We start from the raw sequence: 45,111 nt of genomic DNA, 5'->3' as shown, positions 1-45,111 counted from the left end.
TCTGTCGACTGAGTTCAATACCGTATTGCTTAAACATCGCTTCCTGGCGATACAGCGGTAACCCGTATTGGTATTTACTGGTGATAAGCTGACTGAGCAAACTGCTGGTTGCAATGCCTTTGTTGATGGGCATGGCAGGCATTGAGGCTTGTTTAATCTGTGTCTGAGTTGAGGATTTATCACAGTGACGGCAGGCGTATTTAGGCCTAATATGCTCAATCACTTTGATTTTAGCGGGTATGAACTCAAGCTTTTCTGACTTATCTTCACCCATTTTATGTAGCTCACCGCCACAGCAATCACAGGTTTTGTCGATGATGTCGTGAATAACCTGCTCACGAGGTAAGTCTTTTGGCAGTGCCTTACGCACCGGCTTTTTACGGGTATAGCTAATGGATTGTTGCTCTGCCTCAACTTCCTCAACAATTTCTTCCACTTCATTGAATAACTCGCCTTGCCCGGCAAAGCCTTCAGCACTTTTGCCGAATTGTTTTTGTTGGGCCAAGCTCCAGCGCTCTTCCAATGCCGCAATCTGGGCATCCTTCTGCGCTAACAGTTTTTCAAGTTCAGCAATGCGCTGTTTAAGGGCGAGTTCATTTTTCATGACGCCTATTTTAAGGCATCATCAAAGGCTTTGCAGTGCTAACTGAACTCACTTTGATGATCATCAATCGATCGCAAATATTAAAGCATTTTCTTACCTGCGACATCAATTTTACTGTGTCCAATCACATCATAACCCGATAATAACCAGTGTAATTGCTGCTCGCTTAAGGTCATGGTGGGTGACATGAGTTTGGGCCATTTGAACTTATGCTTATCTAATCGCTTATACCACAGTGCAAAACCGGTGTTATCCCAGTAAAGCAGTTTGAGTTTGTCACGGCCTTTATTACAAAACACAAATAGCGCACCACTGAGCACGGGTAGTTCAAGCTCTGCTTCCACCAACGCCGCCAGACCATTAATTGATTTTCGAAAATCAACGGCATCGGCACATAAATAGACGGTGGGTACATCAACGAACATCCTCATACCGTTAGCCCTTTAATAATGGCAACGATATCGGCCGTCGCTAAATCGATAGGAAACGTGAGTTGGCCGGTTAGCGTATCAAACTGCAGCGTATTTTGACGAGTTTGCGCGCAGACTTCAGTAGTTTGTTTTACCTGGACAAAACGTGATGATGTAAGGCACTGCGTGTGCACTGGCAAGGTGGAATTAGGCTGGTCTTTTGCCAGTAAAGCACGTTGTTTATAATAAGTCGTAATAGCGACATTATGGTGTTGGCAGAATTCAATATTAGTACCACTAAACGTACTGCGTTGCAGCAAAAGCTGCTGCCACTGTGCGCTTGTTCTGTAAGTTTTCATCACCTGCTCCGAATTTATCATTGAGCAGGTATTTTTAGATAATCAGAACATCGATGCTAGGTGTGGTTCGCTAGACGCTTACAGAACTTCCAACATTTAAAGAGTTGAAAGGACAGTTGTTACTTGCTGATAGAGGGTATTATTCAGGTAGTTATATTCATGAATTAGATAAAGCAGGAGGATTTTACGTATTAAGAGCTAAGGGGTGAAAAGCAGTCAGAGTACATAATGCTTTTAAGCAAAATGGACAGGAATTAACAGGAAGTCATTCCCCAAAGTTATGTGAATTGCTCCCCGAATTACCTAAAAATGATCTTATTGATATGAATGTTAGCATAAAAAACAAGCTAACAAGAGTCGTTGGGTATTGGTCAAAAAAAGAAAAACAATATACATTTTTAGTCACTAATTTATCTATTGATGAATTTACAGCGACTGAAATAGGCAAATTATATAGGTTACGCTGGCAGGTTGAATTACTTTTTAAGGAGTGTAAGTCTTATAATAATTTACGCGGCTTTCAAACATCAAACGCAACCTTACAAGAGGCGCTAATTTATGTAAGTTTAATAGTAACCACGCTTAAAAGGTTTTTAACTGGCTGTATTGAAAAGATATTCAAAACTGAAATGTCTACAATGACAGTAGCAAAAACAACGGGTGTTTGGTGGATTGGCATATTAACAGCGATTATTAGGAAGCATAGGAAAGGATTGTTAAATGCAGTTAATGCAGCATTTGACTTTCTGAGGAAAAATGCAGCTAGGGCACACCCCAAACGCGATCGAAAAACAGGAGTATTTCAGTATGGGGTAGAGCCAAATTTTTAAGGCTGTACTTAATATTTTTCTTAAGTACCTACCTATGACATCCATGTAAGTAGTAAATAAATCCTTGTCATATAATTACTAAAAACGCAATTACCAACTAATTTTAATTTTAGCACGCAAGATAAATAAATCAAGAATTTATAAACTATTTACTACACGTTATTTAGTAATGTTTATAGTCATTTCCAATATATAAACAGTATTAAACAACTCAGGGCTTAAATGGCGATTAACGCTTAAATTTAGTTTCTAAAATTACAGAAGATGTTGTGCGCTCTACTCCATCCAGATTTCCTATATCGTCTAGTAAATGGCTAAGCTGCTCTAAATTTTGAGCCTGTACTACAGCAATTAAATCAAACTCACCACTTATCGCGTAAAGCTGCGAAATTGCATCAATTTGCTTAAGCTCGATATTTGTTTTAGTTGTTAATTTTTGCCTTACTTTTATAGACACATGAGCTGATACCATTTTACTGAGGTAGTCGTCACCATAATCAACGCTATAGCCTTTAATTACACCCGTTTCTTCTAGTTTGAGCATACGGCTTTGTACCGTTGAACGAGATAAGTCAAGCATGCGAGCAAGATCAGAAATACTCGCTCTAGCGTTTGTTTTTAGTACAGAAAGTAGCTTTTCATCTTGTGGAGTTATCATAATGGTTATTTTCTTCGTTATTTTGTCTTTTATTTTAATCATTTTTCACAAAATAGCACTGCAATTTTAATAGCTAACCTTCGATAATGACCTTTACAAGAAATAATAACGTGTTTGCTGAAGAATAAAGGCTATATTCTTCTTTGAGTTAGCAACTAATCTTTTATCTAAGCCCATTAAATTTAGGTGTAAAAATGCAAGTAACAAGAGACTTATTTAACGACGTAATGGTACCAAACTATAATCCATCAGCAATCATTCCAGTTCGTGGTGAAGGTTCACGCGTTTGGGATCAAAATAACAATGAGTTCATTGATTTTGCCGGTGGTATTGCCGTTAACTGTTTGGGTCACTGTCATCCTGCATTAGTTAAAGCATTAAAAGAGCAAGGCGAAAAAATTTGGCATTTATCGAATGTTATGACTAATGAGCCAGCACTTCGTTTAGCTCAAAAAATGGTTGAAGCAACATTCGCTGATAAAGTTTACTTTGCAAACTCAGGCGCAGAAGCAAACGAAGCAGCCCTTAAGCTAGCGCGTCGCTATGCACTGGACGTATATGGCGCTGAAAAAACGCAAATTATTGCATTTAATAAAGGTTTCCATGGTCGAACATTTTTCACAGTCACTGTGGGCGGGCAAGCTGCTTATTCAGATGGCTTTGGTCCAAAACCTGCTGACATAGTACATTGTGATTTTAACGATATAGCGGCATTTGAAGCGCTGATCAGCGATAAAACATGTGCTGTTATGATGGAACCATTACAAGGTGAAGGCGGTATTATTTCACCAACAGATGACTTTGCTAAAAAAGTACGTGAACTTTGTACTAAACATAACGCGTTACTTATTTTTGATGAAGTACAAACGGGTGTTGGTCGCACAGGCGATTTATACGCTTATGAAGGTTTAGGAGTTGTTCCTGACATTTTAACAACGGCAAAAGCATTGGGTGGTGGTTTTCCAATTGGCGCTATGATCACTCGTACACCTATTGCTGAGCATTTAAAAATTGGTACTCACGGTTCTACTTATGGCGGAAACGCACTTGCTTGTGCTGTAGCCGAAGCGGCATTTGATACAGTAAATACACCAGACGTACTAAACGGTGTTAAAGAGCGCGAGCAATTATTCCGTGACGGATTAAACGCAATTAATGAAAAATACAACGTATTTAGCGAAGTACGTGGTAAAGGCTTATTAATTGGCGCAGTACTAAATGACAAATTTGAAGGCCGCGCACGCGACTTTTTAGTAGCCAGTGCTAATAATGGTTTAATGAACCTTGTAGCTGGCATGAATGTAATTCGCTTTACACCGTCTTTAGTTATTCCGTTTGAAGATATTAAAGAAGGCTTAGCGCGCTTTGAAAAAGCGGTTAGCGATGTAGTAAACGGTTAATATAGTTTAAATTAGCACGCCTACTGGCGTGCTATTGGAGCAAGCAATAAATGCAAGTATTACGTCCTATTACTGCCAATGATTTTGAAGCGCTTAAACAAATAGCAATTGAGTCAGGCCATGGGTTTACCTCTTTGCCTGTGGACGATGCACAGCTTAAAGAAAAAATTGAACGTGCTGAAAAAAGCTTTGCCAAAAACATTAACCAGCCACTTGATGAAAGCTATTTATTTGTTTTAGAAGACAGTGAAACAGGTGACGTTATTGGTACAACCGCTATAGAAGCTGCGGTAGGTTTATCGGTGCCTTTATATCATTATCATTTAGGTAAAACAGTACACCACTCACCTACTTTAAATGTATATAACACCGTTGATATTTTAAGCATGTGTAACGACTACACAGGCTGCTCTGAAATATGCACATTATTTTTGCGCGAAAATAGTCGTAAAGGCCTAACGGGTCGATTTTTATCGCGTTCACGCTTTTTGTTTATGGCTCAGCATAGCGAGCGTTTTGCCGATACTGTTATCGCAGAAATGCGCGGTGTTAGCGACGAAGACGGCCACTCTCCTTTTTGGCAATGGCTGCAAGAGCACTTTTTTAGTATCGAATTTCCAGAAGCGGATCACTTAGTGGGCTTAGGCGATAAAGTATTTATTAGCGAGTTAATGCCTAAGTACCCTATTTATGTGAACTTGCTTAGCAAAAAAGCCCAAGCTGTTATTGGGCATGTGCATGAAAAAACAAAACCTGCGCTAAAATTATTAGAAAAAGAAGGTTTTGAGCACAGAGGCTACGTTGACTTATTTGACGCAGGCCCAACGGTTGAAGCAAAGCTTGGTAATATTCGCAGCATTCGTGACTCTCAAGTTTGCCCTATTACTATTGGTGAGCTTGATCACATATCACAAAATAGCTCAGATACGCTGGCTGTATGTAATCAAGGCGTAAGTGGCTTTAGAGCAACATTTACCAAAGACGCACATTACAATCATGCAAAACATACTCTCGTCATTAGCCAAGATGTGGCTAAGGCGCTTAATTTAAGCCAAGGAGACGCAGCGCGATTTTTCCGCCTGTAAATAATTTATGAATACACACCTAATTAATAACCAGTGGCATACAGGCCTTGGCCCAGTATTTGAGTCAATCAATCCAAGTAATGGCGATGTGGTATGGCAAGGTAATGGCGCAAACGCTGATCAAGTAGATTCGGCTATAAAAGCAGCCAGAGCTGCGCAATTACAATGGGCAGACAAACCACTTGTAGAGCGTATAGTCATTCTTGAAAGCTTCGCAGCACAATTAAAAGAACACAGCGAAGAATTTGCGACCATAATTGCACGCGAAACAGGAAAGCCATTATGGGAAACCCGCACCGAAGTAGGCGCAATGACAGGTAAAGTAGCTATATCTGTAAAAGCCTACCATGAGCGTACCGGTACAACCGAAAACCCAATGCCCGGTGCTAAAGCGTTTATTAGACACAAACCGCATGGCGTTGTGGCTATTTTTGGCCCGTATAACTTCCCTGGGCATTTACCAAACGGACATATTGTTCCTGCAATTCTAGCTGGCAACACAGTGGTATTTAAGCCATCAGAGCTTACTCCGCACGTGGCAGAATTTACCCTCTCACTTTGGCTAAAAGCGGGCTTACCAGCGGGTGTTATTAACCTTGTGCAAGGTGAAATTGAAACAGGTAAAGCACTTGCCTCTCATAAAAATATAGATGGCTTGTTTTTTACCGGTAGCTCAAACACAGGTCACTTACTACATAAACAGTTTGCTGGACACCCCGGTAAGATTTTAGCGCTTGAAATGGGCGGTAATAATCCACTGATTGTAAAAGATGTGAGTGATGTAAGCGCTGCTGTGCACGATATTATTCAATCAGGCTTTACTACCTCAGGTCAGCGCTGTACGTGTGCACGCCGCTTATTTATTGAAAAATCAGCCAACGGCGATGCTATTTTAGAAAAGCTAATAAGCGCAACTAAAAATATAGTTGTAGACGACAGCTTTGCTACAGAGCAGCCTTTTATGGGTGCGATGATAAGCGAAAAAGCAGCACTGGGTATGGTTGCCGCGCAAAGTGAATTAGTCTCAAAAGGCGCGCAAATCCTTGTTGAACTTAAGCAATTAAAATCAGGCACAGGCTTTGTAAGTCCAGGCATTATTGATGTAACAAACATTACCGACATGCCAGATGAAGAACATTTTGGACCGCTAATTAAAGTGTATCGCTTTGATGACTTTGACAGCGCAATCATTGAAGCCAATAACACAAGCTTTGGTTTATCTGCAGGTTTATTGGCTGATAACGAAGATGACTACACTCACTTTTTAAAGCGCATCCGTGCCGGTATTGTTAACTGGAACCGCCCTATTACGGGTGCCTCAAGTGCAGCTCCATTTGGCGGTATTGGCGCCAGTGGTAATCACAGAGCCAGTGCCTATTATGCCGCCGATTATTGCGCATACCCTGTAGCATCTGTTGAGTCAGACAAAGTGAGCTTACCGCAAACCCTAGCGCCGGGCTTAATAATTGAATAAGTAATAAAACCAAATTTTAAATTTAAGGACTTAACATGCATACTGATGTAAATACATTATTTAATAACCTTTGGAAAAATTACTTAAACGTAACTCCATCGGCAGACAAAATTCATGACCTTTTAGGGTCAACGCAAAAAGATGACATCATTAACGATCATATTGCGCTGCGTACATTTAATATTGAAAAAGTGGGTCTTGAAAAACTCGCAGCTCACTTTCTTGCGATTGGTTACAAAGAGTGTGGTGAGTACCACTTTGAAGCTAAAAAACTTTACGCAAAGCACTACGAGCATAGCGACCCTAATCAGCCAAAAGTGTTTATCTCTGAGCTGTTAGTCGAAAAATGCTCGCCAGAGTTACAAGCCATCGTAACTGACATGGTAAGCCAAATTGACGAAAGCGCAGTAACTGCTGATAACTTTTTGTATTCAGGCACGCATTGGCAAGTAAGCACCGATACTTACAAACAACTGCTAGCTGAAAGCGAATATGCGGCGTGGATGTCGGCGTGGGGTTACCGTGCCAATCACTTTACCGTAAACATTAATACGCTTGCTAAGTTTGATAACATTCATGATGTTAACCAAGCCCTGAAAGACGCTGGCTTTTCGCTTAACACGTCAGGCGGCGAGGTCAAAGGCTCACCAGAGGTGTTACTAGAGCAATCGTCAACACTTGCTGATGAATACTCTGTTACCTTTAGTGACGGTGATATGAGCATTCCTAGCTGTTTTTATGAGTTTGCTATTCGTTACCCTAAAGCAGACGGCGAGCTTTATACAGGTTTTGTTGCAGCCTCAGCTGACAAAATATTTGAAAGCACCAACGCTCGATAATAAAACCTAAAGTACTTTATTTTAAAAGCCCGTTATGGGCTTTTTTTATGTCGGTAGTTATGTTGATTAATTATAAAAATAACGGTTTATAATCGTTTTCTAACTTTTCAAACGATAAGTCGCCAATAAAGCGGCCAAAGCTCAACCACGTTGCCAAACCACGTAAGTCTTTAAAGTGTGGTGGCACAAATTGTGGGCTCTCTATTACACCTAAATCATGAAGCTGCGATATTAACCTAAAATCATCTATCGATATTTTACCTACGAGTAATAAAGGAAGCCTATCTATTCGACCTAGCTGTATTGCTACGCGAATTAAGTTATATACCAGTACAAAGCCTTTAATGTAGGCAATGTCTTTTGTAAAAGGCAGACCTGTTGGCGTACTGCCTCTAAATACACGCTGCGCGAGTGTGTAACTGTCATCTTTTGATAAACCTTGCGCGACATAGTCACGGTAAATGTCTACAAACTCAGCGCCATCTATTACCTTTGTAACCGCTTGAATACGATTCACTAATTTAGATAAACGTCTCGGAGTCGATTTTAATGTAATAATTTCGGTTAATACCGCTAAGCCTTCTTGGGTAATAGTGGAGCTAGGCGTGCCTTTACTTAAACATGTTAAATACGGCTGTGCTAAACCATTTTGAGTGGTACCTACGTGTATCCACCCTTCATGAACTTCCAATATATCAAGTTCACGCTGAGAAAATTTAACATCTTGATTAAGCTTAATATTATTAGCACCGGCGGCTGCATCACTGACAATACCATCGCTAAGCATTANCCTGCCATACTAGCGTTTACTTGCTCAGACAAAATACGTACAGCATCAACAGCATCAATATTTTTAGGGTCGTCAGGCAGTATGTCGGCTATTAGTAAATTTTGCAGCGGTTTATCTAGCATATTAGCTAGCTCAGAGAGTGAGGGCTCACCGGCATGGAATAAGTCTTTAGGGTGACCAAATAACTCCACCGATAAGTCATGAAATTCTGGCGTACCTCGATATTCAAGCATACTTAATACCGTTTTATACTCAGTGCACATTTTTCCCATATATTGAGCAATCGGATTTAACTGCCCCAGTTGGTTAATAATGTTACGGTGCAAAGTAGAAAACGCTTGGCGTAACTCGCTAGGTACAAAACCAAGGTCGCGCTGTTGATAGTATGCACGATCGATAAGTGGGTTTTTTTGACATTTCTGTCTAAAAAACTCTTCTTTAGTTTGTTTATCCCAATTAATAGCATCAAGTATCCTAATAGGCGTTTGCAATGCAATTAATTGATCCGATAACTCACGAGTTTTTAGTAGTAACGCCTTGTCTATCATGGTGTAAGCTCAACAATAAATGAGTTTTGAGCATAATTTAAAAAAGCTAAATTACAAAGCAATATCACACTTTTTTAGCTATTGTTTTTAAGATGATCGACCCTCATATCTGTATCGTATGAGTTATCAAATAAAAGGTATAAGACATGAAAAACGAACTCGACAATAAACAGATTTTAGCCGTGTATGAACGTATAATTCAAAAAGGTGAAATGACTGATGAAGGTAAGCATTATCAAGGCGTTACTGCTTATTCAGACGTAGATGGTTACACAGTATACCTACAAGGTAGCGGCGTGGAGCTGCGCTTTGGTTTTCATAATACTTACCACCTTGACTATGAACATGAAAAGCATAAAGACGACTTTTTGAAAAAATTATATAACATTGCAAACGAGAGCTAATGCACCCACGAAAACTCAGACACCGCCCTACCAGTAAGCTCAATACTACTTTTATAAACCAAGTAGTAGAAGAGCTTAGATCTGATCCAAGCAAAGTCTCTATTATTCAAGACAATTTAGAACAGTACCGTGCTCAAACTCATTTAAAGCGTGGTTTTTTACTGGCTATAGAGCGCTTTGATTGGGTTTTTGAAGCAAGCAAAGATATTGATTTCATTTGCCAGCAAATTTTAGCTGATGACTATATTGGCAATAGACTAAGACGTTACCCTCTCCTTTTTAAAGGTGTTATTAATAATACCTGACCTTTCAAAACCAAGCGCTTTAAAACGATAAAACCATAAAGTTTACTCTCTATATAAATTTATTAGAGCACTAAGCAATTACAGGTTTAGTGCGCTTTTGCATTAAAATAATACTATTAGTGCTCTAACTATTACTGCACTAACGATTTTTACACATTTTATTCATTTATTGCTGTAAACAAATCATTACTATTATTTAATCTCAAAAAAAACCTTGCAACACCATGTTTTATAAGAAATTAAATAAAATAAAATTTTATCTTCTTTATCGCATTAGTTGCACTTTTATTAATGATTAATCTACATTTTGGCATCTAGATATTTACCTCAACCTTGAATTGTTAGAGCTATTACCTTAAGCTTATCTTTATTGAACGTTCAATTAATAAAAATTATGCCTAAAGTTGGAATGGAACCTGTCAGGCGTCAGCAGTTAATTGACGCAACTATAGAATCTGTTGCGACGAATGGATTACAAGGAACGACTATAAACAGCATTAGTAAAAATGCAGGTTTATCGTCGGGTATTATTAGTCATTATTTTGGTGGTAAGCAGGGGCTGATTGAAGCCACTGTTCGATACTTACTAACAAGCTTAAAACAAGACTTGATAGGCAAGGTAAATCATCAAACAAATGCGACTGAACGTTTAATGTTTATTATCGAAGCCAACTTTGCGCTTGTACAACAGCGTAATGATACCACCCGAACGTGGTTAAGTTTTTGGGCGCAATCGATGCATGATGAAGAATTACACCGACTACAAAATGTAAACAGTAAACGCTTGCAAAGTAATTTAGCATTTTCTTTTAAACAGTTAATGCCTATTGAGCAAGCAAATCAAGCTGCAGAACTTAGCGCCGCAATGATCGATGGCCTATGGTTAAGAGCAGTACTGAGTAAATCAGACAATAATCAGTTTAAACACTGTGAAAAGTTAGCAAAAAGCTATGTACTTTCACTTATCAAGCAATATGGAGCCTAGCGTGACTACACCTGTCTATCAAAATTTTATTAACGGCCATTTTCTTGCAAACCAGAACGGCAAAACATTTGATGTAACAAACCCAGCAACGGGCGAGGTTATTTACGCAGTAGAAATTGCCGACGAATTTATTCAAAACGCAGCCATTGAGAGTGCAAAGCAAGGTTTTGCTCAGTGGTCAGCAATGACACCCATTGAACGTAGCCGCATTTTATTAAAAGCAGTGGCTATTTTACGCGAGCGCAACGATGAACTAGCACTTGTAGAAGTACTCGACACCGGTAAACCAATGCAAGAAGCAAATTGTGTTGATATTGAAACTGGCGCTGATGTAATTGAATACTTTGCAGGTCTTGCGCCAGCACAAGTAGGCCAACAACAAATGGTTGGTGATGACTTTTACTACACACGCAAAGAACCATTAGGTATTTGTGCGGGTATTGGTGCATGGAACTACCCACTACAAATTGCATGTTGGAAGTCGGGCCCTGCCCTTGCTGCTGGTAATGCATTTATATTCAAACCATCAGAAGAAACACCACTGGGCGCTCTTAAACTTGCAGAAGTATTTGTTGAAGCTGGCGTACCTGCAGGTGTGTTTAATGTGGTTCAAGGCGCGGGCGATGTAGGCCAGTGGCTAACGCAGCATAGCGAGATTGACAAAGTATCGTTCACGGGTGAAGTAGGCACAGGTAAAAAAGTAGTAGCAAGTGCTGCCGGTACTTTAAAAGATGTCACGATGGAACTTGGTGGGAAATCTCCACTATTAGTATTCGATGACGCCAACATTGAGCAAGCAGTTAGCGCGGCCATGTTAGGTAATTTTTATACGCAAGGCGAAATTTGTACTAACTGTACACGTATTTACGTTCATAAAAATGTATATCAGCAATTTATTGATGAGCTTAAAGCGCGCACTGAGAAAAACATTATTGCTGGCGACCCACAAGATTTAAATACAAACTTTGGCGCACTTATTTCTAAAAAGCATCAAGAACTAGTAATGAGCTACGTTAATAAAGGCATAGAAGAAGGTGCAACGCTTTTAACTGGTGGTACAACGCTTTCACCAGAATCTGCACCTAATGGCTATTTTGTAGCACCGACTGTGTTTATTGATTGTAATGACGACATGACTATCGTTAAAGAAGAAATATTTGGCCCAGTAATGAGCGTGCTTGTTTTTGACGACGAAGACGATGTGATTGCACGCGCTAACGGTACACACCTAGGCTTAGCTGCTGGCGTATTTACGAGTGATATTAAACGTGCTCACCGCGTAATTCATAAGTTACAAGCCGGTATTTGTTGGATTAATGCATACGGTAACTCACCGGCTGAAATGCCAGTTGGCGGTTATAAGCAATCGGGTATTGGCCGTGAAAATGGTATACAAACGCTTGATCAATACACGCAAACTAAGTCTATTTATGTTGGTATGGCCGACATAGAAAGCCCATTTTAAGGCGCCCTACTATGAGTAATCATTACGACTATATTATTGTTGGCGCGGGTTCGGCGGGTTGTGTTTTAGCCAATCGTTTATCTGAAGATTCAAGTAACCGCGTGTTACTACTTGAAACTGGCGGTAGCGATAAAAGTATCTTTATAAAAATGCCAACCGCGTTATCTATTCCTATGAATAGTGACAAATACGCATGGCAGTTTCATACGCAGCCTGAGCCTCATTTAGATAACCGTGAAATGCATTGCCCACGAGGCAAAGTATTAGGCGGCTCGTCATCTATTAATGGCATGGTGTATGTGCGTGGCCACGCTAAAGATTTTGACGAATGGCAGCAACACGGTGCAAACGGCTGGGATTACCAATCGTGTTTACCGTATTTTCAAAAGGCAGAAAGCTTTTACCTTGGTGAAAATACTTACCGTGGTGGCAAAGGCCCGCTTGGCGTTAATAACGGCAACGAAATGAAAAACCCGCTTTACCGCACCTTTATCAAAGCAGGTGTACAAGCCGGTTACGCTTCTACAGATGATTATAATGCGTCGCAGCAAGAGGGTTTTGGCCCAATGCACATGACCGTAAAAGACGGCGTGCGCAGCTCTGCTTCTCGTGAGTATTTAGACCCTGTTAAATCGCGTAGTAATTTAACGATTATTACAGGTGCACTAGCACAACGCGTGATTTTAGATGGCAAGAAAGCTACTGGCATCGAATACAAAGTAAATGGCGACGTTAAAACTGCACATGCTGAAAAAGACGTTGTATTAAGTGCAGGCCCAATCGGCTCTCCACATATTTTACAACTCTCTGGTATTGGTGACACACAAGCGCTTGAAAAAGCAGGCGTTGAAGTACAACATCATCTACCTGGTGTTGGTCAAAACTTACAAGATCATCTTGAGTTTTACTTTCAATACAAGTGTAAGCAACCTATCACGCTTAACGGCAAGCTAGGCATTGTTTCAAAAGGTTTGATTGGCGCGCGCTGGTTATTAACGCGTTCGGGTTTAGGTGCAACGAATCATTTTGAATCGTGCGCGTTTATTCGCTCAAAACCAGGTGTTGAATGGCCAGATATTCAGTATCACTTTTTACCAGCGGCTATGCGTTACGATGGTAGAAGTGCATTTGCAGGTCATGGTTTTCAGGTACATGTTGGTCATAACAAACCAAAAAGCCGTGGTAGTGTGACTATTGCTTCTGCAAATCCTGAGCAACCACCAACAATTTTATTTAATTACCTTGAGCATCAAGACGATATTGAAGGCTTTAGAGCGTGCGTTCGCTTAACACGCGACATAATCGAACAAAGTGCCTTTGATGAATATCGCGATGAAGAAATTCAACCTGGTAAACATATTCAAACAGATGAAGAAATAGATGCCTTTGTACGCCAAGCCGTAGAAAGTGCCTACCACCCTTCTTGCTCATGCAAAATGGGTGAAGATGATATGGCCGTTGTTAATTCAAATACGCAAGTACATGGTATTGAAGGACTACGTGTTGTTGACTCATCTATATTCCCAACAGTTCCTAATGGAAACTTAAATGCACCTACTATTATGGTTGCCGAAAAAGCAGCTGACATAATTTTAGGTAAAGACCCATTACAGAAATCGGATGTGAATGTTGCCATAACAACAAACTGGCAAGAAACACAACGTAGTACGGAGATCTAACTTTAGCCACATGCTTAGGTTTAGTCTCGTCGGGCTAAGCCAATGCGTGCCTTGCAGTGGCACACGATGTAAATAGGTTACGTTGTGTTAATGCGAGAATAAAACAATAAAATACGGAGTGCTTATGAATTATTTTTATTCATTACTGGAGGGTAACAATGACTATTTGGCTTAATGCAGGGATCATTTTTACCTTACTTGCCATTATCACTATTTTAATTAAATGGGGTAATGTTCGCGTAGTAGGTGTAACACCAGTTCGAACCTTTACGTTTATAGCAATACTATTTACTTCTGGCCTAGATGTTGGCCTTATCATGTTTCCTTTAACTGAGTTTGCAGGTTATGCAGACATAAAAGCAAGCCCAGAATACGCGTTTGCAAATCCACTGGCTATTGAGTTTGGCTACTGGGGATTTTTGATCTGGGGATTTTACTTTCTTACGTGCTTTTATTTCTGTGTAATAGAACCTAAAGTGAAATTTTTCGAAATTCCTTGGGTTAAATTTATCAATAACGTTGTAATTATTGGTACATGTGCATTTACCGCTTATTTGCTGCTTACAAACCTACCGTGGTATTTACCCGGACTAGGTGATGGAACAAGTATAGTTTCTGAATTTTACTTAATTGTGTTTGCGGCTATCTGTTTTGCTGTGTACTCAAGTACTGATATTAAATATGTACGTATTTTAAGTATTTCTACTACGTGGTTATTTTTAGCTTTAATCGCCTTTATGTGGGCTGGCGCATTTGTGATTGGTGATAGTCAAATGTCAGCATTTACAGATAACTTAGGCTCTATTGGTACTTACTTTGCAAACATTAATGAATTTGTTTTACCGCTTAATGATTACCATGAGTTCTACTTATTCTGGTGGTTTGCGTGGAGCATAATGATTGGTCAATTTACATCACGCTTTGTTGGTGGACTTAAAACATACCAAGTATTAGGTGCAATGTTAATATTTCCATCAATTCCGATTGCGATTTGGTTTAGCGTACTTTATCACTACCATGAAGCGGGCATTCCAACACAAGGCATTAAAAACTTTGCAATGGTATTTGTAGGTATTGTATTTGTAATTAACTCACTCGATTCGTTAGTGCGTTTATATACAGATAACCTAAACTTTACTGTAAAGCGTTTTGGTAAAATGAAATACATAGTCGGAAACATTGTTGCTCTATCACTACTTACACTATTGTTTAAATTAGAATTTTTACAAATTCAGTGGGTAGGCGCATTAGTTATTGGATTGTTCTTTATCTGTGCTGGTTTTATCGGATACAGCAAGTTTAAAACAGTTACAAACATAGACAGCTCACCAAAAGCAAACGAAATTGATTACACAAAAATAGACACAGTACACTAGGGATTAATAATGAATAACAAACTAAAACAACTTGTAGTAGCACTACCATTAGCACTTTTATCAACCACTGCAGCAGCTGATTGGTCAACAACAATCACTGCAGCGTCTGACTACACTTTTAATGGTGTAAGCCAAACAGATAGCAACCCTGCAATTCAAGGTAGCTTAGACTATGCCTTTGAAAGCGGTGTATATGCAGGTGCATGGGCTTCAAATGTAGATTTTGGTGACGATACCGATTTTGAACTTGATGCTTACATTGGTAAGTATGTACAACTTGATGAGCAATTTAGTGTTGATTACGGTATTGCTTATTACACTTATCAAGGTAATAACAGCGATGGTAACTACGCTGAGGCTTACACTAAGTTTGGTTATGCAAGTGAGTACGGCCAAACTGAACTTAACTTTTGGTACAGCTGGGACTACTTTGGTTACGATACAGGGCATGTTATTTCGATGATTGCTCACACGTATGAGCTGGCTCCAAACCATGCACTACGTGCCAGCTTTGATATTTCAAACTCACTTGATGGTGATAAGTTTGAGTGGGATGAGAACAAGGGTGATAAATCATACCACCACTACCGCTTAGCATACCAAACAAGCTACGAAGGTTTTGGTATTGAAGTGGCCGCTGAAAACACAAGCTTAGATAATGATGCGTCTGATGAGCGTATTGTACTTGCTATTTCACGCACATTTGATTTTTAATACAATAATTACTGATTGCACAAAGAATGCCACTCTATTTCGAGTGGCATTTTTATGTGTAACTAACTAACAATATCCCAAGCACTTGTACCCGATGCTGAAAGGTTACTGGTGTTATTGCGTAATACTTTATTACCTACATTAACCGATGACTCAGGGCGGCTAACTAAATATCCCTGAACAGAGCTCACACCCATTTTTTTAACGAGTTCAAACTGCCCTATTTCTTCAACGCCTTCTGCAACAATTTTAAGACCTAGCTTTTTCCCAAGATCACTAATTGTATTTAATATATCGTTATATTTTTGGCTTTTATTGGCTTGTGCTATAAACGAGCGATCAATTTTAATAACATCTATTGGTAAATCCGCTAATGTACTTAAAGAACTAAAACCTGTACCAAAGTCATCAATAGCAATAGTGATACCCTCTTCTCTTAGCCTACTTAGCTCTTTAATAATTCTTGGACTGGCTTTAATGAAAGTTGATTCGGTAATTTCCAGCATTAAGGACGTAGCGGGTAAGCCGGTTTTTTTAAGTTTTTTCATTACCCAATCATAAACATCACGATGCTTTAGTTGAATGCCCGAAACGTTAACAGATATTTTTACTTTGCGCATACCTGCATTGTGCCAAGCAGCCATTTGCCGACACGATTCAAGCATAATCCAATCGCCAAGCTCTAATATTAAATTAGACTCCTCTGCTATTGGTATAAACTCTGAAGGGGGGATCATACCCTCAACTGGGTGGTCCCAGCGTGTAAGCGCTTCGAAGTAATCAATCATACAATCTTCAACATGCACAATTGGCTGAAAAGATAAGTACAAATCTTTACAAGCGACTGCTATGCGTAGCTCTTCGAGTAAATAATGGTAACGGCGCATTTTGTTACCCATTTCTGGTGAGTAAACTTTAAATATCCCCTTACCATCGCTTTTAGCCCTATACATAGCCACGTCAGCTAATTGCAAAAGAGCCTGCGGCGTTGATGCACTTTCTGGATAAGCCGCAATACCAATGCTGGCACTAATTTTTACTATTTTGTTACCTAGCACAAAGTCTTTTTCAAGCTCACTAAGCACGTGTTTAGCAATTTCAACAACTCTGTCGCTATCATCAAGTAACTCTATAAAAATGGAAAATTCATCTCCTCCCAACCTCGATAAGTTTTGTTCTAATTGGTTAGCACTATTTATATTACTTAATTTATGGTGGCGTAGAACATTGGCAAGGCGAGTAGCAACTTGAACTAATATTTCATCACCAAAACTATGACCAAATGAGTCGTTTACTTGTTTAAAGCCATCAAGGTCGATAAACAGGAGTGCGCATTTGAGATCTTCTTGGTTAGCATGATTAATTTGTCTGTCGATATGTTCAATATAAGCATGGCGGTCAATTAACAGCGTCAGTTTGTCTTGGCCACGGCTAGCGCATTTTAATCCCAGACTCTAGCAGGGTTGAGCGGTAATCATCGTCTAGCCCTGCCATTTTCTTTTTCCTCGCCATACTTGCTGACTTAGATGCATCTTGTTTAAAAAGCGCCATGGCTATCTTTCGCATTACATTAAACATTAATGGCCCTTGAAGTTTGCGTATTCTCGATTCATCTTCTCTGAAGTTCATATCAAGCATCCAATGCATGCTTTCAACCTGCCAGTGACTGCGTACTGCATTGAGTGCTTGCGCTGCATTTAAGTCTAATGAACTTATATACCAGCGTGTTTCAGTGGTATCCGACCCTGCCGACTTATCATGAACTTCAGCCCTGACCTTAATAATACTCGTTAAGCCAGGCCAACGATAATCCTTGCCTAGCCAGCTTTTATCTATAAGTAACTGCTGGCATGTACGTGTTTCAACACGCCCATGTCCTGAGCTTATTTCGGTATGTTCATCACAATTATGCTTAGTTAACCTTTCACGCTCGCACTTGTGCCACCACGCTTCTAGTTCCTTTTGCATGCCTGAATGATTACCTTTAAGTGCAAGAATATAATCTGCTTTTTGTTGGATGATTTGTTTTGCTATTTCTTGTTGGCATCCCATCGCATCTAACGTAATGATACTGTTTTCAATATCGAGCAGGGTGAGTAATTCTGGTATTGCGGTGATTTCATTTGTTTTATTATCAACAGCCGTCTGCCCAAGCACTAACTGGTGTTGGCAACTCCATGCACTGACCGTGTGTAAGGCACTTTTTCTGTCTTTTGTGGTAAATGAACGCCGTGCGGTTTTGCCATCGATAGCGATGATATCTGCACCTGTAGTTTCAATCAGTGATGATATCCAAGATTGAAATGCCCTTTCTATTTCATTTGCTTTTAACCGACACATGACGCGAGCAATCGTGTCATGTTTTGGAATTCCTGCGTTGAACGTACCGTATTTTTTTAACCAATCAAGTTTTAGGTGCCCAAAGTCTTCAATATCTTCCCATCCTTCTGCACCAGAGAGCACAGCGCTAATAGCAAGGAGAAGAATATCGATAAGTTCATGCTTTTTACAACGTTCAATGCGAGGATCTGTAATTGAATTAAAATGTTTCAGAAAAGTAGTGCTCATATTTATGCGACCAAGTAATTATTATGCCTTGATCTGATCACTACTTGCTCTATAAGTTCAATTTATAATGATCTTGCCGTGCTGTAAGAGTTTTATCTTGCTAAGTAACACTGTGCAGTGCAGACTATTACAACTAAATTCAACGTAGTTAGCGCTGAAAATAGCTGCTTAAATAGATCTATTATTCAAGTTCAGGTTACTTGAGCTTTTTAATACCAATTAACACACAGATGGTACCGCCAATAATACCCGCCCATGCTTCTATTGGTGTGCCGCCACTAAATGCACGGCTAAGCTGCGAAGCCGCCGCATCATACACGTCGTATCCCCACATAATTAAAGCGATACCTATAACGATTAAAACAATTCCTACAATCTTATTATTCATAAATATCCTTAAGGTTTAACTTACATAAACTAAATAAAAAATAAATCAGAGTTAATCTAACTCTAATTGGGCACGTTCTACGCTCTCACTAGGTAGCTCTTTTTGTACCGACACACCTAGCTCTTTAAACTCTGATGCTTGTTTAATTAAATTACCTTTACCACGGTATAGCTGCGAAAATGCTTTATCATAACTTTCTTTCGCTTTATCAAGCTGCTTACCTACGCCTTCCATACTCAATAAAAAACCATTGAGCTTGTTATAAAAACGCTCCGCTCGACTTGCCAGCTCTTTTGAATATTTGGTTTGCTCTTCAAAACGCCAAAGCTGTTTAACAATATTAAGGCTAGTAAGCAGGGTAGTGGGTGTAGCTACCAGTATATTTTTTTCGATTGCTTGTTGGTAAATATCGCTTTGATATTTGAGTGCTTCTACAAAAGCTGATTCTATTGGTACAAACATAACCACTACTTCTGGCGAGTTAATACCTGGTAAGCGGTCGTACGATTTACTCGCAAGTTCATTAATACGCGCTGTAACGGCGTTTACATGCTCTTTAATTGCTTGATTAGCATCTAGATCATTTTCAGCGTTCACGTAGCGTGTATAGGCATTTAATGAAGTTTTAGCATCAATAACTAAGTGGCGACCCTGTGGTAAGTACACAACTACATCAGGGCGCAAGCGGCCATCTTCAGTGTTAAACGACACTTCGCGCTTATAATCAACGCCTGCACGTAAGCCAGCACTATCTAATACGTTTTCGAGCATAAGCTCGCCCCAATTACCTTGGGTTTTCTTTTGCCCTTGTAGGGCGTTACTGAGCTTGTCGGCTTGATCTGTTATAGCTTGGCTTTTAGCTTGCAAATGCAGTAGCTCGGTTTTAAGTGCAGTCCGTTGTTTTATGTCTTCAATGTGCATTGATTCCATTTTTTCTCTAAAGCCTTTTAGCTCGCCTTGAACTGGTTTTAATAATTGCTCAATGCTTTCTTGATTTAAGGTTTTAAAGCTTTGTGATTTTTCTTCTAGAATTTTATTGGCTAGGTTTTCAAACTCTTTTTTGAGCGTATTTTTACTTTGCTCAATTTGCGCGAGTTGCTCGCTAAAGTTTTGCTGTTTTTGCTCAAGGGTAGTGCGCATATTATTATATTCAACATCGCGCTGATTATATTGTTCACGAAGCGCTGCAAGCTCGCCTTCGGCTTTACGCCAAAAGTGATTGTATTGAATGCTTTGTTTTTCTTGTTCGCTAAAACGCGTTTTAAAATGCTGGGCTTCATCGCGCTGCTCTTGGTGAGTATGTTCTAGCAGTTCATGATCTTCTAGCAAGGCGCTGTATTGCAGCTCTTTATTATCAAATTGGTTTTGTAACAGGGAAAGCTGTTGCTGCTGTTCGCTTATTTGTAGATGTAGCTTTTTGCGAAGCCGTGTTGCTACAGCGCCGTAAAATAGGGCGCCTAAAGCAACACCAGCACCAGCGCTTAGCCAATCAATATTAGTGAGTACTTGAGTGAGCATAAAATAAACTTATAAAATTTAGAGACATGCCATCATAACCAATAACCAACAACAGAAGTAGGGGAGTTAAGAAATTACAGACATAAAAAAACCGGCTTAAAATAAGCTGGTCAAATATTACTAAGTTAAGTAATCAAAGGGATAATCAACATGTGCCCGAGCAAGCTGCAACTTAAATACATAATCACCAAAATAACTAATATTATTAGGTGAGGCTATATAACAACAGGCATTAGAGTAGACCGGATAACAAAATAATTAATTCAAATTAATTTGCGGAAGATCATTTATTTTTATTTGGGTTGATTTAAACAAATCAAATTATGGGCATAAAAAAGCCAGTTCAAAATGAGCTGGCTCAATCATTACTAAAATGAGTAACTAAATAGGGGGAATCAACATGAAAACTTGTATTAACTGCAATTAATCAACAAGCATAATAGTAGACGTGTCTTTTTTAATTAAGTTCAAAAAAAATAAAAACTTTTAAAATAAGTGCTGAACGCTAAATTTTAGACATAAAAAAAGCCAACTCAAAATGGGCTGGCTCAATCATTACTAAAATTAGTAACTAAATAGGGAATCAACATGAAAACTTGTATTAACTGCAATTAATCAACAAGCATAATAGTAGACGCGTCTTTTTGAATTAAGTTCATAAAAAAATAAAAAACTTTTAAAATAAGTGCTGCGCGCTAAATTTTAGACATAAAAAAAGCCAACTCAAAATGGGCAGGCTCAATCATTACTAAAATTAGTAACTAAATGGGAAATCAACATGATGCTTGTGTTAACTGCAATTAATCAACAAGCATAATGATAGACGTCCGCTTTTTAATTAAGTTCATAAAAAGATCAAAACTTTTTAGATCTTTTTTAGTTTTTAATTAAAGACAACATTTGCTGCTCATCAAACTTTGTAAAGCTCATTGATTTATCAGTAAATAATGCATCAACAAGAGCTTGCTTGTCTTGCTGCATTTTAAATACTTTTTGCTCTATTGAGTTACTCATTATGAGCTTATAAACAAATACAGGATTAGTTTGACCAATACGGTAGGCTCTATCAGTCGCTTGCTTTTCTACTGCGGGATTCCACCATGGATCAAAATGAATAACAGTATCTGCTTGTGTTAAGTTAAGGCCTGTTCCACCGGCTTTTAAGCTAATTAAAAACACGGATGTTTTACCACTGGTAAACTCGTCGATTACTTTATCTCGTTGACGCGTTTGCCCTGTAAGCATACTAAAGTTAATGTTTATTTCTTCAAGGCGTTGAGCTATTAAATCGAGTGCCGATGTAAACTGACTAAATATAATAATCTTACGACCCAGGCTTAGCATAAGCGGTAAGTGTGTTGTTAACCATTCAAGCTTAGTAGAGCCTGCTTGAGTATGTGGATCTATTAATTTAGGGTGGCAACAAATTTGCCTTAACTTTAAAAGCGCCTCTAAAAATGCAAGCTTACTTTTTTGTGCGCCTTGTTCGGCAAATAAGTCTATTAGCTTCTCTTCTAATGAACGTGTAATGCCTTGGTACATTTCTTTTTGCTTAGGCTCAAACTCAAACTCTTTTGTAAGCTCTGTTTTTTCAGGTAACTCTTGCGCTACTTGTGCTTTAGCGCGGCGCATTATAAAGGGCATAATTAACGCTTTTAACTGCTCAGCCCTCTGCATATCAGCTTCACGCTCAATAGGTGTTTGAAAGTGCTGCTTAAAGTGGGCTTGAGAGCCAAGTAACGATGGCATAGCAAAATCGAGTAACGATTTAAGCTCAAGTAAATTATTCTCGATTGGAGTACCACTTAAACAAAGTTTAAAGTCGGCATTTAAGCGTTTAACTAATCGTGAGACCTGTGCGGTATCGTTTTTAATGTATTGTGCTTCATCGAGGATTATATTTTCAAAATATAATGGTGAATAATATGCAATATCACGCTTTAAAAGCGGGTATGTAGTAAGAATGCATTGCGCTTGTGCTAAGTGTTGTAAAGGATCGTTACGGTTTGATCCAAAAATAGTGGTTACTTTTAAACTTTTAGCAAATTTAGTGATTTCGTTTTTCCAATTACTCACCAAGCTAGTTGGGCACACTATAAGTGTAGGGCCTGCTTGAGGGCGGTTAAATGTACTCGCTAAAAATGCAATAACTTGGAGTGTTTTACCCAACCCCATGTCGTCAGCTAAAATACCACCTAATTGATGACGTTTTAAAAAGCTAAGCCAATCAACGCCTTGCTGTTGGTACTCACGAAGTGTTACAGAGTCATTTAAGCCATGTAATGAAACCTTAGGCATTGCCTTATCGGTATTATTTAACTCTTGTAAATATAGCTCAAGTGAATCGTCGTGAAGCTCTACGTTAATAGCTGTGTGCTTTACTAGTTCAGGTAAATACGAAAGCGGAATATTAAATTCGTCACGTGTTTTTACAAATTCAAAGCGTTCTTTAAATTCGTTTAATAAGTTAATGGCAGACTTATTAATAACCCCAAATTGACGACCAAGCGGGTAGTAATAAAACAGTTCACTTTGGCGATTCAATGACTGATAAAGCGAATCAGCATTAGTAAACAACAGCGCTGCTTTTGCGTCACACAACAATACTTTGCAGTGCATTTGATGCCCTGCTGCACGGTGTACATGTAAACTCACTTCACATTGTGGATTAGGGCTTGTTACTTTACTTACACTGACTTGCCAACCACGCTGCTTAAAGCCAGGAAATACTTCGTATATTAGCCAATGCAAATGGATAGGAGATTGCTTTGTAAATACAAGCCCACTTTGTAAACCCCCTTTACAAAATTCAAACCCTAGATTGATTAGCTCGTTAGTTACGGTGTTTTCAAATGCGCTATTTATAGTACTTGCTGGGGCAGAACCAGCTAAATAGTTTTTATTTTTATACTTAAATAACAGCGAAAGTGATAAACCTTGCTCGCCCATTGTTACTTTTAAAACAGCATTACTAGATAGCTTAGGTAACGTTGGCTGCAAGTTAGTAGGGTGCGGTATAACACCTGCACCAAAGTTATCTGCAAGTTGTTTGTATATTCTGTCAAAATTAGCGTCATGCAAAGCAGGCATAGTTTGTAAATGCGCTATTTCGTCTGCACTCAATGGTGTACGAAGACGACCCGCTTTTAAATGATCTAAATCGAGGTAAGTAGGCGGTGTTGTTTTTAATAAAGCCCAGTTTTGAGTTTGCTCGAGCTTAATAACTAATTGTGATAGATCTTTATCTTGCTCCCAACTAAAACTCAATGCTTGGCCAGATTGCGCTTTAACTGGCACGCGAGAGCGCTGAAAAAACAAGCGCTCAGTAGCGATCAATTGTTGTAGGGCACTAAAGCCCCATTGGCCTTTTAGCTCAATACTTCCTACTGCATTTTGTGAACGTATCCAGCTAAATAATCTAAAATCACTTTCGAGTAAATCATTTGGCGTTACGAAACTATTTAACTGTTGCTCTGTGAGGTTTCGGCCTAACGTGTAATCCTTTTTAGTCTCAAAATTAGCTATTTTAGGTGTTAAAAATACTTTGTTATTTTCAATATCTAATACAAATAATAATACTTGCGACGGTGTATGTTGATCACCACTTTTAAGAGCGCTTAATTCACTAAACCAATCATTAATGAAGTAATCTTCACCGTATTCACCAGAGTGCTCTATTTTAAGCTTAAACAAAATAGCAGCTAAATGTCGGCATTTGGTTTTTGCATTACACGTACAGTGTGTATCAACAGAATAACCAGTTGGTACTTTACTGATCTCAATACGTTGGTTAAATGATGATCCGTTATCCACTTGCACGGTAGAGTCTACAACAGAAAAATTAGGGGTATGCTCTAGCCAGGTGATTTGACCTTTCTTGTAGTACTCTTTGCCTTTATCTAAGACATTTTCGCGAAAAAGTTTTTTAATAAAGCGTTCAGAAAGAGGAAACTGGGTAGCCTGCTCATTTTTAATTTCTTCAAAAATAGCCATTAAATCATTTTTTGATAAGTTAGCAGACATGTCACTCTAAGCATTAAATTTTAAAAATAATTCTGCCAGTATATGCCTTATGTGCTCTGAGCTAAAGCACTATTAACAAGATATAAACTGGTTGGAGCTGATAGCTTAGTAAAAAATCGGTTTATAGGTAAAAATGAGTATAAAATTTCGCAAAATATTAGGCACTACACATAAATATAATGATTAAACGACACGTTATAGATCACAATTTTACTAACAATAATAATAAACCAAGAGCAAATAGCTAAAAGGGGGCGATTAGTTAGTAAAAAAGTGATCTTGAAGAGGAAATATGATTATTTAAGGTAGGATTAGGCTAGTAGAGATCAGATTTTTACTAACAAAACAATCTGTCAGATCAGTATTTAACTAAGTAGGCACGTCTGACAGATCATTATTTAACTAACTAATTAAAAGCACTTAATAGCTTAGTTAATTGTTCTAAGCGTTTGTCTGTCATCACTTTATTGTCGATTTTGATAGACACATCACCACTTTTTAAATTGCGTTGCACCGATACAAACTTATTTTCAAGTACAGCTTCACGCTTAACAGCAGCTTGAGGCTCAGCAGTTAGGCATTTGGTGATTGCCATTGCACGCTTGTCGTCACTTGTAATGGCGTTTAGCTCTTCATCACTAGCTAGGTCACTAACAAGTTGATTAAACGCCTCTTGGTCTCTCTCTTTTGCGCTCATGAGCTTTTTAGCCACTTCGCGACCCACGTGATTCGCAGTAGGGTAGAGTGCAATAACTTCAGCAGGTATTTGTTCATACGCTTTAACAGCATCTGCAATGGCGGTGTGTGATACACCTTCAATTGCAGCAATCTCTCTGTAAGATCCTTTTTTACCTTGTTCAATAAGCTCATTTTTAGTTTGCTGGTAAGCTTGTCCTAGCTCCCATAGACTTGGAGCGATATATTGATCTGAAGATACAGCTAAAATTTTAGCGTCTTGCTCAGTAAAGTCACTTGAACTAAGTACTAAATAATCGGCGTTACCTAAAATACAGGCCATACGACGGCGAGAACCCGCTAAGACTAAGCTTTTATCACCCTGATCCCAAAGTAACGCAGGGTGCTGATTACGGCCATCCTCTGCAATGGCAGGTAAAATATCCGATACTGACTTTTCGTTAAGAAGTGCTTGTACACGGCGGTTTTTACCGTATACACCAGTTGTAGATTCAATGTCAGCGTGTGCGATCACTTTGCAAATAAGTGTAATTTGGCGCTCAGGATCGCTCGGTGCTGGCATGCGAATTACATCACCAGCATTTGCTTGTTCAAGTAATGCGTCAAGGCTACTACTTCCTACAGCTGTTGCAAAAGGATCTAAGCGGGTGTCATTTTTACGTTTTTTAGCCATTTTTATTTAACATCCTTACTTAGGGGTATTGAGTGTTGATTGAGTTGACTGCCAATTTGAACGAATAAGCATTTCTAGCTCATCGACCACATCTTTAATATTTTCTTGAGCGCGCATTAGTGATTCACGGCTTGCTAAGCTGTCTGACGCTTTTTGATCAAAAATAGTATTGAAAGACGAAGAGCTAGCAGTAATCGCCGAGCTGTGGTTGATTGGGTAACTCATAACTTGGCGACCGAATGCACTACGAACATCTTTAACAATATCGCGCTGTGAGTGATTACCTTTTACATAGTTGGTAACTAAAAACTGCATAAAGTCCCATCCCTCATGGCCAAGTGCCGCAACGGTATGGTAAATCTCGCCTAGTCGTTTTAAATATTTATTATTAGCATCAAAGTCTACAGCTTCTGGATGAACAGGGATAAGCATCGCAGTAGAAGCCATTAATGCATTATAAAACATAAAGTTAAGAGTTGGAGCTGTATCTATCAATATAATATCAAACTCGTCTTTAACAGGGTCAATTACTTTTTCAAGTAATTTATGGTAATGGCGAGTTTGCTCATAATTTGAGGTGTCTTTGAGTAATGTTGCAGTTTCATGCTCAAAGTAAAAATCGTCCATACCTGATGGTAGTACACGAATATTTGGGATATGCGTTGGTAAAAATGAGTTTGAAACAAATTCAGGCCATGTTTCGCCCTCATCTAAATCTATACAATCACGCATTAGATCACCAACAGTAATTGGGTCATGCTCGCTTGAAGGAAAAAAGCTTGAAGAAGAGCCTTGAGGATCTAAATCAATTATTCCAATGCGATAGCGCTTAATATTTGTAGTTGCCAGCGCTGCTGCAATATTAACCATGCTGGTTGTTTTGCCACAGCCACCTTTGAGAGAATTAATGACGATAACTTGCAGCTTATCATCACCAGTACGATGATCTGGTTTAATATCCATAATATCAGCCATAGCAAAAATGTTTACTAATGTGTAAGCATAATGACCATTGGCGCCGCGTTTTATGTTTAAATCATCAAAGTCACCGTTATCATGACGTCTTTTTAAAGTACGATTATTACAACCTAATAAATCGGCAGCTGCTTTTTGCGTATAAGTTCTTAATTCTTTTTCTTCTGATTTAAGATGAGCACGATAGTGCTGAATACGACCTTCTAATGATTTTTCAGCTACTTCGGCAGTTGCTTTTAAAAGCCGGTAGGTACTTAACGCGTTATTATTGATAGACATACTTTCTTCCTCAAAGTTAGGCAGTTAGTATAATGTCCATTCAAATTGCTGTAAATAACTATTTAAGACGACATGCATTTTAAAAAGAAGACATTTAAAAATACTTTTACACTTTTAATATTGCTTAGTATAAATAAAGAAGTTTAAAGGTGGTTAAATATATAAGGTATTAAAGGTTAAGGACCTTAAATTAACACATAACATTATGATTAATATAAACAATATAAAAAAAAGCAGATCAGCGTTATACTTGGTTAAGATCAGATCTTTATCTACCTGCAGATCACCTTTTTACTAAGCCTTATTTTTTAAATCAAGTTACACACAGGTTGCGCATAAGGTTATGAACAAAAAGAGCCCTTGAGATCAATTTTTTACTAAGTAAATTATAAAGTTATGCACTAACCTTAGCGTCAATAGGTTCGTTTAATTAGTATAGATCTGATCTGTACTTGGTACAGATCAGATCTATGCTAACTCGATAAGCCTTTATCCACAGGGATATTAATTTTCGTATGAATTTGTCGTGCTAAATTTTAAAATAAAGCCATTGTGGTGGACAAAATAACAGCTGAGTTAGTAAAAAACCGATTTGAGATGACCTAGTTAGTAAAAATATGATCTGAAATCGCAAGTTATGTACATTACTTAGTATAATAGTGATCTAAACGTTTTATTTAAAGTCAGATCACTTTTATACTAACTTAAACATTTAACTTTTGTTGTTTAATGTGTTGTTATTAGATGTCGCAATAAAAATGGAAATAAGAACAATGAGCCGAAAGGTCAACATCTCGGTAGATAATTTGCCCGATACACTCAGGGGCCAAATCCACGGGGTGGAAAGTGCAATTGATAACGAAAGTCTAGCACTATTTACAGACAACAAAGACGTGCGAATTTCTATTGAAAATGCAGCTCATGGTTTACGTGCATATTCAAACACGTTTAATCATTATGATTTGTGGGGCCGTTTTGTTCGCTCTGGCTATAAAAAATTGCCACTTGAAGAAGCGCCTAAAAAAACAATCATTACGCGTAAAATATCAGAAAAAGTAGATGGTATTTTATACGATGGTGAGATAAAAATTACCCCTGCTGTTGTCAGTACTCGTAAAGATGGCGAAGATGTTGAGTATCTTGTTTGGCCATCGGACAGAGAAGAAAAAGTAGAACGAGCACTTATTCGTTTAGCTTCTAAAGGCAAAATAGTTAAAATTAATTTTAAGTCCGGTATTCAATACGCGGTTGTTTTTTCTATGAACGAATTAGCGCAAGAGCTCAAAGCGGTAGGGCAGTCAATGCCATATCCTGCAATTAAAGAGTCACTTGAAGCATTGCAAGGTTCTAAACTTTCATTTAAATATTCAGCAACCGATACTAAAAACTCCGATATAGATGATTCGTTTTACGAGTCAAATATGAACTTTTTATCGTCACTTCACTTTAGTGGCAAAAAAGGTCAAGGTGGCAATGTAAAGTGTGTGGCCTGCTTAAATGCGTTTGTTCATAACATGATTGATAACCTTGAATACAAAGGGTATTACTTTAATAGTGCACAAGAATTAAAACGGGGATTGTCGCGTTGGATGATGCTTCGTTTGTATCACCTTTGGCGTTATGCAGCTCCAGGTAAAACGTATCATTTTAGATTACTTTCTATTATGGAAAAATACGGATCTATTTATTCAACTGATGATATTACGGAAAATAAATTAAAAGCGCTTCGTCGTGATATGACCACCACAATGAAAGATTTGATTGAAAAAGGTGCTATATCAGAATACAGCATTACAAACGTCAAAGATGACAAAACTGGTAACATTATTGATTACACATACGAAATGCACCCGTCTGATCAGTTTTGCGATGAAATACTTACATTGAACAAACACAACAAACGCATTGAGATTCAAGGCGGTAAACGTATTGTTGAAAATGCAGTGTTAATTGATGAAGATAAAATAGAAGAGATAGTAGAAAAATAATAAACGTTATTTAAATACTGTACATATTTACTAAAAAGGCCACATATTGTGGCCTTTTTAACATAATAGCTATCGGTCAACTTGTTCTAAATATAGCCTATCTACTAAAAAATCATACTCACGTTTTCGAGGATGAGCTTCGGGTTTTTTATAATCAGGTAAGATACCTAGTTTAACGTCTGGTTCTGGATTAATCAGAATAAATGGTAATGCGGCGCTCACATGATAGCGGTTTTGTGCTGTGTATCTCACATTAACTTGAGGGCTTACGCGAGTAGGGCGACGAATTCTTAATTTTTCCTTTTCACCTAAACTAGCAACCCGTAATTGTTCTTGAGCTACAAGTGATTGCCATTTTTGCTGATCTATCATTCTTGGATTTCGATAACTGGCCGATTTGTCGAGCATTTCGAGGGCCATTTTTTTAGTCAACGTTTTAGTTGCGTGCTTGTGCATCCAAGTAAACCTAACAGAAAATGGTGATTCACTCTCACTGTGAATCTTACGATAGGCAGCAAGTGTTATTAAATTTGGTATTGCATTATGAACAGCCTCAAATCGGGCATCGTTATTATCAATTGCCAATATACACTCTTTGAAACTAGCTTTAGCTTTGTTAACCTGTGCTATACGATTATTTAAAGCTTGTTTATCTGCATTTTTAATAACAAGTAAACCAGGGTGCCTTTTTAACACGCGACTACTTAAGCCCGATTTTTTATAAATGTCAGAAAAGGAGTTTAAAATTGCCTTTTGAGCCGGCGCTCCAGTTATTTTAGAGACAAGTATGGACTCAGGAACCTTATTTTCATCTAAATTACTTACATCAGGTAACTGATAGTACTCTGCTTTGGAAAACTCACATTCGTTTAATTCCTCAATTAACCTTAAAGTTAATTCGTTCATTAAATCAAACTGACTCCTAATTTGCACTTTAGTAACCACGACACACCTTAAAGAACACATCTTACTAATTTCATATTATTGCACGGACTTTGCATTGAGTAAATTCTTAATAAAATAATACCCGCTGTTCAGATAACACTATAATAAATATAAGTATGATGTGTCCTTTTGTGAGGTGAATAGTTCTGCTTGGTGCGGTTGTATTCTAAATAATAGTGTTGGTTTTGGTTGTTTCTCTAATTAGTGATTAATATTATAACGTGTTTAATTATGGGTCTATCATCCAAAACCTTAGAATGTCATACATGCTTTTTACATGAGAGCCATTTAAGGCATCACTGGCAGTTAAGTTTTTAATTATCACAACTTGCTAAATAACGCTGACGGCAGGGTGAGAAGATGAGGGGCGAATCAGCAGATAAACCTTGTGTCAGTTGTAAGTATATTCTGGCATGAGAATAATCAACAGCGTTATTCTACTAGGCATAAAGTACATATAAATGAGCAACACAAAATGCCCTATCATATATTTAGGCCTGCACATAGCCCCTGTTAGTTAATAATTAATTTAGCGCGTAAAGTTAAGATTACGTTTGATGTAATTTAAGTATGATGTGTTCTTAAGTAAAATACATATAATATTCCCTTGTGCTTTATTTATTCTCAATGTGTTAAAATTGAAACTAATTAACTCTAATTGTATGTTTTTAATCACTTTAGTTTATTTAAAATAAAACTAAAGTGATTGTTATATAACCGCCTAAGTTAAGTAAAATTACTTTTATACTTAACTCATAACTAAATAATTGGAAAATAGTGAATTTAGTCCTTGAACATAGGGGTCTGCATACGTTAATTTCTTCTTATCAGGTAATGTAGGAATGAGGAAAAATTATGTCATCGTGGAACCCAAATAGCTGGAGAGAGCTGCCAATACTGCAGCAGCCACAGTACCCAGATCAAGAAATACTTAAATCAGTAGAAGGCCAATTAAAAACGGCTCCGCCTCTAGTTTTTGCAGAAGAAACAAGAAGCCTATTTAAACAACTTGAAGACGTGTGCGAAGGTCGTGCATTTTTACTTCAAGGTGGTGACTGTGCCGAGTCGTTTAGCGATTTTAATGCCGCTAATATTCGCGATACATTCAAAACAATTTTACAAATGGCTGTTGTATTAACTTATGGCGGTAAATGCCCAGTAGTTAAAATAGCGCGTATGGCTGGTCAATACGCTAAACCTCGTTCAGCAGACTTAGAAACAATTAATGGCGTGTCTTTACCATCTTACCGTGGCGACATTATTAATAATATTGAGTTTACAGAAGAAGCGCGCATTCCAGACCCACAACGTTTAATGACTGCATACCATCATAGTGCTGCTACGTTAAACTTATTACGTGCATTTGCACAAGGTGGCCTAGCCGATCTTCACCAGGTTAACCGCTGGAACATGGGCTTTGTTGCTGCAAATCCACTTAAAGAAAAATACCAACAACTTGCAGATAAAATTCAAGACGCACTAGAGTTTATGGAAGTGTGCGGAATTAACTCTACAATTGCGCCAAGCTTAAAAGAAACCGATTTATACACTTCTCACGAAGCTTTACTACTTGGTTACGAAGAGGCACTAACACGTCGCGACCATTTATCGGGTGACTGGTACGATTGTTCTGCTCACTTTGTTTGGATTGGTGAACGTACACGCCAACTAGACCATGCACATATTGAATTCTTTAAAGGCATTAAAAACCCAATTGGTGTTAAAGTTGGCCCAGGTATGGACCCAGATGACCTAATTCGTTTAATTGACGCATTAAACCCAGATAATGTTCCTGGTCGTTTAACGCTAATTACGCGTATGGGTGCAGACGTACTGCCAGAAAAACTCCCAGCACTAGTAAGAAGAGTTCAACAAGAAGGCCGTAAAGTAATTTGGAGCTCAGATCCAATGCACGGTAATACTGAAAAAGCGACTTCAGGTTACAAAACGCGTAACTTCGATAATATCATGCGCGAGATCAGTCAGTTCTTCGCTGTACACAAAGCTGAAGGTTCATACGCAGGTGGTGTTCACCTAGAAATGACAGGTCAGCACGTAACAGAATGTACAGGCGGTGCTTACGGTTTATCTGACGATGACTTAGCACAGCGTTACAAAACGCAGTGTGATCCACGCCTTAACGCCGACCAAGTATTAGAGTTAGGCTTTTTAGTCGCTGATTTACTAAAAGACGCACGTAAATAATATTTATTGATACAAAAAAACCGCTTAGTTGCGGTTTTTTTTATTTCATATTTGATGACTAAGTTAGTACTTACGTCGCTCCAAGTCTGTCTCTATCAGTATTTTTGCAGAAATTTCTTCAACAGAATGATGCGTAGAATTAAAGTAAGCTATTTTGTGACGCTTATACAACATTTCTACTTCGCGCACCTCAATACGACACTGTTTAATTGAAGCATACTTAGAGTTAGCCATACGTCGATGCCTTATAGCCGCAAGCCTCTCAGGGTCAATCGTGAGCCCAAATAACTTATGTTTATAAGGGACTAAACATTTAGGCAAACCTTCATTATCTAAATCTTCTTCTGTAATAGGGTAGTTAGCCGCTTTAATGCCGTACTGCAGTGCTAAGTATAAGCTTGTCGGGGTTTTACCACTTCTGCTAACGCCAATTAAAATGATGTCTGCCTCGGAAAAGTTTTTAATATTTCCGCCATCATCATTCATAAGCGCATAGTTAACCGCATCAATTCTAAAATCATAACTTTTTTCATGGATAGAATGCGTACGATGCATTTTTGGAACAGGGGCTACATTGAGTTCTTTTTCTATTTTTTCGCTATACGTAGTTAAAAAATCATACGTAACTGCATCAGCCGATTTTATAATTTCACTTAAATTGTGATTCACAAAAGTAAAAAACACGAAAGGCTTTTCACCTGTTTTTGCAGTGGTTGCATTAATTAAAGCTTTAATTTCGTGCGCTTTTTCTTCAGTTTCTACAAATGGAATTGTTTTATGATTAAAATCGATAGGAAACAACGACAAAGTCGCATGCCCAAATACCTCTGAAGTAATTGCTGTTCCATCTGATATATAAAAAGCAGTTCTCATAATTAACCTTTTTATTGCGTTTAAATCCCTAAAATGGGTTTCCCACGGTTTACGTGAGGACTGTTGCCAGTGTAGAATGATGACGACCTTTATAAAAGGTTTTCTTTCTTAACTCTCACAGTTAGACCTACAATTTGTTTTTTTTGGAGAAAGATCCGTGCAAGAATACGTTCTCTGGTATCAAGAGCTTGGTATGCAAGATGTTCCTCGAGTTGGCGGTAAAAACGCGTCACTTGGCGAAATGATTTCAAACCTCGCAAACGCAGGTGTACAAGTACCGGGTGGTTTTGCAACTACCGCAGATGCTTTTAATGAGTTTCTAGATCAATCAGGACTCACCGCCAAAATTCATGACATCCTAGATACACTGGATGTTGATGATGTAAATACACTCGCTAAAGTCGGTGCCGATATCCGCCAATGGATAATCGACACACCATTCCAACCAAACCTAGATCAAGCCATTCGCGACGCATATAGCCAACTCCATGGCGATACTGCAGCAGATGTTTCATTTGCAGTACGTTCATCAGCTACCGCTGAAGATATGCCAGATGCATCATTCGCAGGCCAACAAGAAACTTTCCTTAACGTTGTCGGTATCGATTCAGTCATGGTCGCTATTAAACACGTATTTGCTTCATTATTTAATGACCGCGCAATCTCATATCGTGTTCACCAAGGTTACGATCACCGTGGTGTAGCGTTATCAGCAGGTATACAGCGCATGGTACGTTCAGATAAATCAGCATCTGGCGTAATGTTTAGTATTGATACAGAGTCTGGTTTTGAAGACGTTGTATTTATTACATCAAGCTACGGCTTAGGTGAAATGGTTGTACAGGGCGCGGTTAACCCTGATGAATTTTATGTTCATAAACCAACACTCCTTAAAAATAAACCTTCAGTAGTACGTCGTAATATTGGCTCTAAAGCCATACAAATGATTTACTCAGAAGACAAAGCACATGGTAAGCAAGTAGACATCGTTGATGTTGACCCTGAGCTTTCTAATAAATTTTCGATTACAGATGAAGAAGTGCAAGATCTTGCCAAACAAGCTGTAATCATTGAAAAACATTACGGTCGTCCTATGGACATCGAATGGGCAAAAGATGGAAACGACGGCAAACTATATATAGTTCAAGCACGTCCAGAAACTGTCCGCTCAAACGAAGACTCAAACGTAATGGAACGTTTTCAATTAAATGGCACAAGTAATGTACTTGTTGAAGGCCGTGCAATTGGTCACAAAATTGGTAGCGGTGTTGTACGTGTTCTTGATTCAATTAAAGAAATGGACCAGGTACAAGTAGGCGACATTTTAGTAACCGATATGACCGACCCTGACTGGGAACCAATCATGAAACGTGCAGCAGCGATTGTTACAAATCGTGGTGGCCGTACCTGTCACGCGGCAATCATTGCACGCGAACTTGGTATTCCGGCAGTTGTTGGTTGTGGTAATGCAACTGATTTAATTAAAGCGGGACAAGAAGTAACAGTATCGTGCGCCGAAGGCGATACCGGCTTTATTTACGAAGGTATTTTAGATTTTGAAATACTAACGTCACGCGTTGATAAAATGCCAGAACTACCAATGAAAGTAATGATGAACGTGGGTAACCCCGATCGCGCCTTTGACTTTGCACGCTTACCGCATGCAGGTGTTGGCCTTGCGCGAGTTGAATTTATTATCAACCGTATGATTGGCGTTCACCCTAAAGCGTTATTAAATTTTGATGCGCAAACAGATGCATTAAAAGCAGAAATTACTGACATGATTGCCGGTTACGAATCACCAGTAGAGTTTTACATAACAAAACTGGTTGAAGGTATTTCAACGCTTGGTTGTGCTTTTGCACCGGAGCGTGTAATTGTGCGTATGTCTGATTTTAAATCAAACGAATACGCAAACCTAGTTGGTGGCCAGCAATACGAGCCAGAAGAAGAAAACCCAATGATTGGTTTTCGTGGCGCCGCACGTTATATCTCTGAAGATTTCCGCGATTGTTTTGCATTAGAATGTGAAGCTATAAAACGCGTAAGAAACGACATGGATATGGCAAACATAGAAATCATGATCCCATTCGTACGTACCCTTGAAGAAGGTAAACGCGTAATTGAACTACTAGAAGAGCATGGCCTTAAACGTGGTGAAAATGGTCTTAAAGTAATCATGATGTGTGAGCTGCCTTCAAATGCATTACTTGCTGATGAATTTTTAGAAATGTTTGATGGTTTTTCTATCGGCTCTAACGATTTAACACAGTTAACGCTTGGTCTTGACCGTGATTCTGGTTTAATCGCACATTTATTTGATGAGCGTAACCCAGCAATTAAAAAACTACTTTCTATGGCAATTAAAACAGCTAAAGAAAAAGGCAAGTACGTAGGTATTTGTGGTCAAGGTCCTTCAGATCACGAAGACTTTGCAGCATGGTTAGTAGAGCAGGGCATTGACTCTGTTTCATTAAACCCAGATACAGTAATAGAAACATGGTTATACCTAGCTAAAAAATTAGCAAAGTAATAAATAGGTAAGCTATAAAAAATGCCAGCAATGTATTGCTGGCATTTTTTTATAACCAATTAAAAGTTAAATTAACGGGCTAATTTTTTATCTAAATAAGCACATGATTTAGTTAACGCCTTTTGACAAAGTGATAAGTAATGTCGCGCTTTAGGGTAGTAAAACGAAAAACACATAAACCCGCCATAAAAAATATAATCGATGGGCCAGGGACGATCGCAAAAAATAATCCTAGCAAAATAAATAGCACGCCACTGATCTGTAATAGTAATTTTTTCATATAACACACCTCATTACTCGTTAACTTGAGTATAATTTAAGCTGCATTAAAATCGACTAAAAGAGTGTTACAAACTGTAAAATCTTCAATTTCTATTCGCCATCACCATGATATAATTAGTCAAATGCCCTAAAATATCGCCGTCATGATAGCAACAATTACACAGCAAGATGCCGCGACAGTACTTGTCGCAAATTACCTAAATACCATTGCAAGCCAAGGTTTTAGTGGAGATACCGATGCCAGTTATGCAACGCGTATTACTGCTTCAACCGATAACAGTGTGTATCAGGAAATACCCCAAGGTGTTATTTTTCCAAAAAATGAAAAAGATATTCAACTCGCACTGCAAACTGCATCTCGCGACCCATTTTTATCATTAACTTTTGGCCCTCGTGGTGGCGGAACAGGTACTAACGGTCAATCGTTAACACCAGGTATTGTTGTAGATTTGTCTCGCTATATGCGCGAAATCCTCGAAATAAATGTAGAAGAAGGCTGGGTACGCGTTCAAACTGGCGTAATAAAAGATCAACTTAATGACTTTTTAAAACCTTATGGTTTTTTCTTCTCACCCGATTTATCTACTAGTAACAGGGCAACTATTGGTGGCATGATAAGTACTGACGCATCTGGGCAAGGTTCGTTAGTTTACGGAAAAACAAGCGATCATGTTTTAGGGCTTACAACTTATTTAGTCGATGGTACACCTATGTGTACCTCACCAATAAACATCGACAAAGCAAAAATTATAGCCGAGCAAGACTCTTTAATTGGTAGTTTATATAAAACAGTTTTAGATATTTCAGTTAATGAACGCGCAGCTATTTTAGCTAAGTTTCCACGATTAAATAGGTTTTTAACCGGTTACGACCTAGAGCATGTGCTAAGTGATGACTTACTTACTTTTGACATGAGCCGACTAATCACCGGGTCAGAAGGCTCATTAGGTATAGTAACTGAAGCTAAATTAAACCTAACACCGATTGCCGAATTTAAAACCCTTATAAATATCAAGTACGATAGTTTTGACTCAGCACTTCGTCATTCACCGTTTTTAGTTGATGCACGCGCAACATCGGTAGAAACCGTAGATAGCAAAGTTTTAAACTTAGCGCGTGAAGACATCATTTGGAATTTAGTATCGGACTTAATAACTGACGTACCAAATAAAGATATGCAAGGCCTTAACATGGTCGAGTTTAATGCAGTATCAAACGATGATATAAAAGACAAAGTAGACACACTTTGTAAGCTTCTAGATGAATGCGTAGCAAATCAAACTAATGGCGTTATTGGATATCAGTTAACCAGTGATAAAAGCGATATACTAAAAATTTACGCAATGCGTAAAAAATCAGTAGGTTTATTAGGTAATGTAAAAGGCAGTCAAAAACCACTCGCCTTTGCAGAAGACACTGCAGTACCCCCTGAAAATTTAGCAGATTATATTGTCGAATTTAGAGCATTACTCGACAGCCATAATTTACAATATGGTATGTTTGGCCATGTTGATGCTGGGGTTTTACACGTACGCCCAGCACTTGATATGTGCGACCCAGAACAAGAAAAACTACTTAGAACTATTTCAGATCAAGTAGTAAAACTAACCGCTAAGTACGGTGGTTTAATGTGGGGCGAACACGGTAAAGGTTACCGAAGTGAATACAGCCCTGAATTTTTTGGTGAGCATTTATATACGCAACTTCGTAAAATAAAAACAGCTTTCGATCCTAACAACCGCATTAACCCCGGTAAAATATGTACTCCTATCGATAGTGAAAACTCACTAGTTAGTGTTGATGGACAAAAGAGATCGCACTTCGATAAGCAAATATCAATAGAAGTTAAAACCAGTTTTAACAATGCAATGACCTGTAATGGTAATGGCATATGCTTTAATTACGATGAAAATTCACCTATGTGTCCATCGTATAAAGTAACCGGCGATCGTCGTAATTCACCAAAAGGTCGCGCAAGTTTAATGCGCGAATGGCTTCGTTTACAAGAGTCAAAAAATGTAGATTTACTCGAAGTAGAAAAGCAGCTTAACAAAGGTGAAGTAATCACCTGGTGGGAACGTTTCGTTCACAGCCGCGAAAAACGAAAAGGTATTTACGATTTTTCTCACGAAGTAAAAGCGTCAATGGATGAATGTTTAGCGTGTAAAGCATGTACAACTGCCTGCCCAATTAAAGTAGATGTTCCTACTTTTCGTTCGCGCTTTTTAAATTATTATCATAGTTATTATGCACGTCCGCTAAAAGATTACCTTGTTGGTAACATAGAAAATAGCGCGCCATTAATGGCAAAGTTCGCTAAAGTTATAAATCCAATTGTTAAAACATCATTAGTTAGTAATGTTATTAAAAAAACGGTTGGCTATGTTGATACACCACAGTTGAGTATTCCTGCACTTTCAAAGCGTGTTACTAAAACACAAAAATTTGATTTTGATTTATTAAATAAATTAAATGCAGAGCAACAAAGTGAGTATGTATTAATAGTACAAGACCCATTTACGAGCTTTTACGAAGCGGAATTAGTAGAAAGTTTTATTACTTTAATAACCCAACTTGGCAAAAAACCAATGCTATTACCTTTTAAACCAAATGGTAAACCGCAACACGTAAAAGGTTTTTTGCATGAATTTAAAGTTACAGCTAAAAATGCAGCTGAGTTTTTAAATAAATTAAATGATATTAATGCACCGTTAGTCGGTTTAGATGCTTCACTCGTTATGTGCTACCGCGATGAATATAATACAATTTTAGAAAATAACCGTGGTGAATTTAATGTGCAACTTGCCCATGAATGGTTAGAAACACAATCGTTTAAATCACTAAACGCAAAGCAAAATACTGATACCGAATTTACATTACTGAGTCACTGTACTGAAACAACTGCACTGCCAAAAGCAGCAAATGTTTGGCAAACAATTTTCAGTGATATTGGTTTAACATTAAAAACAACAAATACAGGTTGCTGTGGAATGGCGGGGACTTATGGCCACGAAGCACAAAATCAAGATAACTCACGTGCACTTTACGAAATGAGTTGGAAACCAATTGTAGATAAAAATAAACCAGAGCAACTTTTATCTACGGGCTTTTCTTGTCGTAGCCAAGTTAAACGTTTTGAGAAATTTAAACCCAAACACCCAATTGAATTACTCGCACAGGTACTTAGATAATAAAAGTTAAAAAAAGGCGTAACTTAAAAATAAGTTACGCTTTTTTTATTAATACCCATTCGCTTAATTAAATGATCGTTTTTGAGGCTGGAAAAACGCCTTGATACCACGTCAATAAATTCACTAATTTTTATAAAAGCTATTTAGATTTTTTAGCGAAACTGTCTGCAATTGGCTTTGTACTTATACCGTGAATAAATACACTAAACAAAATAGTCGTCATTGCTATTGTCGCTATTTGATATTTGTTTTCTATTTGCGTATCAATCACCATCAATGTAAAAACAATTGATGCTAATCCTCTTGGTCCAAACCACGCAAATGTAAAACGCTCTTTAATATTCAATGCCGTAAACTGCAGTGACAACATAACAGGAATTATTCTAATTAATGTTGTACTTAATAAAGCGTAAATTATAATTTCAGTATTTAATTTCGGGATAACTAAGTAAGCACAAACAAACCCAAACAAACACCAAATCATTAGCGATGTAAAATCTGCGATGTGCTCTGAGTCTTCAATTAATTCTGTTCTAACTTCTTCAGTCGAAAATTTGTCAAATAGTAAACCTGCAATAAACACCGCAATAAATCCACTGCCATGAAAATACTGAGTGACAGAAAACACAGCCATAGCAAAACCAAGTAATAAAAATGGACTGGTATTTTGTGCAAAGTAATGACGTTTCATTGCAAAGTTTAAACTCGGTATAAAAACAGCGATACTTGTAATAGCTATTAATAGAGCCAGGCCAAGCTCTCGGCCAAACACACTTAATGTTTGTGTTGCAGTAATAGCTGAGTCAGGATTTTTAGCGAGTAATATAAATATTAAAAATATGGGCACACATAATCCATCGTTCAAACCACTTTCAGTATTTATTCCTTCGCGTATTTTTTCAGGCACTTGTGTACTTGCTAGTAACCCTTTACTTAATGCCGCATCAGTAGGTGTTAAAATAATAGCGAGCAACGCCGCTTGAATAAGTGAAAGCTCAGCAAAGAAAAATAAAGCAACAGCAATACCGAGTAATAAAGTTAAGGGTAGGGCAACAAACAACAGTAAACTAGGATACTGAAAACTATGCCTTAATACACTTAACTTTGATTTAGCTGCATCAGAAAATAAAAATATACTTAGCGTAAGCTCTATAAATGGTAATAAAAGATCAACGCCTTCTTTTATTTTATCCCCTTCGTTGGGTAGCATTAAAGCTAAACATATTCCCCCAACAACAAAAAACATTGGGCCTGTTACTTCTGTTTTTTCTAACTGGCGAAGTGTTAAAGAATAAATTAAAAATAGTCCGCCTATAAATGATATTACTAAATACTCCATTAAATTTTCCTTTTAAGTCCTGATTTTGCTCGCTCTTTAATATTTGTTTGAATATAAATTTGATCGGTAGTCGCAATTTTAGAATGGCCTAAATCTTCTGATAAATGTTTGAGCGGTCTGGTTTGCGCATCATGTGTAGCACCAGTATGACGAAGCCAATGTGCAGTTGCAGCGCCAAGTTGTTCAGCGTCATCTTTAAAACCATCATTAAGTAATGATTGCTGAGCATAATCAAAACTTTGTTGAACTAAACGCCTAATTTGCCTTACGGTCATACCACCTTGACCGCGAATTTTATGAACTAACGGCTCAGATTCATCAACCCGAGGAAGGGCAGGTAGACCTCGATATAATCTGTATCGTTTTAAATATTCAACAAAATCATCACTCAAGGTTACATCTCGTAATTTATTACCTTTACCCATTATACGTAAAAACCAAAATCCATCATTATCTTGCCAAAAATGAGACATCACCGGCGACCATTGTGGGCGCTCAGATAATTCTGAAATTCGTAAATAAAGACCTTTTAAGCAGGCAAGCGTAAACAAATTTCGCTCTAAATCAGGGTTATGTTCGCATAAATCACGCGTTACACCAAAAACGTATTCCCATTGAATATCACTTAATGTATCAGGAATTTGAATTTGTGATTGAACAACTAAATACGGGCTATTTTTTTTAACAACAGGGACAAAGTTCGCGAATGTTTTTTCTTCGAGTAGGGCAAACTTATAAAATACATTTAAGGCAGTAAACATGGCCGATAAAGTTTGTTGGCTGGCAGTCGATTCTTTTAGCATAAAAGGGCGCCAATTTTGATTTAATCTACGAATTCCTTGCTCATCTTTATAACGCCATTGCACTGAAGTTGCAGCCCATTCTTTATCAGGTTCAACCATAAAATCAACGTAAGCTTCAATATCTTCACGTTTTAAATCGAATACTGATTTTTCTGCTATTAACCACGACCATAAATAAAAGCGTTCAAGTTCATTTCGAAAACGGCTATAAGTCGCTTCTGATTTTCTGCCATAAACATATAAAAACTGATATAAGAATGTCAGATCGGCTTTTGATTCAGTTACAGTCAAGCCAACTTCCTGTATAAAGGATGCAAGTTCTGGGTATTCTGAATTTAGAGTACCGTCATCTAGATGGGCAATTTGATATCTTAATTGTTTTAACGTATCAACCAAAGCAACAAGCATAATGTATAAATATTCAATTAAATAATAGGTTTACAGAATAACGTTAAAGTCCGATACTGTCTAGTATTGGACATAGTAAAGCTCTAATTATTTTAATACCGTGATTATTCTATGGTTGTTGGTTGCTATATCTTATTAAGGAAAACATTATGAAAAAACTAATTATACTAAGCGTACTTGCTTTAACTGTTGCGTTAACTGGGTGTGCTACTACAGGTAGTGCATCACCAAGCGAAAAACGTTCACTTGTACAAAGTATGAAAACAAATACATTAGATAAACTATACGCTGAAAAACCTGATGTTAAAAAACAAATTGCTAATTCGGCTGGTTACGCTGTTTTTGATAACGCGAACGTAAATGTTGTTTTAGCCAGTTTTGGTGGCGGTTACGGCGTAGTTAAAAATAACCTTACTGGTAAATCGACTTACATGAATATGGGTGAAGCCGGTTTAGGGCTTGGTTTAGGTGTAAAAGATTTTAACGTTGTAATGGTTTTTCATAACCAAGCTGCACTAAATAGATTTATTGAACATGGTTGGGCATTTGGCGGAAACGCTGATGCAGCAGCAAAATATGAAGATAAAGGCGGTGCACTGGTTGCCGAAGCAATTGCAGATCAAGTTACTGTATATTCTGTAACCGAAAATGGCCTTGCACTACAAGCTGTATTAAAAGGTACCAAGTTTTGGGTTGATTCAGAGCTTAATTAACCTCCAAATTACTCTCCTAAAAGCGAGCTGGTTTGTATAATCACGCTCGCTTTATTAAAACCCATACAATTTAACATAACGTAATTTATGGGCAATAGCTACCTTTGGGTAAAGGTAAAACCCTCTGATGTTCATGTTCAGTTAGTACAACGCTAGAAATGGTCTGCTAGAAAATCCAATCTATGTAAAAAACTCTTAAGTAAAAACCATAAAACCCAAGATTTATATTTACTTGATTTACAGGATCAATTACTTCTTATTATTGGTGAAATATCTGAAAGGACAGAAAGTTAAGCCTTTGTAGGTGAAGCCCTACATCATGATAGATATAAGAAAAAATCTGATATGCCTTTAAAAATACAACCTAGAATACTAAATGTTTTTTTTATAATATTCTCAAGCCCAAAATAGCTTCAAGAACAGTGATTATTGTTAAAATTAAAATCTGTATATTAGTATTTGTTTGTAATAATTCAAGTCTTCCTTGGACAAAATCATTCATTGCCCACTTATTAGGAACGTCATATTTCTCATCATTTTTATGATTTACATCATATTGATATGTATAAATGGTTACTTCTTTATCCTTTGCTTCAAACTCAGCTTCTATCCATATTGGACCAGAGATAGCCATTGTAACTACGTAAAAATAGATCTCTGTACTTTCATTAGGATTTAGCTGTTTAATATTGGGCTTTTTATTTGAGCTTACAACCATGTTCATTGAACAAAGAGTAATTTTAAATTTGCTTAGAAGAGCTCCAGAGAACAACTCATCTCCTATGTTTCAAGTCCATGAATTGTTTTCACTTTTAATATTACCGTAACTTTATTATATGATTACCTTTTTATCTATAAATATATCTATTTATAGATTTATTATGCCTCTAACTATTATATTAACTTTACAATAGTTAGAGGCATAATAAATTACTAATATGGCTTTGAATCGAAACTTTCATTATTTAATTTTTCATCAAACGCCTCAGCCAACTTTTCAGTCTCACTAAAAACGGTATTCCAATATTTAATGCGTGTATCTGCATCAAGATCGGTAAAGTCGTTTCTGTCTGGGATTTTTCCGTAAGGTAAGCTTACTATAAATTCTTTTGATGGAGTGATCATTACCACATTATCGTAATTAAGTGGTGATACTTTACGTTTTAAATTTTTATCGAACCACCCTGCTTTTGGCTCACTATTAAAATGCGGATATAAAATAAGTCCTGGGTTATTAATTTTTAAGTCAAAGTGGTAATCGATAATTCCGCCGTCGCGATATATAAATTTTTTATACTTTTTTATTTATATTTTTGTATTGGTAATAGCCTTAGCTTTAAATAAAAAAGGGCTACACGCCTAATGCCGATCAGTTAAGGTTAATTGATCGGTTGACCGATCTAAATGATCGTGAATAATCCGTAATTAGTTTCGCTAATTACGGTTTTTTTATGGATATTCAAACAGCTCTTTCAACCACCTTCTCATCTGCTGATGAATTTACAACGCTTGATAACTTATCTGGCATCTTAGATCCCGAATTACTTAACCAAGCTTTTGAAAAATCGGGTGTCGCCACCGTTCGTAAACGTCGCCTACCACTCGATGCTGTCGTTTGGTCTGTGATTGGTATGAGTTTATTTCGTCATGAATCTGTTTGGGATATAGCCTCTAAAATGGACATCGCCTTACCAGGTAAAGGGAAACTAGTTGCCCCTAGTGCCATGGTTCAAGCGAGACAACGCTTAGGTGAAGATGCTGTCGAGCAGGTCTTCAAGATGATGGCGTCACGGCATTATAATCATGCCCACTTCGATACATTTTGTGGCTTAAATCTATTAGCAGTTGATGGCGTTGTTTTTCGTACACATGATACGCCAGAGAATAAAGACGTATTTGGGTGTGGCTCAACCCAGTATGGTGAAAATACCTATCCGCAAATTCGGATGGTATGCCACATGGAGCTAACGAGCCATCAACTCATTAATTGTACTTTTAACGGGCAACATCAAGGAGAAATGACACTCGCTGAAGAGCTCATTGAAGGTACACCGGATAACTCATTAACCTTATTTGATCGCGGTTATTATTCATTAGGGCTTTTGCATCGTTGGCACCAAGCAGGGACTGAAAGGCACTGGATGATACCTGTCAGAAAAGGCTTAACCGTTGATACCATAAAGAAAATGAGTAAAAATGACCAGTTAGTGCGTCTTAAAACATCGCCACAAGCGCGAAAAAAGTTTACTGACTTGCCAGAGTTTATAGAAGCTCGGCTGCTTACTTACACGCATAATAATAAGCAGTATCAGATTCTTACATCAATGCTTGATGTAATGCGTTACCCATCAAAAGAAATCGCTGATTTGTACATGCATCGCTGGGAAATAGAAATAGGATATCGAGAAATAAAACAAACAATGTTGCACTCAAACTATATCCTACGCTCAAAAAGGCCGGATATGATAAGGCAAGAATTGTGGGGGTTACTAATTGCCTACAATATTATAAGAATAGCCATGCGTGAGGCAGCAGAGTTACTGGAAGTATGGCCAAATCAACTGAGTTTTTCTCATTGTTCAAGACATATCAATGTATTTCTGTTAACTATCCCACTGACAAGTCCGGGAAATTTACCAAAACGCTATGAGCATTTATTAGAAACGCTGACGCTATTTCAGTTACCAACAAGGCATCATGAGCGCAGCTTTCCACGATGTGTGAAAAAGAAACCATCTAAATATCCCTATAAAAAAAAGCCAGTCAGTGTTAACTGACTGACATTA

At 37.9% G+C, this 45,111-nt stretch carries 34 protein-coding genes and 4 pseudogenes; 19 read left to right on the top strand and 19 right to left on the bottom strand.

Annotation, left to right across the window (positions count from 1 at the left end; translation table 11 throughout):
- The 3 genes from L655_RS0114020 to L655_RS0114010 all read right to left on the bottom strand — a co-directional run.
- A partial coding sequence (locus tag L655_RS0114020; protein WP_024604010.1) for an IS66 family transposase zinc-finger binding domain-containing protein occupies window positions 1–604 on the bottom strand: 604 nt, incomplete at its 3' end.
- Window positions 605–684: 80 nt separating this feature from the next.
- Complete coding sequence (tnpB, locus tag L655_RS0114015) at window positions 685–1,029, bottom strand: IS66 family insertion sequence element accessory protein TnpB (RefSeq protein WP_158001052.1); 345 nt, start codon at window positions 1,027–1,029, stop codon at window positions 685–687.
- A gap of 2 nt (window positions 1,030–1,031) precedes the next feature.
- A complete protein-coding gene (locus L655_RS0114010; RefSeq protein WP_024591408.1) occupies window positions 1,032–1,373 on the bottom strand; it encodes a hypothetical protein in 342 nt (113 codons plus the stop codon).
- 104 nt (window positions 1,374–1,477) lie between these two features.
- Between L655_RS0114010 and L655_RS1000000128530 the strand changes: the two genes are divergently transcribed.
- Window positions 1,478–1,582, top strand: coding sequence for a transposase (locus L655_RS1000000128530; RefSeq protein WP_342626700.1), 105 nt, complete (start codon window positions 1,478–1,480; stop codon window positions 1,580–1,582).
- A gap of 114 nt (window positions 1,583–1,696) precedes the next feature.
- Complete coding sequence (locus L655_RS01000000125640; RefSeq protein ID WP_342626699.1) at window positions 1,697–2,203, top strand: transposase; 507 nt, start codon at window positions 1,697–1,699, stop codon at window positions 2,201–2,203.
- Between the two features lie 229 nt (window positions 2,204–2,432).
- On the opposite strand, the gene L655_RS0114000 is transcribed toward L655_RS01000000125640, so the two are convergent.
- The gene (locus L655_RS0114000; protein WP_002958609.1) at window positions 2,433–2,861 is read right to left on the bottom strand and encodes an Lrp/AsnC family transcriptional regulator; all 429 of its coding nucleotides are present in this window, start codon (window positions 2,859–2,861) and stop codon (window positions 2,433–2,435) included.
- Between the two features lie 194 nt (window positions 2,862–3,055).
- Between L655_RS0114000 and L655_RS0113995 the strand changes: the two genes are divergently transcribed.
- The 4 genes from L655_RS0113995 to L655_RS0113980 are packed head-to-tail and all read left to right on the top strand — an operon-like array spanning window position 3,056 to window position 7,659.
- Entirely contained in the window at window positions 3,056–4,261 is a 1,206-nt protein-coding gene (locus L655_RS0113995; protein WP_024604521.1) for an aspartate aminotransferase family protein, read from the top strand.
- 50 nt (window positions 4,262–4,311) lie between these two features.
- Window positions 4,312–5,346: an arginine N-succinyltransferase gene (gene astA, locus L655_RS0113990; protein ID WP_024598142.1), complete on the top strand. Its 1,035-nt coding sequence runs from the start codon at window positions 4,312–4,314 to the stop codon at window positions 5,344–5,346.
- A gap of 7 nt (window positions 5,347–5,353) precedes the next feature.
- Window positions 5,354–6,820, top strand: coding sequence for a succinylglutamate-semialdehyde dehydrogenase (gene astD / locus L655_RS0113985; protein ID WP_024604520.1), 1,467 nt, complete (start codon window positions 5,354–5,356; stop codon window positions 6,818–6,820).
- Window positions 6,821–6,855: 35 nt separating this feature from the next.
- Window positions 6,856–7,659 carry a DUF1338 domain-containing protein gene (locus L655_RS0113980; RefSeq protein WP_024598144.1) on the top strand — a complete coding sequence of 268 codons (804 nt, stop codon included), beginning with the start codon at window positions 6,856–6,858 and terminating at the stop codon, window positions 7,657–7,659.
- A gap of 70 nt (window positions 7,660–7,729) precedes the next feature.
- Here the strand turns inward: L655_RS0113980 and L655_RS01000000125635 are convergent.
- A pseudogene (locus tag L655_RS01000000125635) lies at window positions 7,730–8,997 on the bottom strand (flavohemoglobin expression-modulating QEGLA motif protein).
- Window positions 8,998–9,143: 146 nt separating this feature from the next.
- On the opposite strand from L655_RS01000000125635, the gene L655_RS0113970 reads away from it, so the two are divergent.
- The 7 genes from L655_RS0113970 to L655_RS0113940 all read left to right on the top strand — a co-directional run bounded on the left by L655_RS0113970 (window position 9,144) and on the right by L655_RS0113940 (window position 15,925).
- The gene (locus L655_RS0113970; RefSeq protein ID WP_008169639.1) at window positions 9,144–9,401 is read left to right on the top strand and encodes a DUF3081 domain-containing protein; all 258 of its coding nucleotides are present in this window, start codon (window positions 9,144–9,146) and stop codon (window positions 9,399–9,401) included.
- Window positions 9,401–9,706 (top strand): hypothetical protein, encoded by a 306-nt coding sequence (locus L655_RS0113965; protein ID WP_024604519.1) that lies wholly within the window; start codon window positions 9,401–9,403, stop codon window positions 9,704–9,706. Before L655_RS0113970 ends, L655_RS0113965 begins: the two co-directional genes overlap by 1 nt.
- A 409-nt stretch (window positions 9,707–10,115) precedes the next feature.
- Window positions 10,116–10,691 (top strand): transcriptional regulator BetI, encoded by a 576-nt coding sequence (gene betI, locus L655_RS0113960; RefSeq protein WP_024603276.1) that lies wholly within the window; start codon window positions 10,116–10,118, stop codon window positions 10,689–10,691.
- A 1-nt stretch (window position 10,692) separates the two neighbouring features.
- The gene (gene betB / locus L655_RS0113955; protein ID WP_024604518.1) at window positions 10,693–12,156 is read left to right on the top strand and encodes a betaine-aldehyde dehydrogenase; all 1,464 of its coding nucleotides are present in this window, start codon (window positions 10,693–10,695) and stop codon (window positions 12,154–12,156) included.
- 11 nt (window positions 12,157–12,167) lie between these two features.
- Window positions 12,168–13,835, top strand: coding sequence for a choline dehydrogenase (gene betA, locus L655_RS0113950; protein ID WP_024604517.1), 1,668 nt, complete (start codon window positions 12,168–12,170; stop codon window positions 13,833–13,835).
- 158 nt (window positions 13,836–13,993) lie between these two features.
- Entirely contained in the window at window positions 13,994–15,211 is a 1,218-nt protein-coding gene (locus tag L655_RS0113945) for a BCCT family transporter (protein ID WP_024604516.1), read from the top strand.
- A gap of 9 nt (window positions 15,212–15,220) precedes the next feature.
- Window positions 15,221–15,925, top strand: a complete 705-nt coding sequence (locus tag L655_RS0113940; protein ID WP_024604515.1) for a TorF family putative porin — start codon at window positions 15,221–15,223, stop codon at window positions 15,923–15,925.
- 62 nt (window positions 15,926–15,987) lie between these two features.
- Here L655_RS0113940 and L655_RS0113935 read toward each other — a convergent pair.
- The 7 genes and pseudogenes from L655_RS0113935 to L655_RS0113905 form a co-directional block, all read right to left on the bottom strand.
- Window positions 15,988–17,349, bottom strand: a pseudogene (locus L655_RS0113935) (bifunctional diguanylate cyclase/phosphodiesterase); the annotation flags it as partial.
- Window positions 17,350–17,356: 7 nt separating this feature from the next.
- Complete coding sequence (locus tag L655_RS0113930) at window positions 17,357–18,493, bottom strand: ISAs1 family transposase (RefSeq protein ID WP_008466968.1); 1,137 nt, start codon at window positions 18,491–18,493, stop codon at window positions 17,357–17,359.
- Between the two features lie 196 nt (window positions 18,494–18,689).
- Window positions 18,690–18,881, bottom strand: a complete 192-nt coding sequence (locus L655_RS0113925; RefSeq protein ID WP_024605355.1) for a DUF3185 family protein — start codon at window positions 18,879–18,881, stop codon at window positions 18,690–18,692.
- Between the two features lie 51 nt (window positions 18,882–18,932).
- Window positions 18,933–20,399 (bottom strand): DNA recombination protein RmuC, encoded by a 1,467-nt coding sequence (gene rmuC, locus L655_RS0113920; RefSeq protein WP_024605354.1) that lies wholly within the window; start codon window positions 20,397–20,399, stop codon window positions 18,933–18,935.
- Between the two features lie 876 nt (window positions 20,400–21,275).
- Window positions 21,276–24,422, bottom strand: coding sequence for a DEAD/DEAH box helicase (locus tag L655_RS0113915; protein ID WP_024605353.1), 3,147 nt, complete (start codon window positions 24,420–24,422; stop codon window positions 21,276–21,278).
- 406 nt (window positions 24,423–24,828) lie between these two features.
- On the bottom strand, window positions 24,829–25,791 hold the full coding sequence (locus L655_RS0113910; protein ID WP_024605352.1) for a transcriptional regulator: 963 nt from the start codon (window positions 25,789–25,791) through the stop codon (window positions 24,829–24,831).
- 15 nt (window positions 25,792–25,806) lie between these two features.
- Window positions 25,807–27,045: an AAA family ATPase gene (locus tag L655_RS0113905; protein ID WP_007583176.1), complete on the bottom strand. Its 1,239-nt coding sequence runs from the start codon at window positions 27,043–27,045 to the stop codon at window positions 25,807–25,809.
- A gap of 773 nt (window positions 27,046–27,818) precedes the next feature.
- Here L655_RS0113905 and L655_RS0113900 point away from each other — a divergent pair.
- Window positions 27,819–29,033 (top strand): hypothetical protein, encoded by a 1,215-nt coding sequence (locus L655_RS0113900; RefSeq protein WP_024591590.1) that lies wholly within the window; start codon window positions 27,819–27,821, stop codon window positions 29,031–29,033.
- Window positions 29,034–29,102: 69 nt separating this feature from the next.
- Here the strand turns inward: L655_RS0113900 and L655_RS0113895 are convergent, their stop codons facing one another.
- Window positions 29,103–29,978 (bottom strand): DNA replication terminus site-binding protein, encoded by an 876-nt coding sequence (locus L655_RS0113895; RefSeq protein ID WP_024605351.1) that lies wholly within the window; start codon window positions 29,976–29,978, stop codon window positions 29,103–29,105.
- An 855-nt stretch (window positions 29,979–30,833) separates the two neighbouring features.
- On the opposite strand from L655_RS0113895, the gene L655_RS0113890 reads away from it, so the two are divergent.
- The gene (locus tag L655_RS0113890; RefSeq protein ID WP_024605350.1) at window positions 30,834–32,183 is read left to right on the top strand and encodes a 3-deoxy-7-phosphoheptulonate synthase class II; all 1,350 of its coding nucleotides are present in this window, start codon (window positions 30,834–30,836) and stop codon (window positions 32,181–32,183) included.
- Between the two features lie 63 nt (window positions 32,184–32,246).
- Here the strand turns inward: L655_RS0113890 and L655_RS0113885 are convergent, their stop codons facing one another.
- Complete coding sequence (locus L655_RS0113885; protein WP_024605349.1) at window positions 32,247–33,056, bottom strand: pyruvate, water dikinase regulatory protein; 810 nt, start codon at window positions 33,054–33,056, stop codon at window positions 32,247–32,249.
- Between the two features lie 157 nt (window positions 33,057–33,213).
- On the opposite strand from L655_RS0113885, the gene ppsA reads away from it, so the two are divergent.
- The gene (gene ppsA, locus L655_RS0113880) at window positions 33,214–35,589 is read left to right on the top strand and encodes a phosphoenolpyruvate synthase (protein WP_007378803.1); all 2,376 of its coding nucleotides are present in this window, start codon (window positions 33,214–33,216) and stop codon (window positions 35,587–35,589) included.
- Window positions 35,590–35,660: 71 nt separating this feature from the next.
- Here ppsA and L655_RS1000000128040 read toward each other — a convergent pair.
- Window positions 35,661–35,869, bottom strand: a pseudogene (locus L655_RS1000000128040) (PGPGW domain-containing protein).
- Window positions 35,870–36,014: 145 nt separating this feature from the next.
- Between L655_RS1000000128040 and L655_RS0113870 the strand changes: the two are divergent.
- The gene (locus L655_RS0113870) at window positions 36,015–39,062 is read left to right on the top strand and encodes an FAD-binding and (Fe-S)-binding domain-containing protein (RefSeq protein WP_024605348.1); all 3,048 of its coding nucleotides are present in this window, start codon (window positions 36,015–36,017) and stop codon (window positions 39,060–39,062) included.
- Window positions 39,063–39,201: 139 nt separating this feature from the next.
- On the opposite strand, the gene L655_RS0113865 is transcribed toward L655_RS0113870, so the two are convergent.
- Window positions 39,202–40,401 (bottom strand): cation:proton antiporter, encoded by a 1,200-nt coding sequence (locus L655_RS0113865; RefSeq protein WP_024605347.1) that lies wholly within the window; start codon window positions 40,399–40,401, stop codon window positions 39,202–39,204.
- Complete coding sequence (locus tag L655_RS0113860; RefSeq protein ID WP_024605346.1) at window positions 40,401–41,612, bottom strand: tyrosine-type recombinase/integrase; 1,212 nt, start codon at window positions 41,610–41,612, stop codon at window positions 40,401–40,403. Before L655_RS0113860 ends, L655_RS0113865 begins: the two co-directional genes overlap by 1 nt.
- A gap of 149 nt (window positions 41,613–41,761) precedes the next feature.
- Between L655_RS0113860 and L655_RS0113855 the strand changes: the two genes are divergently transcribed.
- Window positions 41,762–42,325 carry a YSC84-related protein gene (locus L655_RS0113855; RefSeq protein WP_024605345.1) on the top strand — a complete coding sequence of 188 codons (564 nt, stop codon included), beginning with the start codon at window positions 41,762–41,764 and terminating at the stop codon, window positions 42,323–42,325.
- A 385-nt stretch (window positions 42,326–42,710) separates the two neighbouring features.
- Here L655_RS0113855 and L655_RS0113850 read toward each other — a convergent pair whose 3' ends face one another.
- Together L655_RS0113850 and L655_RS1000000126680 are read right to left on the bottom strand one after the other, a co-directional pair.
- Complete coding sequence (locus L655_RS0113850) at window positions 42,711–43,049, bottom strand: hypothetical protein (RefSeq protein WP_139016274.1); 339 nt, start codon at window positions 43,047–43,049, stop codon at window positions 42,711–42,713.
- 209 nt (window positions 43,050–43,258) lie between these two features.
- Window positions 43,259–43,609, bottom strand: a pseudogene (locus L655_RS1000000126680) (patatin-like phospholipase family protein); the annotation flags it as partial.
- Between the two features lie 167 nt (window positions 43,610–43,776).
- Here L655_RS1000000126680 and L655_RS0113840 point away from each other — a divergent pair.
- A complete protein-coding gene (locus tag L655_RS0113840) occupies window positions 43,777–45,102 on the top strand; it encodes an IS4 family transposase (RefSeq protein ID WP_024604027.1) in 1,326 nt (441 codons plus the stop codon).
- The last annotated feature ends 9 nt before the right edge of the window (window positions 45,103–45,111 follow it).

Source organism: Pseudoalteromonas sp. TAE79, assembly GCF_000498015.1.
Taxonomy (GTDB): domain Bacteria; phylum Pseudomonadota; class Gammaproteobacteria; order Enterobacterales; family Alteromonadaceae; genus Pseudoalteromonas.
This window is presented reverse-complemented; position numbering and strand designations above follow the sequence as displayed.

What these genes read in the sequence shown, in the direction of transcription:
- tnpB (WP_158001052.1), bottom strand. Translation starts at nt 1,029, where the DNA reads ATGTTCGTTGATGTACCCACCGTCTATTTATGTGCCGATGCCGTTGAT.
- L655_RS0114010 (WP_024591408.1), bottom strand. Translation starts at nt 1,373, where the DNA reads ATGAAAACTTACAGAACAAGCGCACAGTGGCAGCAGCTTTTGCTGCAA.
- L655_RS01000000125640 (WP_342626699.1), top strand. Translation starts at nt 1,697, where the DNA reads ATGAATGTTAGCATAAAAAACAAGCTAACAAGAGTCGTTGGGTATTGG.
- L655_RS0114000 (WP_002958609.1), bottom strand. Translation starts at nt 2,861, where the DNA reads ATGATAACTCCACAAGATGAAAAGCTACTTTCTGTACTAAAAACAAAC.
- L655_RS0113995 (WP_024604521.1), top strand. Translation starts at nt 3,056, where the DNA reads ATGCAAGTAACAAGAGACTTATTTAACGACGTAATGGTACCAAACTAT.
- astA (WP_024598142.1), top strand. Translation starts at nt 4,312, where the DNA reads ATGCAAGTATTACGTCCTATTACTGCCAATGATTTTGAAGCGCTTAAA.
- astD (WP_024604520.1), top strand. Translation starts at nt 5,354, where the DNA reads ATGAATACACACCTAATTAATAACCAGTGGCATACAGGCCTTGGCCCA.
- L655_RS0113980 (WP_024598144.1), top strand. Translation starts at nt 6,856, where the DNA reads ATGCATACTGATGTAAATACATTATTTAATAACCTTTGGAAAAATTAC.
- L655_RS0113970 (WP_008169639.1), top strand. Translation starts at nt 9,144, where the DNA reads ATGAAAAACGAACTCGACAATAAACAGATTTTAGCCGTGTATGAACGT.
- L655_RS0113965 (WP_024604519.1), top strand. Translation starts at nt 9,401, where the DNA reads ATGCACCCACGAAAACTCAGACACCGCCCTACCAGTAAGCTCAATACT.
- betI (WP_024603276.1), top strand. Translation starts at nt 10,116, where the DNA reads ATGGAACCTGTCAGGCGTCAGCAGTTAATTGACGCAACTATAGAATCT.
- betA (WP_024604517.1), top strand. Translation starts at nt 12,168, where the DNA reads ATGAGTAATCATTACGACTATATTATTGTTGGCGCGGGTTCGGCGGGT.
- L655_RS0113945 (WP_024604516.1), top strand. Translation starts at nt 13,994, where the DNA reads ATGACTATTTGGCTTAATGCAGGGATCATTTTTACCTTACTTGCCATT.
- L655_RS0113940 (WP_024604515.1), top strand. Translation starts at nt 15,221, where the DNA reads ATGAATAACAAACTAAAACAACTTGTAGTAGCACTACCATTAGCACTT.
- L655_RS0113930 (WP_008466968.1), bottom strand. Translation starts at nt 18,493, where the DNA reads ATGAGCACTACTTTTCTGAAACATTTTAATTCAATTACAGATCCTCGC.
- L655_RS0113925 (WP_024605355.1), bottom strand. Translation starts at nt 18,881, where the DNA reads ATGAATAATAAGATTGTAGGAATTGTTTTAATCGTTATAGGTATCGCT.
- rmuC (WP_024605354.1), bottom strand. Translation starts at nt 20,399, where the DNA reads ATGCTCACTCAAGTACTCACTAATATTGATTGGCTAAGCGCTGGTGCT.
- L655_RS0113915 (WP_024605353.1), bottom strand. Translation starts at nt 24,422, where the DNA reads ATGTCTGCTAACTTATCAAAAAATGATTTAATGGCTATTTTTGAAGAA.
- L655_RS0113910 (WP_024605352.1), bottom strand. Translation starts at nt 25,791, where the DNA reads ATGGCTAAAAAACGTAAAAATGACACCCGCTTAGATCCTTTTGCAACA.
- L655_RS0113905 (WP_007583176.1), bottom strand. Translation starts at nt 27,045, where the DNA reads ATGTCTATCAATAATAACGCGTTAAGTACCTACCGGCTTTTAAAAGCA.
- L655_RS0113900 (WP_024591590.1), top strand. Translation starts at nt 27,819, where the DNA reads ATGAGCCGAAAGGTCAACATCTCGGTAGATAATTTGCCCGATACACTC.
- L655_RS0113890 (WP_024605350.1), top strand. Translation starts at nt 30,834, where the DNA reads ATGTCATCGTGGAACCCAAATAGCTGGAGAGAGCTGCCAATACTGCAG.
- L655_RS0113885 (WP_024605349.1), bottom strand. Translation starts at nt 33,056, where the DNA reads ATGAGAACTGCTTTTTATATATCAGATGGAACAGCAATTACTTCAGAG.
- L655_RS0113870 (WP_024605348.1), top strand. Translation starts at nt 36,015, where the DNA reads ATGATAGCAACAATTACACAGCAAGATGCCGCGACAGTACTTGTCGCA.
- L655_RS0113865 (WP_024605347.1), bottom strand. Translation starts at nt 40,401, where the DNA reads ATGGAGTATTTAGTAATATCATTTATAGGCGGACTATTTTTAATTTAT.
- L655_RS0113860 (WP_024605346.1), bottom strand. Translation starts at nt 41,612, where the DNA reads ATGCTTGTTGCTTTGGTTGATACGTTAAAACAATTAAGATATCAAATT.
- L655_RS0113855 (WP_024605345.1), top strand. Translation starts at nt 41,762, where the DNA reads ATGAAAAAACTAATTATACTAAGCGTACTTGCTTTAACTGTTGCGTTA.
- L655_RS0113850 (WP_139016274.1), bottom strand. Translation starts at nt 43,049, where the DNA reads ATGAACATGGTTGTAAGCTCAAATAAAAAGCCCAATATTAAACAGCTA.
- L655_RS0113840 (WP_024604027.1), top strand. Translation starts at nt 43,777, where the DNA reads ATGGATATTCAAACAGCTCTTTCAACCACCTTCTCATCTGCTGATGAA.